General features: G+C 60.2%; 59 protein-coding genes (1 of these 59 running past the window's edge). 26 read left to right on the top strand and 33 right to left on the bottom strand.

The window, feature by feature from the left end; genetic code table 11:
* Positions 1 to 169: 169 nt before the first annotated feature.
* From OPU96_RS11505 to OPU96_RS11530, 6 genes are all read left to right on the top strand, one after another.
* Positions 170 to 1204 carry an ABC transporter ATP-binding protein gene (locus OPU96_RS11505; RefSeq protein WP_498559094.1) on the top strand — a complete coding sequence of 345 codons (1035 nt, stop codon included), beginning with the start codon at positions 170 to 172 and terminating at the stop codon, positions 1202 to 1204.
* Between the two features lies 1 nt (position 1205).
* Positions 1206 to 2135: an ABC transporter permease gene (locus OPU96_RS11510; protein ID WP_192297264.1), complete on the top strand. Its 930-nt coding sequence runs from the start codon at positions 1206 to 1208 to the stop codon at positions 2133 to 2135.
* A complete protein-coding gene (locus OPU96_RS11515; protein ID WP_016977919.1) occupies positions 2125 to 2934 on the top strand; it encodes an ABC transporter permease in 810 nt (269 codons plus the stop codon). The genes OPU96_RS11510 and OPU96_RS11515 overlap by 11 nt, the downstream gene beginning before the upstream one ends.
* Positions 2935 to 3084: 150 nt before the next feature.
* On the top strand, positions 3085 to 4509 hold the full coding sequence (locus OPU96_RS11520) for a gamma-aminobutyraldehyde dehydrogenase (RefSeq protein WP_305392171.1): 1425 nt from the start codon (positions 3085 to 3087) through the stop codon (positions 4507 to 4509).
* 173 nt (positions 4510 to 4682) lie between these two features.
* Complete coding sequence (locus OPU96_RS11525; protein WP_498559095.1) at positions 4683 to 6545, top strand: NAD(P)-binding protein; 1863 nt, start codon at positions 4683 to 4685, stop codon at positions 6543 to 6545.
* 355 nt (positions 6546 to 6900) lie between these two features.
* Complete coding sequence (locus OPU96_RS11530; RefSeq protein ID WP_192297267.1) at positions 6901 to 8526, top strand: glucan biosynthesis protein D; 1626 nt, start codon at positions 6901 to 6903, stop codon at positions 8524 to 8526.
* 48 nt (positions 8527 to 8574) lie between these two features.
* Here OPU96_RS11530 and OPU96_RS11535 read toward each other — a convergent pair whose 3' ends face one another.
* A complete protein-coding gene (locus tag OPU96_RS11535; RefSeq protein ID WP_105520645.1) occupies positions 8575 to 8760 on the bottom strand; it encodes a hypothetical protein in 186 nt (61 codons plus the stop codon).
* Positions 8761 to 9017: 257 nt separating this feature from the next.
* Here OPU96_RS11535 and OPU96_RS11540 point away from each other — a divergent pair, with 257 nt between their 5' ends.
* Both OPU96_RS11540 and OPU96_RS11545 read left to right on the top strand, forming a co-directional pair.
* Entirely contained in the window at positions 9018 to 9614 is a 597-nt protein-coding gene (locus tag OPU96_RS11540; protein ID WP_498559096.1) for a TetR/AcrR family transcriptional regulator, read from the top strand.
* A gap of 2 nt (positions 9615 to 9616) precedes the next feature.
* Positions 9617 to 10786 (top strand): DUF418 domain-containing protein, encoded by a 1170-nt coding sequence (locus tag OPU96_RS11545; RefSeq protein ID WP_498559097.1) that lies wholly within the window; start codon positions 9617 to 9619, stop codon positions 10784 to 10786.
* Between the two features lie 42 nt (positions 10787 to 10828).
* Here OPU96_RS11545 and OPU96_RS11550 read toward each other — a convergent pair whose 3' ends face one another.
* Positions 10829 to 11935 carry an NADH:flavin oxidoreductase/NADH oxidase gene (locus OPU96_RS11550; RefSeq protein ID WP_226455909.1) on the bottom strand — a complete coding sequence of 369 codons (1107 nt, stop codon included), beginning with the start codon at positions 11933 to 11935 and terminating at the stop codon, positions 10829 to 10831.
* Positions 11936 to 12061: 126 nt separating this feature from the next.
* Complete coding sequence (locus tag OPU96_RS11555; RefSeq protein WP_192297271.1) at positions 12062 to 13963, bottom strand: potassium transporter Kup; 1902 nt, start codon at positions 13961 to 13963, stop codon at positions 12062 to 12064.
* Between the two features lie 289 nt (positions 13964 to 14252).
* Here OPU96_RS11555 and rimO point away from each other — a divergent pair, with 289 nt between their 5' ends.
* From rimO to tsaA, 5 genes are all read left to right on the top strand, one after another.
* On the top strand, positions 14253 to 15593 hold the full coding sequence (gene rimO / locus OPU96_RS11560) for a 30S ribosomal protein S12 methylthiotransferase RimO (RefSeq protein ID WP_498559098.1): 1341 nt from the start codon (positions 14253 to 14255) through the stop codon (positions 15591 to 15593).
* A gap of 104 nt (positions 15594 to 15697) precedes the next feature.
* Positions 15698 to 16231: a GNAT family N-acetyltransferase gene (locus OPU96_RS11565; protein ID WP_498559099.1), complete on the top strand. Its 534-nt coding sequence runs from the start codon at positions 15698 to 15700 to the stop codon at positions 16229 to 16231.
* A gap of 27 nt (positions 16232 to 16258) precedes the next feature.
* Positions 16259 to 16969 (top strand): rRNA pseudouridine synthase, encoded by a 711-nt coding sequence (locus tag OPU96_RS11570; protein ID WP_192297272.1) that lies wholly within the window; start codon positions 16259 to 16261, stop codon positions 16967 to 16969.
* Positions 16970 to 17038: 69 nt separating this feature from the next.
* Positions 17039 to 17500, top strand: a complete 462-nt coding sequence (locus OPU96_RS11575) for a YehS family protein (protein WP_032893248.1) — start codon at positions 17039 to 17041, stop codon at positions 17498 to 17500.
* Positions 17501 to 17503: 3 nt separating this feature from the next.
* Positions 17504 to 18199, top strand: a complete 696-nt coding sequence (tsaA, locus tag OPU96_RS11580) for a tRNA (N6-threonylcarbamoyladenosine(37)-N6)-methyltransferase TrmO (RefSeq protein ID WP_305392162.1) — start codon at positions 17504 to 17506, stop codon at positions 18197 to 18199.
* 133 nt (positions 18200 to 18332) lie between these two features.
* Here tsaA and fpr read toward each other — a convergent pair whose 3' ends face one another.
* Positions 18333 to 19112 (bottom strand): ferredoxin-NADP reductase, encoded by a 780-nt coding sequence (gene fpr / locus OPU96_RS11585; protein WP_024073760.1) that lies wholly within the window; start codon positions 19110 to 19112, stop codon positions 18333 to 18335.
* A 123-nt stretch (positions 19113 to 19235) separates the two neighbouring features.
* Here fpr and OPU96_RS11590 point away from each other — a divergent pair, with 123 nt between their 5' ends.
* The gene (locus tag OPU96_RS11590; protein WP_010212678.1) at positions 19236 to 20162 is read left to right on the top strand and encodes a LysR family transcriptional regulator; all 927 of its coding nucleotides are present in this window, start codon (positions 19236 to 19238) and stop codon (positions 20160 to 20162) included.
* Between the two features lie 3 nt (positions 20163 to 20165).
* Here OPU96_RS11590 and OPU96_RS11595 read toward each other — a convergent pair whose 3' ends face one another.
* From OPU96_RS11595 to OPU96_RS11605, 3 genes are all read right to left on the bottom strand, one after another.
* Complete coding sequence (locus OPU96_RS11595; protein WP_017137081.1) at positions 20166 to 20528, bottom strand: diacylglycerol kinase; 363 nt, start codon at positions 20526 to 20528, stop codon at positions 20166 to 20168.
* 75 nt (positions 20529 to 20603) lie between these two features.
* A complete protein-coding gene (gene erdR / locus OPU96_RS11600; RefSeq protein WP_057723263.1) occupies positions 20604 to 21254 on the bottom strand; it encodes a response regulator transcription factor ErdR in 651 nt (216 codons plus the stop codon).
* Positions 21255 to 21506: 252 nt separating this feature from the next.
* Positions 21507 to 22226 carry a tRNA-uridine aminocarboxypropyltransferase gene (locus OPU96_RS11605; protein ID WP_226455912.1) on the bottom strand — a complete coding sequence of 240 codons (720 nt, stop codon included), beginning with the start codon at positions 22224 to 22226 and terminating at the stop codon, positions 21507 to 21509.
* 180 nt (positions 22227 to 22406) lie between these two features.
* On the opposite strand from OPU96_RS11605, the gene OPU96_RS11610 reads away from it, so the two are divergent.
* Both OPU96_RS11610 and OPU96_RS11615 read left to right on the top strand, forming a co-directional pair.
* Positions 22407 to 22847: a PA3611 family quorum-sensing-regulated virulence factor gene (locus OPU96_RS11610; protein WP_192297276.1), complete on the top strand. Its 441-nt coding sequence runs from the start codon at positions 22407 to 22409 to the stop codon at positions 22845 to 22847.
* Between the two features lie 296 nt (positions 22848 to 23143).
* Complete coding sequence (locus tag OPU96_RS11615; protein ID WP_305392161.1) at positions 23144 to 24256, top strand: LOG family protein; 1113 nt, start codon at positions 23144 to 23146, stop codon at positions 24254 to 24256.
* 139 nt (positions 24257 to 24395) lie between these two features.
* Here OPU96_RS11615 and recX read toward each other — a convergent pair whose 3' ends face one another.
* The 21 genes from recX to OPU96_RS11720 form a co-directional block, all read right to left on the bottom strand.
* Positions 24396 to 24863, bottom strand: coding sequence for a recombination regulator RecX (recX, locus tag OPU96_RS11620; protein ID WP_078731805.1), 468 nt, complete (start codon positions 24861 to 24863; stop codon positions 24396 to 24398).
* A gap of 8 nt (positions 24864 to 24871) precedes the next feature.
* Entirely contained in the window at positions 24872 to 25930 is a 1059-nt protein-coding gene (gene recA, locus OPU96_RS11625) for a recombinase RecA (protein ID WP_003189042.1), read from the bottom strand.
* A gap of 83 nt (positions 25931 to 26013) precedes the next feature.
* Entirely contained in the window at positions 26014 to 26514 is a 501-nt protein-coding gene (locus OPU96_RS11630) for a CinA family protein (protein ID WP_192297279.1), read from the bottom strand.
* A gap of 82 nt (positions 26515 to 26596) precedes the next feature.
* Positions 26597 to 27163: a glycoside hydrolase family 19 protein gene (locus OPU96_RS11635; protein WP_305392160.1), complete on the bottom strand. Its 567-nt coding sequence runs from the start codon at positions 27161 to 27163 to the stop codon at positions 26597 to 26599.
* Positions 27164 to 27184: 21 nt separating this feature from the next.
* Positions 27185 to 28195 carry a contractile injection system protein, VgrG/Pvc8 family gene (locus tag OPU96_RS11640; protein WP_192297281.1) on the bottom strand — a complete coding sequence of 337 codons (1011 nt, stop codon included), beginning with the start codon at positions 28193 to 28195 and terminating at the stop codon, positions 27185 to 27187.
* Between the two features lie 9 nt (positions 28196 to 28204).
* Positions 28205 to 28417 (bottom strand): tail protein X, encoded by a 213-nt coding sequence (locus OPU96_RS11645; RefSeq protein ID WP_226455916.1) that lies wholly within the window; start codon positions 28415 to 28417, stop codon positions 28205 to 28207.
* Complete coding sequence (locus tag OPU96_RS11650) at positions 28410 to 28793, bottom strand: phage tail protein (protein WP_192297283.1); 384 nt, start codon at positions 28791 to 28793, stop codon at positions 28410 to 28412. The genes OPU96_RS11645 and OPU96_RS11650 overlap by 8 nt, the downstream gene beginning before the upstream one ends.
* A complete protein-coding gene (locus OPU96_RS11655; protein WP_498559100.1) occupies positions 28793 to 29944 on the bottom strand; it encodes a glycine zipper domain-containing protein in 1152 nt (383 codons plus the stop codon). Before OPU96_RS11655 ends, OPU96_RS11650 begins: the two co-directional genes overlap by 1 nt.
* 128 nt (positions 29945 to 30072) lie before the next feature.
* The gene (locus OPU96_RS11660; protein WP_192297285.1) at positions 30073 to 30645 is read right to left on the bottom strand and encodes a phage tail assembly protein; all 573 of its coding nucleotides are present in this window, start codon (positions 30643 to 30645) and stop codon (positions 30073 to 30075) included.
* A gap of 170 nt (positions 30646 to 30815) precedes the next feature.
* Positions 30816 to 31322, bottom strand: a complete 507-nt coding sequence (locus OPU96_RS11665; protein ID WP_498559101.1) for a phage major tail tube protein — start codon at positions 31320 to 31322, stop codon at positions 30816 to 30818.
* Positions 31322 to 32488 carry a phage tail sheath protein gene (locus tag OPU96_RS11670; protein ID WP_192297287.1) on the bottom strand — a complete coding sequence of 389 codons (1167 nt, stop codon included), beginning with the start codon at positions 32486 to 32488 and terminating at the stop codon, positions 31322 to 31324. The genes OPU96_RS11665 and OPU96_RS11670 overlap by 1 nt, the downstream gene beginning before the upstream one ends.
* Before the next feature lie 2 nt (positions 32489 to 32490).
* The gene (locus OPU96_RS11675) at positions 32491 to 32682 is read right to left on the bottom strand and encodes a hypothetical protein (RefSeq protein ID WP_192297288.1); all 192 of its coding nucleotides are present in this window, start codon (positions 32680 to 32682) and stop codon (positions 32491 to 32493) included.
* Between the two features lie 64 nt (positions 32683 to 32746).
* Positions 32747 to 33139 carry a phage tail assembly chaperone gene (locus OPU96_RS11680; protein ID WP_226455919.1) on the bottom strand — a complete coding sequence of 131 codons (393 nt, stop codon included), beginning with the start codon at positions 33137 to 33139 and terminating at the stop codon, positions 32747 to 32749.
* Between the two features lie 9 nt (positions 33140 to 33148).
* Complete coding sequence (locus OPU96_RS11685) at positions 33149 to 34591, bottom strand: phage tail-collar fiber domain-containing protein (RefSeq protein ID WP_226455920.1); 1443 nt, start codon at positions 34589 to 34591, stop codon at positions 33149 to 33151.
* Positions 34592 to 35221, bottom strand: a complete 630-nt coding sequence (locus OPU96_RS11690) for a phage tail protein I (protein ID WP_305392155.1) — start codon at positions 35219 to 35221, stop codon at positions 34592 to 34594. It abuts the gene before it with no gap.
* Positions 35218 to 36213 carry a baseplate J/gp47 family protein gene (locus OPU96_RS11695; RefSeq protein WP_226455922.1) on the bottom strand — a complete coding sequence of 332 codons (996 nt, stop codon included), beginning with the start codon at positions 36211 to 36213 and terminating at the stop codon, positions 35218 to 35220. Before OPU96_RS11695 ends, OPU96_RS11690 begins: the two co-directional genes overlap by 4 nt.
* The gene (locus OPU96_RS11700; protein WP_498559102.1) at positions 36210 to 36542 is read right to left on the bottom strand and encodes a phage baseplate protein; all 333 of its coding nucleotides are present in this window, start codon (positions 36540 to 36542) and stop codon (positions 36210 to 36212) included. Before OPU96_RS11700 ends, OPU96_RS11695 begins: the two co-directional genes overlap by 4 nt.
* Before the next feature lie 9 nt (positions 36543 to 36551).
* Positions 36552 to 37163, bottom strand: coding sequence for a phage baseplate assembly protein V (locus tag OPU96_RS11705; protein ID WP_498559103.1), 612 nt, complete (start codon positions 37161 to 37163; stop codon positions 36552 to 36554).
* Positions 37164 to 37166: 3 nt separating this feature from the next.
* The gene (locus tag OPU96_RS11710; RefSeq protein WP_192297295.1) at positions 37167 to 37682 is read right to left on the bottom strand and encodes a hypothetical protein; all 516 of its coding nucleotides are present in this window, start codon (positions 37680 to 37682) and stop codon (positions 37167 to 37169) included.
* A gap of 20 nt (positions 37683 to 37702) precedes the next feature.
* The gene (locus tag OPU96_RS11715; RefSeq protein WP_226455925.1) at positions 37703 to 38047 is read right to left on the bottom strand and encodes a phage holin family protein; all 345 of its coding nucleotides are present in this window, start codon (positions 38045 to 38047) and stop codon (positions 37703 to 37705) included.
* 595 nt (positions 38048 to 38642) lie between these two features.
* The gene (locus OPU96_RS11720) at positions 38643 to 39377 is read right to left on the bottom strand and encodes a LexA family transcriptional regulator (protein ID WP_498559104.1); all 735 of its coding nucleotides are present in this window, start codon (positions 39375 to 39377) and stop codon (positions 38643 to 38645) included.
* A 150-nt stretch (positions 39378 to 39527) separates the two neighbouring features.
* On the opposite strand from OPU96_RS11720, the gene OPU96_RS11725 reads away from it, so the two are divergent.
* From OPU96_RS11725 to fdxA, 3 genes are all read left to right on the top strand, one after another.
* A complete protein-coding gene (locus tag OPU96_RS11725; protein ID WP_226455927.1) occupies positions 39528 to 39752 on the top strand; it encodes a hypothetical protein in 225 nt (74 codons plus the stop codon).
* Positions 39753 to 39938: 186 nt separating this feature from the next.
* Positions 39939 to 42530, top strand: a complete 2592-nt coding sequence (mutS, locus tag OPU96_RS11730; protein WP_192297298.1) for a DNA mismatch repair protein MutS — start codon at positions 39939 to 39941, stop codon at positions 42528 to 42530.
* A 142-nt stretch (positions 42531 to 42672) separates the two neighbouring features.
* On the top strand, positions 42673 to 42996 hold the full coding sequence (gene fdxA / locus OPU96_RS11735) for a ferredoxin FdxA (RefSeq protein WP_192297299.1): 324 nt from the start codon (positions 42673 to 42675) through the stop codon (positions 42994 to 42996).
* A gap of 495 nt (positions 42997 to 43491) precedes the next feature.
* Here fdxA and apbC read toward each other — a convergent pair whose 3' ends face one another.
* Positions 43492 to 44586: an iron-sulfur cluster carrier protein ApbC gene (gene apbC / locus OPU96_RS11740; RefSeq protein WP_226455943.1), complete on the bottom strand. Its 1095-nt coding sequence runs from the start codon at positions 44584 to 44586 to the stop codon at positions 43492 to 43494.
* A gap of 171 nt (positions 44587 to 44757) precedes the next feature.
* Between apbC and metG the strand changes: the two genes are divergently transcribed.
* The 4 genes from metG (at position 44758) to OPU96_RS11760 (ending at position 49004) form a co-directional block, all read left to right on the top strand.
* The gene (gene metG / locus OPU96_RS11745; RefSeq protein WP_498559105.1) at positions 44758 to 46809 is read left to right on the top strand and encodes a methionine--tRNA ligase; all 2052 of its coding nucleotides are present in this window, start codon (positions 44758 to 44760) and stop codon (positions 46807 to 46809) included.
* Positions 46810 to 46926: 117 nt separating this feature from the next.
* On the top strand, positions 46927 to 47889 hold the full coding sequence (gene rsxB / locus OPU96_RS11750; RefSeq protein WP_498559106.1) for an electron transport complex subunit RsxB: 963 nt from the start codon (positions 46927 to 46929) through the stop codon (positions 47887 to 47889).
* Between the two features lie 186 nt (positions 47890 to 48075).
* Positions 48076 to 48714, top strand: coding sequence for an endonuclease III (gene nth, locus OPU96_RS11755; RefSeq protein WP_192297303.1), 639 nt, complete (start codon positions 48076 to 48078; stop codon positions 48712 to 48714).
* Positions 48715 to 48821: 107 nt separating this feature from the next.
* Positions 48822 to 49004, top strand: coding sequence for a PA3496 family putative envelope integrity protein (locus OPU96_RS11760; protein ID WP_192297304.1), 183 nt, complete (start codon positions 48822 to 48824; stop codon positions 49002 to 49004).
* Between the two features lie 94 nt (positions 49005 to 49098).
* On the opposite strand, the gene OPU96_RS11765 is transcribed toward OPU96_RS11760, so the two are convergent.
* The 3 genes from OPU96_RS11765 to OPU96_RS11775 all read right to left on the bottom strand — a co-directional run bounded on the left by OPU96_RS11765 (position 49099) and on the right by OPU96_RS11775 (position 52618).
* Positions 49099 to 49731 (bottom strand): response regulator transcription factor, encoded by a 633-nt coding sequence (locus OPU96_RS11765; protein WP_122719714.1) that lies wholly within the window; start codon positions 49729 to 49731, stop codon positions 49099 to 49101.
* A gap of 631 nt (positions 49732 to 50362) precedes the next feature.
* A complete protein-coding gene (locus OPU96_RS11770; protein WP_029295244.1) occupies positions 50363 to 51580 on the bottom strand; it encodes an argininosuccinate synthase in 1218 nt (405 codons plus the stop codon).
* A gap of 129 nt (positions 51581 to 51709) precedes the next feature.
* Complete coding sequence (locus tag OPU96_RS11775) at positions 51710 to 52618, bottom strand: flagellar protein MotY (RefSeq protein ID WP_192297305.1); 909 nt, start codon at positions 52616 to 52618, stop codon at positions 51710 to 51712.
* Between the two features lie 156 nt (positions 52619 to 52774).
* Here OPU96_RS11775 and pyrC point away from each other — a divergent pair, with 156 nt between their 5' ends.
* Both pyrC and rnt read left to right on the top strand, forming a co-directional pair.
* Positions 52775 to 53821, top strand: coding sequence for a dihydroorotase (gene pyrC, locus OPU96_RS11780; RefSeq protein ID WP_192297306.1), 1047 nt, complete (start codon positions 52775 to 52777; stop codon positions 53819 to 53821).
* Complete coding sequence (gene rnt / locus OPU96_RS11785; RefSeq protein WP_083359903.1) at positions 53818 to 54489, top strand: ribonuclease T; 672 nt, start codon at positions 53818 to 53820, stop codon at positions 54487 to 54489. Before pyrC ends, rnt begins: the two co-directional genes overlap by 4 nt.
* A gap of 206 nt (positions 54490 to 54695) precedes the next feature.
* Here the strand turns inward: rnt and OPU96_RS11790 are convergent, their stop codons facing one another.
* On the bottom strand, positions 54696 to 55298 hold the full coding sequence (locus OPU96_RS11790; RefSeq protein WP_003172097.1) for a peroxiredoxin: 603 nt from the start codon (positions 55296 to 55298) through the stop codon (positions 54696 to 54698).
* Positions 55299 to 55540: 242 nt separating this feature from the next.
* Between OPU96_RS11790 and OPU96_RS11795 the strand changes: the two genes are divergently transcribed.
* Positions 55541 to 55712: the 5' portion of a bacterioferritin-associated ferredoxin gene (locus tag OPU96_RS11795; protein ID WP_010564137.1), read on the top strand. The gene runs 47 nt beyond the window's last position; the window shows 172 of its 219 coding nt (coding positions 1–172); its start codon is at positions 55541 to 55543; its stop codon lies beyond the right edge, outside the window.

Below are 55712 nucleotides of genomic sequence, written 5' to 3' on the forward strand. Positions count from 1 at the left end.
CCCCCCCCCCCCCCCCCCCCCCCCCCCCCCCCCCCCCCCCCCCCCCCCCCCCCCCCCCCCCCCCCCCCGCTCCCACATTTGGGCCGAGCCAGATTCAGTACCGCATTGATATTTCAGAAGTCCAGGCCGGGCCGCTGCGACGACCCGTGTCTTTTTGGAGCACCGCACCATGACACTTGCAGTCCAATTCACCCACGTTTCCCGTCAGTTCGGCGAAGTGAAGGCCGTTGACCGGGTTTCCATCGACATCCAGGACGGCGAGTTCTTTTCCATGCTCGGCCCTTCCGGCTCGGGCAAGACCACCTGCCTGCGCCTGATCGCCGGGTTCGAGCAACCGAGCGCAGGCTCGATCCGCATCCATGGCGAGGAGGCCGCCGGCTTGCCGCCGTATCAGCGCGACGTGAACACCGTGTTCCAGGATTACGCGCTGTTCCCCCATATGAATGTGCGCGACAACGTGGCCTATGGTCTCAAGGTCAAGGGCGTGGGCAAGACCGAGCGCCTGAACCGTGCCGAGGAAGCCTTGGGCATGGTCGCCCTCGGCGGTTATGGCGAGCGCAAGCCGGTGCAACTGTCCGGCGGCCAGCGCCAACGCGTGGCCCTGGCCCGTGCATTGGTCAATCGCCCACGGGTATTGCTGCTCGATGAACCACTGGGCGCCCTCGACCTCAAGCTGCGCGAGCAGATGCAAAGCGAGCTGAAGAAACTGCAACGCCAGCTCGGCATCACCTTTATCTTCGTGACCCACGACCAGACCGAAGCGCTGTCGATGTCCGACCGCGTGGCGGTGTTCAACAAAGGCCGCATCGAACAGGTCGACACCCCACGCAACCTCTACATGAAGCCGGCCACGGCGTTTGTCGCGGAGTTCGTCGGCACCTCCAATGTGATTCGCGGCGAACTGGCCCAACGCATCAGCGGCAACGCCCAACCCTTTTCGATCCGCCCGGAACACATACGTTTTGCCGAAGGCCCGCTGGGTGCCGGTGAGGTGGAGATCAGCGGCTTGCTGCATGACATCCAGTATCAGGGCAGCGCCACCCGCTACGAGCTGAAACTCGAAAACGGCCAAGCCTTGAATATCAGCCAGGCCAACAACCAGTGGCTGGACATCAGCAGCGGCCATCAGGTCGGCCAGTCGATCACCGCGCGCTGGGCCCGTGAAGCCATGACGCCGCTGACCGAAACCGCAGGCGAGGTGTGAGATGAACCTGGCCCTGTCCCAACCGCCGATGCGCAGGTTTTCCAACCTGCTGTACCGCAAGCCCAATTTGTACCTGGCGATGCTGCTGATACCGCCGCTGATCTGGTTCGGCGCGATCTACCTCGGCTCGCTGCTGACCCTGCTCTGGCAAGGTTTCTACACCTTCGACGACTTCACCATGGCGGTCACGCCCGACCTGACCCTGGCCAACTTCGCCGCACTGTTCCAGCCATCGAACTTCGACATCATCCTGCGCACCTTGAGCATGGCGATCGTGGTGTCGATCGCCAGTGCCATCGTCGCCTTCCCCATTGCCTACTACATGGCGCGCTACACCACCGGCAAGACCAAGGCGTTTTTCTACATCGCGGTGATGATGCCGATGTGGGCCAGCTACATCGTCAAGGCGTATGCCTGGACCTTGCTGCTGGCCAAGGGCGGCGTGGCGCAGTGGTTCGTGCAGCACCTGGGGCTGGAGCCGCTGTTGCAGTTCGTGCTGGGCATTCCCGGCGTGGGTGGCAGCACTTTGAGCACCTCGCACCTGGGGCGCTTCATGGTGTTTGTCTACATCTGGCTGCCGTTCATGATCCTGCCGATCCAGGCCTCGCTGGAGCGCCTGCCGCCATCATTGCTGCAAGCCTCCGCCGACCTGGGCGCCAAGCCGCGCCAGACCTTTATGCAGGTGATTCTGCCGCTGTCGGTACCGGGGATTGCCGCCGGTTCGATCTTCACGTTCTCGCTGACCCTCGGCGACTTCATCGTGCCGCAACTGGTGGGCCCGCCGGGCTACTTCGTCGGCGGCATGGTCTACGCCCAGCAAGGTGCCATTGGCAACATGCCCATGGCCGCGGCGTTCACCCTGGTGCCGATCGTGTTGATTGCGGTGTACCTGTCCATCGTCAAACGCCTGGGGGCCTTCGATGCACTCTGAAAAATCTTCCATCGGTCTGAAGATCGCCGCTTGGGGTGGCCTGGTTTTTCTCCATTTCCCGATCCTGATCATCTTCCTCTACGCCTTCAACACCGAAGAAGCGGCGTTCAGCTTTCCGCCCCAGGGTTTCACCCTGAAGTGGTTCAGCGTGGCCTTTGCCCGGCCGGACGTGCTGGAGGCGATCAAGCTGTCGCTGCAGATTGCCGCCATCGCCACCCTGATCGCCATGGTGCTCGGCACGCTGGCTTCGGCGGCGTTGTATCGCCGGGAGTTCTTCGGCAAGCAAGGCGTGTCGCTGATGCTGATCCTGCCGATTGCGCTGCCGGGGATCATCACCGGTATCGCCCTGCTGGCGACGTTCAAGACCCTGGGCATCGAGCCTGGGATGTTCACCATCATTGTCGGCCACGCGACCTTCTGCGTAGTGATCGTCTACAACAACGTCATCGCCCGCTTGCGCCGCACGTCCCACAGCCTGATCGAAGCGTCGATGGACCTCGGCGCCGACGGCTGGCAGACCTTCCGCTACATCATCATGCCCAACCTCGGCTCGGCGCTGCTGGCCGGCGGCATGCTCGCGTTTGCGCTGTCGTTTGACGAAATCATCGTCACCACCTTCACCGCCGGCCACGAACGCACCTTGCCGTTGTGGTTGCTCAACCAGTTGAGCCGGCCACGGGATGTGCCGGTGACCAACGTGGTGGCGATGCTGGTGATGCTGGTGACGATGTTCCCGATTCTGGGTGCCTATTACCTGACGCGCGGTGGTGAAAGCGTGGCAGGGAGTGGCGGTAAATAACTGACCACTGTTGAAACACGATCAATGTGGGAGCTGGCTTGCCTGCGATAGCGGTATCGACTGCACTACCGCTATCGCAGGCAAGCCAGCTCCCACCTTTGAATCGGGTTTCTTCAGGGAGATAACAATAGTTTTGTGGAGGACTGAACCATGCAAACCAAACTCTTGATCAACGGCCAACTGGTCGCAGGCGAAGGCCCGACCCAGGCCATCTTCAACCCGGCACTCGGCCGTGTGCTGGTGGAAATCAACGAAGCCAGTGAAGCCCAGGTCGACGCCGCCGTGCGCGCGGCCGATGCGGCTTTCGAAAGTTGGTCGCAAACTGCACCGAAGGATCGCTCGCTGCTGCTGCTGAAACTGGCGGACGCCATCGAAGCCCATGGCGAAGAACTGGCCAAGCTGGAATCGGACAACTGCGGCAAACCCTACAGCGCCGCGCTGAACGATGAGATCCCGGCGATTGCCGACGTGTTCCGCTTCTTTGCCGGCGCCAGCCGTTGCATGAGCGGTTCGGCCGGTGGCGAATACCTGCCCGGCCACACCTCGATGATCCGCCGCGACCCGGTGGGCGTGATCGCCTCCATCGCACCGTGGAACTACCCGTTGATGATGGTCGCCTGGAAAATCGCCCCGGCCCTCGCCGCGGGTAATACCGTGGTGCTCAAGCCATCGGAACAAACCCCGCTGACCGCGTTGCGCATGGTCGAACTGGCCGCTGAAATTTTCCCTGCGGGCGTACTCAACCTGGTGTTTGGTCGTGGGCCAACGGTGGGAAGCCCGCTGGTGAGCCACCCGAAAGTACGCATGGTGTCACTGACCGGCTCCATCGCCACCGGCGCAAATATCATCGCCAGCACCGCCGACAGCGTGAAGCGCATGCACATGGAACTGGGCGGCAAGGCGCCGGTGATCATCTTCAACGATGCGGACATCGACGCCGCCGTGGAAGGCATTCGCACCTTCGGTTTCTACAACGCCGGACAGGATTGCACCGCCGCCTGCCGGATCTATGCGCAAGCGGACATCTACGACGCGTTTGTCGAGAAACTCGGCGCGGCGGTCGCCAGCATCAAGTACGGCTTGCAGGATGATCCGGCCACCGAACTGGGCCCGCTGATCACCGCGCAACACCGTGACCGCGTGGCCGGGTTTGTCGAGCGCGCGGTGGCGCAGCCGCATATCCGCCTGGTCACGGGCGGTAAAGCCGTGGAAGGCAACGGCTACTTCTTCGAACCGACCGTCTTGGCCGATGCCCAGCAAGATGACGAGATCGTGCGCCGCGAGGTGTTCGGGCCGGTGGTCTCGGTGACCAAATTCACCGACGAAGCCCAGGTGCTGGGCTGGGCCAACGATTCGGACTACGGCTTGGCCTCGTCCGTATGGACCGCCGATGTAGGACGCGCCCACCGTTTGGCCGCACGTTTGCAGTACGGCTGCACCTGGGTGAATACCCACTTTATGCTGGTCAGCGAAATGCCCCATGGCGGTCAGAAACTGTCGGGCTATGGCAAGGACATGTCCATGTACGGGCTAGAGGACTACACCACTGTGCGGCATGTGATGTTCAAGCACTGACGCTTTTTCTCCTGTGGACGCCGGCTAGTGTGGGAGCGGGCTTGCTCGCGAAGACGGTGTGTCAGCCAATATATGCCTAGCTGACCCACCGCTTTCGCGAGCAAGCCCGCTCCCACAAAAAGCCGAGCTCACCCAAGATCCCTCTCATAACAATAAAAACTCAGGTTATCCCCATGGACATCACCCGCCGCGACTTCCTCAACGGCGTCGCCATCACCCTTGCCGCCGGCATGACCCCGCTGCAAATCCTGCAAGCCGCGCCCGATGGCCGCTACTACCCACCCGCCCTCACCGGCCTGCGTGGTAGCCATGTCGGCTCGTTCGAAGTGGCGCACCAGATGGGCTGGGAAAAGAAGGCCTTCGACACCGACAAGCTGCCGATCACCGAGCGCTATGACCTGGTGGTGGTCGGCGGCGGCTTGAGCGGTTTGGCGGCGGCGTGGTTCTACCGCGAGAAGCACCCCAAGGCGAAGATCCTGATCCTGGAAAACCACGACGACTTCGGCGGCCATGCCAAGCGCAATGAGTTCCAGGCAGGCGGACGCATGATAATCGGTTACGGCGGCAGCGAGGCGTTCCAGTCGCCCAACCACCTGTACAGCAAAGAAGTGAACGGGCTGTTGAAAAAACTCGGGGTGAATATCAAGCGCTTCGAAACGGCGTTTGACCGTCAGTTCTACCCCGGCCTGGGCCTGTCGCGCGGGGTGTTTTTCGACAAGGAAAACTTCGGCGAAGACAAACTGGTGACCGGCGACCCAACGCCGATGGTGGCCGACGATATTGCGCCGGACCGCTTGAATGCACGCTCCATCGGCGATTTCATCAACGACTTCCCCCTGCCCCAGGCAGATCGCCAGGTGCTGATCGAATTACACACCGCCCCCAAGGATTACCTGCCAGGCAAGAGTGCCAAAGAAAAGGCCGACTACCTGGCCGCCACCAGTTACCGCGATTTCCTGCTCAAGAACGTCGGTTTGTCGCAAGCGGCAGTGAAATATTTCCAGAGCCGCACCAATGACTTCATGGCCCTGAGCATTGATGCCGTGGCGGCTGCTGATGCCTACAACGTGGGGTTCCCGGGTTTTGCCGGGATGAACCTGGCGCCGATCAGCGAAGAAGCGGCGGCAGAAATGGAAGAGCCCTACATCTACCACTTCCCCGATGGCAACGCGTCGGTGGCGCGCCTGCTGGTGCGCAGCCTGATCCCGGGCGTGGCGCCAGGGCACACCATGGACGATATCGTGCTGGCGCCGTTTGACTACGCCAGGCTCGACCAGCCGACATCCGCCGTGCGGCTGCGCCTGAACAGCACGGCAGTCAGCGTGCGCAACGTCGGTGATGGCGTGCATATCGGCTACAGCCGTGGCGGACAACTCGCACAGGTGCGTGGCAAGCGCTGCATCCTGGCCTGCTACAACATGATGATTCCGTACCTGCTCAAAGACCTGCCGGCCGCACAAGCCCATGCCCTGAGCCAGAACGTGAAATACCCGCTGGTGTACACCAAGGTGGTGATCCGCAACTGGCAGTCGTTCCAGAAGCTGGGGGTGCACGAGATTTACGCGGCGACCCAGCCTTACAGCCGGATCAAGCTGGACTACCCGGTGAGCATGGGCGGCTACGACCACCCGCGCGACCCGATGCAGCCGATCGGCCTGCACATGGTCTACGTGCCCACCAGCCCCAACAGCGGCATGAACGCCCGCGACCAGGCCCGCGCCGGTCGCGGCCGGTTGTACGGGCAGACGTTCGAACAACTGGAGGCGCAGTTGCGTGACCAGTTGCAACGCATGCTCGGCCCGGGTGGGTTCAACCACGAGACCGACATTCTGGCGATCACTGTCAATCGTTGGTCACATGGTTATGCGAGCTTCTCCAACAGCTTGTTCGATGACGCCGATGAGAGCGAAGCGTGGATGAAGCTGGCACGCAAGCCGGTGGGGCATGTGAGCATCGCCAACTCGGATGCGGCGTGGAGCGCGTATGCCCATGCAGCGATTGATGAGGCTTACAGAGCGGTGGGTGAAGTGAGCTGAAATGTGACCTGACGGCCAACGCAGAACCCAATGTGGGAGCGGGCTTGCTCGCGAAAGTGGTGTGTCAGTCAACACATGTGTGTCTGATGTACCGTCTTCGCGAGCAAGCCCGCTCCCACATTGGATCTTCATCATTCTTGAGTTGAGTGATCATCCAAGCCCCCGGAAATGTCTTGTCGCACTTGCAATGCCATCACCCCGCTATCAATCAATTTTCCTACACCTGCGAACCGCTTAAGCTATCCGGCGTCTGTTTATTGTCCGTTGCGTTTGGCCGAAGGCATGTCCGAACCGTAATTTCTGATCCGCTACGTGCCAGGAACGGCGCGGGATTTGCTCACGACAGGTTGTCTCTATGCACCGCAGGAATTTGCTCAAAGCGTCCATGGCCATTGCGGCTTACACCGGTTTGTCGGCCAGCGGCCTGCTGGCCGCCCAGGCCTGGGCCGGGAACCGTGCCGCCGATGGCAAGGCCGTGGCGTTCGATTTCGATACGCTCAAGACCCAGGCCAAGCAGCTCGCTGGAACCGCCTATAAAGACACCAAGCAGGTGCTGCCGCCGACCCTGGCGAGCATGACCCCGCAGAATTTCAACGCCATCGGCTACGACGGCAAGCATTCGCTGTGGAAGGAATTGAACGGCCAGTTGGACGTGCAGTTTTTCCACGTCGGCATGGGTTTCAAGACGCCGGTGCGCATGCACAGCGTCGACCCCAAGACCCGTGAGGCGCGCGAGGTGCATTTCCGCCCTTCGCTGTTCAACTACGAAAAAACCACGGTCGACACCAAGCAATTGACCGGCGACCTGGGTTTCTCAGGCTTCAAGCTGTTCAAGGCCCCGGAGCTGGATCGCCATGACGTGCTGTCCTTCCTTGGCGCCAGCTACTTCCGCGCGGTGGATTCCACCGGCCAGTACGGCCTTTCCGCACGCGGCCTGGCGATCGATACCTACGCGAAAAAGCGCGAAGAGTTCCCCGACTTCACCCAGTTCTGGTTCGAAACCCCGGACAAGGACGCCACCCGCTTCGTGGTCTACGCCCTGCTCGACTCACCAAGCGCCACCGGCGCCTACCGCTTCGACATCGACTGCCAGGCCAACCAGGTGGTGATGGCCATCGATGCCCACATCAATGCACGTACCACCATCGAACAACTGGGCATCGCACCGATGACCAGCATGTTCAGCTGTGGCACCCATGAGCGCCGCATGTGCGACACCATCCACCCGCAGATCCACGATTCGGATCGCCTGGCGATGTGGCGCGGCAATGGCGAGTGGATCTGCCGCCCGCTGAACAACCCGGCCAAACTGCAATTCAACGCGTTCGCCGACAAAGACCCGAAAGGCTTCGGCCTGGTGCAGACCGACCATGAGTTCGCCAGCTACCAGGACACCGTGGACTGGTACAGCAAGCGGCCGAGCCTGTGGGTCGAACCAACCACCGCGTGGGGCGAAGGCTCTATCGACCTGTTGGAAATTCCTACCACCGGCGAAACCCTGGATAACATCGTGGCCTTCTGGACCCCGAAAAAACCCGTGGCCGCCGGCGACTCCCTCAACTACGGCTACAAGCTGTACTGGAGCGCCCTGCCCCCGGTGAGTACGCCGTTGGCCCAGGTCGACGCGACCCGTTCCGGCATGGGTGGCTTCACCGAGGGCTGGGCACCGGGCGAGCATTACCCGCCGGTGTGGGCGCGCCGTTTTGCCGTGGACTTCAAGGGCGGCGGCCTCGATCGCCTGCCACCGGGCACCGGGATCGAGCCGGTGGTGACCTGCTCCCACGGTGAGGTGAAGGATTTCAGCGTACTGGTGCTGGATAACATCAAGGGCTACCGCATCCTGTTCGACTGGTACCCGACCAGCGACAGTGTGGACCCGGTGGAACTGCGCCTGTTCATCCGCACCCAGGACCGCACCCTGAGTGAAACCTGGCTGTACCAGTACTTCCCACCGGCGCCGGAGCAGCGCAAGTACACCTGATCAACTGAGCTGTGGCGAGAGAGCCTGCTCCCTCGCCACACGTTGGATCTAAAAGCGCGACACACTTTTCATTGCCCCAATCAGATACCGCATCGCCACTTGATCGTTCTCGGTCAGGGCGCGGTACTGCGCCAGCAATTCGGCCTCATCCGAGCTCAACCTTCGACCCCGCAACGACACTCTGCGGGTCAGAAAAAACGCAACCGCACCCGCAACCCCATAGGACTTGGCCATGGACTACTACTCCTGATTTCAATCAACTGTTCCTGATGCCCATCACCTGCCTCCCGTGAAGCGCAATGCCTCAGTGAGCGAACCGACTGACTCCCTGGGCCAGAAATCAGACGTACCCTAAGCGTAGAAACGATCTCGCCAAGCGTGCGACTTTTTTAGAGTAATCACTTAAATAATTGGTTTTGAGCAAAAAGCTTGCAGATTTTTCCTACTCGCCATTTAATTAAGTGACCACTCAATTAATAAATGAGGCGAGCATGCGTACCGTCGATCCGCAACAACGTGAAAACAAACGCATGGCCCTGCTCGATGCCGCTTCGCGCTGTTTTGCCGAAGCCGGCTTTGTCGCCACGCGCACGGCCGACATCTGCACCGCCGCCGGGATGAGCGCCGGCAACCTGTTCCACTATTTCGCAAGTAAACACGAGCTGCTGTTGGCACTGGTGGCCCGCGAAGGCGAGCAGATCAAACAAGGCATGGCGCCCTTGGCTGCCGCCGCAGATCCGATGGCCGCACTGCTGGCGTTTGTGGACTACACCTGCGAATTGGCCTGCGACCGCCAATACGCGGGCCTGGCCTTGGAAATCTCGGCATTGGGCCACCGCGATGAGGCCGTCGCACACTTGATGAAGGCCAACGACCGCTACCTGCGCGAAGGCTTGGAGGCGCTGATCAAGGCCGCCGAGAACGCCGGGCAACTGCATACCTCGTTGACCGCGCCGGAGGCGGCCAGTTGGGTGGTTACCCTGATCGATGGCATGTTTGCCCGGGTGGCGGCCGATGCGGACTTCCACCCAGACCAACAGACTGACGTGCTGCGCGGCTTGGTGGTGCACCTGCTGCAAGGCCGTTGAACATGACGCCGACACGCCTGATACACGTCGACGCGTTGCGCGGTTTTGCGCTGCTGGGCATCCTGGTGGTGAACATTTGTGCATTTGCCGACCCTTACTACGCCTCGCCCCTCAGCAATCCCGACTACGCGAGTACGGCCGATCACTGGGTGCGCCTGGGGATTTCACTGCTGTTCGAAACCAAGTTCTACCTGCTGTTTTCCTTTCTGTTCGGCTACAGCTTTACCTTGCAGATGGCCGCCGCCGAACGCGCCGAGGCGGCGTTTGTACCGCGTATGGTGCGCCGGCAACTGGCGTTGCTGGCCCTGGGCGTCGCCCACGGCGCCCTGCTCTACTATGGCGAAATTCTGTCCACCTACGCATTGCTTGGCCTGGTGCTGCTGGCGGCGCGCAATCTGACGCCGGCCACGGCATGTCGCTGGGGCGTCGGCCTGGTAACGGTTGCCTGTTCGGCATGGATGGCGCTCGGCGTGCTGCAAGCGCTGGCCGGCGACTTCAGCGCGACCTCGAGCAGTGAGGCCTCGACCAAACTCGCGGCATTCAGCGGCAGTGCCCTGGAGACCTTGCGCTTTCACAGTGCTCACCTGTGGCAGACCGTGCAGGCGTTATGGCTGCTGCAAGGGCCGAGCGCCCTGGCGATGTTCTTCTTCGGTTATGCCGCTGGGCGCAACCAGTTACTGGTCACACCTTATCGCTGGGAACCGCACCTGCGGCGCCTGCTGCTCATCACGCTTGCCGTGGGCCTGCCGGGTGCGCTGATCTATGCCGTGAGCGCCGCCTATGCACCCGGCGGCGGCCTCGAAACCTTCGCCTTTGGCCTCGGCCAACTCACCGCACCGCTGTTGAGCGCGGCCTATGCGATGTCGATGCTGGCACTGTTCAGCACTGCCGCCGGCGCCCGCTTATGCCAGTGGTTGGCGCCCATGGGCAAGATGGCCCTGAGTAACTACCTGCTGCAATCGGCGCTGTTGGGGGTGCTGTTCAGCGGTTATGGCGCAGGCTTGATCAACCGGCTCGAACCGCTGCTGATGCTGCCCGTGGTGCTGGGGATCTTTGCCTTGCAACAGTGGTGCAGCGCACGCTGGCTGCGCAGTCATCCCTACGGGCCGTTGGAATGGTTGCTGCGGGCGGCCACCTTGTGGGCGTGGCCAAGCTGGCGGCGCAGCCTGTAAAAAACCCACCTGTTGCGGTGGGTTTCGACTCGACACAAGGGGTCAGTCGCGCAGGTCCGACTCATGGATCGGCTGGTCCCGATGCGTCGCCCGTTGGTACTGCGCCGGCCAGATCGCCTTGCGCCCACCCAAGTCATCGTCGGCATGCAGCGGCCAGTACGGGTCGCGCAGCAACTCACGGGCGAGGAAGATGATGTCGGCCTGACAGGTGCGCAGGATGTGCTCGGCCTGGGCCGGTTCGGTGATCATGCCAACGGTGCCGGTGGCGATCCCCGATTCCTTGCGCACCCGCTCGGCGAAGCGCGTCTGGTAGCCGGGGCCGGTAGGAATCTCGGCATTGGCGGCGGTACCACCGGACGAGACGTCGATCAAATCCACGCCGAGGTCCTTGAGGCGGCGCGCCAATTCCACGGTTTCGTCAGGGTTCCAGCCGTCTTCGACCCAGTCGGTGGCCGATACTCGCACAAACAGCGGCAGTTCTTGCGGCCAGACGTCGCGCACCGCTTGGGTTACCTGCAAGACCAGGCGGATGCGGTTTTCAAACGATCCGCCGTACAGATCCTGGCGCTGATTGCTGATCGGCGAGAGAAATTGATGCAGCAGGTAACCATGGGCGGCATGGATTTCCACCACTTCAAAACCTGCGGTCAAGGCACGCTTGGCGGCGGCGACAAAGTCGGCGATCACCTGCTGGATCTGCGCTTCATCGAGTTGCCTGGGTTGGGTGTGCTGAGGGTCGAAGGCAATCGGCGATGGCCCCACCGGCACCCAGCCGCCGTCCTCCGGCTTGACGCTGCCATGCTTGCCGATCCACGGCCGATGGGTGCTGGCCTTGCGCCCGGCGTGGGCCAGTTGAATCCCGGCCACCGCGCCCTGGGCCGCGATAAAACGGGTGATGCGTTGCAATGGTTCGATCTGTGCGTCATTCCACAGGCCCAGGTCCTGGGCGGTGATACGGCCGTCGGCGGTCACGGCGGTGGCTTCGGTGAAGATCAGGCCGGCGCCACCCACGGCACGACTGCCGAGGTGCACCAGGTGCCAGTCATTGGCCAAGCCGTCATCGGACGAATACTGGCACATCGGCGACACCGCGATGCGGTTGAGCAGGGTCAATTGGCGCAGGGTATAGGGTTCGAGCAGCTGACTCATGGCGCACCTCTTCTGGGTTCTATGGGCACTGTTCAACAGTGTTTAGAGCCTAGTCGACAACGGTGGTTTGCACAGGGTTCAGAACATCAAGCGGGGGCCGATTGCCGGCCCCCGTGCTGCAAAAACCTACATTTCGACCTGGGTGCCCAGCTCGATCACGCGGTTTACCGGGAGTTTGAAGAAGCGCAGGTTGCCGTTGGCATTCTTCAACATGAAGGCGAACAGACTTTCGCGCCAGCGCGCCATGCCTTCGATCTTCGACGCGATCACGGTCTCGCGGCTGAGGAAGTAGGTGGTGCGCATCGGGCTGAAATCCAGGTTATCCAGGTGGCACAGTTTCAGCGCCTCAGGCACATCCGGCTCATCGGTAAAACCGAAATGCAGGATCACGCGGAAGAAGCCGTCGCCAAACGAATCCACCTCGAAGCGCCGCTCCACCGGCACCCGGGGAATATCTTCATACACCACTGTCAGCAGCACCACTTGCTCATGCAGCACCTGGTTATGCAGCAGGTTGTGCAACAGCGCGTGGGGCACGGCGTCCGGGCGGGCGGTGAGGAACACCGCGGTGCCCTGCACGCGATGGGGCGGCTGCACGCGGATGCTGCTGATAAAGATCGGCAACGGCAGGCCGCCTTCGTCGAGGCGGTCCACCAGCAATTGCTTGCCGCGCTTCCAGGTGGTCATCAGGATAAACAGCACGATCCCCGCCAGCACCGGGAAGGCGCCGCCCTGGATGATCTTCGGTACGTTGGCAGCAAAGTACAGGCCGTCGACCAACAGGCAGCAGACCAATACCGGCACCGCCAGGATCGGCGGCCATTTCCACAGCAGCAGCATCACCGCCGATACCAGGATCGTGGTCATCAACATGGTGCCGGTCACCGCCACGCCGTAGGCCGAAGCCAGTGCGTTGGAGGACTCGAAGCCCAGCACCAGCAAAATCACGCCGACCATCAGCGACCAGTTCACCGCACCGATGTAGATCTGGCCCTGCTCGGCACTGGAGGTGTGCTGGATATGCATGCGCGGGATGTAGCCCAACTGGATCGCCTGGCGCGTCAGCGAGAACGCACCGGAGATGACCGCCTGGGACGCAATCACCGTGGCCAGGGTGGACAGCACCACCAGCGGGATCAACGCCCAGCTCGGCGCCAGCAGATAGAACGGGTTGCGCGCGGCTTCCGGGTCGCCCAGCAACATCGCGCCCTGGCCGAAATAGTTGAGCACCAGCGCCGGCAGCACCAGCATGAACCAGGCACGGGCGATGGGTTTACGGCCAAAGTGGCCCATGTCGGCATACAGCGCTTCGGCGCCGGTCAATGCCAGCACCACCGCGCCGAGGATCGCCACGCCGATGCCGGGATGGGCCTGGAAGAAGCGCACGGCCCAGATCGGGTTCATGGCATTGAGCACCTCCGGGTGCAAGGTGATGCCATACACACCGAGACCGCCCAGCACCAGGAACCAGGTCACCATCACCGGCCCGAACAGCTTGCCGATGTGGTCGGTGCCGTGTTTCTGGATCAGGAACAACGCCACCAGCACGACCAGGGCGATGGGCACGACCCATTTCTCCAGGCCGTCGAATGCCAGTTCCAGGCCTTCCACCGCCGACAACACGGAAATCGCCGGGGTGATCATGCTGTCGCCATAGAACAACGCCGCCCCGCAGAGGCCGCACACCACCAGGAAGCTGCGCAGCTTCTTGCGCTCCCCCGCCGCCCGACGCGCCAAGGCAGTCAGCGCCATGATGCCGCCCTCGCCCTGGTTGTCGGCGCGCAGCACGAACAACATGTACTTGATCGATACCACCCAGATCAGCGACCAGAAGATCAGCGCCAGGATACCCAGCACACCGTCATGGTTGACCTGAACCCCATAACCACCGTTGAACACCTCTTTAAGGGTGTAGAGCGGGCTGGTCCCGATATCGCCATAAACCACCCCGACCGCTGCCACCAGCATGCCAATCGGCTTTGCAGTGGAATGCGCGGCGCCTGCCGCCGGACTACTTGCCTGACCCATCAACCACTCCTGCCCTTTGACCTGAGGTCTCTTATAAACAACGCTTCTAAGCTGACCCTAGCATGCGCTGTTTTACTTCTCGTAACAGACGTTTTATTGACCTTGGCGTTTTACCTATGGGCAACGGCGCGAAGCATAGCGCAGCACTCGTCGCATTTCCCTGCATAAAGCTGGTCAAGTGCGCTGCCCGTCGCTAGAATTGCGCACTTTTTGATCAGAGGCGCACCAAGCGCCCGTCTACCGCCTTGTCGTGCCCGACTGGCGGCGTCATTCAATACCGAGGTTAGACATGTCCACCACCATCGCAAAAGCCAACCCCAAGGTTGGCTTTGTTTCCCTGGGGTGCCCGAAGGCACTCGTCGACTCCGAGCGCATCCTCACGCAACTGCGTATGGAAGGCTATGACGTCGTGTCCACTTACCAGGACGCCGATGTGGTGGTGGTCAACACCTGCGGTTTCATCGATTCGGCCAAGGCTGAGTCCCTGGAAGTGATCGGCGAAGCCATCAAGGAAAACGGCAAGGTTATCGTGACCGGCTGCATGGGCGTGGAAGAAGGCAATATCCGCAACGTGCACCCGAGCGTGCTGGCCGTGACCGGTCCGCAGCAGTATGAGCAGGTGGTCAACGCCGTGCACGAGGTGGTGCCGCCGCGCCAGGATCACAATCCGTTGATCGACCTGGTACCGCCACAGGGCATCAAGCTGACCCCGCGTCACTATGCGTACCTGAAGATTTCCGAAGGCTGCAACCACAGTTGCAGCTTCTGCATCATCCCGTCGATGCGCGGCAAGTTGGTCAGCCGTCCGGTCGGTGATGTGCTGGACGAGGCCCAGCGCCTGGTCAAATCTGGCGTGAAAGAGCTGTTGGTGATCTCCCAGGACACCAGCGCCTACGGCGTCGACGTGAAGTACCGCACCGGCTTCTGGAACGGCGCGCCGGTGAAAACCCGCATGACCGAACTGTGCGAAGCCTTGAGCAGCCTGGGTGTGTGGGTGCGCCTGCACTACGTTTACCCGTACCCGCACGTGGACGAGCTGATCCCGCTGATGGCCGCCGGCAAGATCCTGCCGTACCTGGACATCCCGTTCCAGCACGCCAGCCCGAAAGTCCTGAAAGCCATGAAACGCCCGGCCTTCGAAGACAAGACCCTGGCGCGTATCAAGAACTGGCGAGAGATCTGCCCGGAGCTGATCATCCGCTCCACCTTCATCGTCGGCTTCCCCGGCGAAACCGAAGAAGACTTCCAGTACCTGCTGGACTGGCTGACCGAAGCGCAACTGGACCGCGTAGGCTGCTTCCAGTACTCGCCGGTCGAAGGCGCCCCGGCCAACCTGCTGGACCTGGCCGTGGTGCCGGACGACGTCAAGCAAGACCGTTGGGAGCGCTTCATGGCGCACCAGCAGGCGATCAGCTCGGCGCGCCTGCAACTGCGCATCGGCAAGGAAATCGAAGTGTTGATCGACGAAGTCGACGAGCAAGGCGCCGTTGGCCGTTGCTTCTTCGAGGCGCCGGAGATCGACGGTAACGTATTTATCGACGATGCCAGCGGTTTGAAGCCGGGCGACAAGGTCTGGTGCACCGTGACCGATGCCGACGAATACGACCTGTGGGCTGAAAAGCGCGACTGATGCGGTAAAGATTTGAAAAAGCCCTGCTTCTGGACAAGATGCAGGGCTTTTTTACGTCTATCGTTTTGCCCATCGGCATCAATCATCGGCAAGGGGCAGCGGGCATGCGTCAGCATTCGGTTATCCACACACCTAACGTCAGCGACTACCCGCAGTTGGCGCAGATCTGGGAGACCTCGGTGCGGGCGACCCATGATTTCCTGCCGGACAGTTACATCGTGTTGCTAAAAGACTTGGTGCTGACGCGCTATCTGGACACCGTCATGCTGATCTGCACCAAAGACCCGCGCCAACGCATCACCGGGTTTGCCGGGGTGGCGGCGGGCAAGGTGGAGATGTTGTTTATCGACCCGCAGCACCGGGGCCAGGGCCTTGGTCGGCAACTTCTGCGCTATGCCATTGAACACATGAATGCCGATGAACTGGACGTGAATGAGCAGAACCCACAGGCCCTGGGCTTCTACTTCAAGCAGGGCTTCGAGGTGATCGGACGGACAGAGCATGATGGTCTCGGGCAACCGTACCCTTTGCTGCACATGCGTTTGCGCTCTTCTGTGGGAACTGGCTTGTCGGACCCCACAAAAAACCACAGCACCGAAATGGGGCCGGGATTAACCGGCCCCACACAGGTACAATAGCCGCCCCCTTTTGTTACGGCCCTTGTCATGACTGACCCCATACGCCTCTCCAAACGCCTTATCGAACTGGTCGGTTGCTCCCGTCGGGAGGCTGAGCTGTTCATCGAAGGCGGCTGGGTCTCGGTGGACGGTGAAGTGATCGACGAGCCGCAGTTCAAGGTCACCACCCAGAAGGTCGAACTCGACCCCGAGGCCAAGGCCACCGCGCCGGAGCCTGTGACCATCCTGCTGCACGCCCCGGCCGGCGTAGACGCCGAGACCGCACTGGCCTCGATCAGCGCCGAAACCCTGTCCGAAGAACACCGCTTCGGCAAACGCCCGCTAAAAGGCCACTTCCTGCGCCTGACCGCCAGCGCCGACCTGCAAGCCAAGGCCAGTGGTCTGCTGGTGTTTACCCAGGACTGGAAGATTCTGCGCAAGTTGACCGCCGATGCCGCCAAGATCGAGCAGGAATACGTGGTGGAGGTCGAAGGCGACATGGTTGCCCACGGCCTCAACCGCCTGAACCACGGCCTGACGTACAAAGGCAAGGAACTGCCGGCGGTCAAAGCCAGCTGGCAGAACGAAAACCGCCTGCGCTTCGCGATGAAGAACCCGCAGCCGGGCGTGATCGCACTGTTCTGCGAAGCGGTTGGCCTGAAGGTCATCGCCATTCGTCGTATCCGCATCGGTGGCGTGTCCATCGGCAAAGTGCCGGTCGGCCAGTGGCGCTACCTGTCCACCAAAGAAAAGTTCTAAACCGCCGCCCTTTTCTCGACACCGCCTGTTTTCGGCGGTGTCCCCAGTTGAATACCAGGATTACCCACCATGATTCACAACGACGTACTGCGTAGCGTGCGCTACATGCTCGACATCAGCGACAACAAGATGGTCGAGATCATCAAGCTCGGCGGCATGGACGTGACCAAGGACGACCTGCTGACCTACCTCAAGAAGGACGAGGAAGAAGGCTTCGTGTTCTGCCCGGATGAAGTCATGGCGCACTTTCTCGATGGCCTGGTGATCTTCAAGCGTGGCAAGGACGAAAGCCGTCCGCCGCAGCCGATCGAAACTCCGGTGACCAACAACATCATCCTCAAGAAACTGCGCGTGGCCTTCGAACTGAAAGAAGACGACATGCACGCCATCCTCAAGGCCGCTGAGTTCCCGGTGTCCAAGCCTGAGCTGAGCGCGTTGTTCCGCAAGTTCGGCCACACCAACTACCGCACCTGCGGCGACCAGTTGCTGCGTAACTTCCTCAAGGGCCTGACCCTGCGAGTGCGTGCGTAAGCCATGAGCTACAACGTCTCGCCCGTCGGCTTTGTGCGCTCCTGCTTCAAGGAGAAGTTCGCCATCCCGCGCCAACCGCAACTGGCGCCAGCCGCTCGGGGCGTGCTGGAACTGGTGGCGCCGTTCGACGGCGGCGAGGCGGTACAGGGCCTGGAGCAGGTCAGCCATGTGTGGCTGCTGTTCCTGTTCCACCAGGCCCTGGAAGACAAACCGCGCCTGAAAGTGCGCCCGCCGCGCTTGGGTGGCAACACCTCCATGGGCGTGTTTGCCACCCGCGCGACCCACCGGCCCAATGGTATTGGCCAATCGGTGGTAAAGCTGGACAAGGTCGAGCCGGGGCGGCTGTGGATTTCCGGGATTGATCTGCTCGATGGCACGCCGGTGCTGGACATCAAGCCTTATGTGCCCTATGCCGACATTATCGACACCGCCACCAACAGCATGGCCAGCGGCGCGCCGGCACTGATTCCCGTGCAGTGGCTGAAGACCGCCTTGCACCAGGCACAGGGCCACGCCCAGCGGCTGGATGAGCCGTTGGTGGCGTTGATTGAGCAGTGTCTGGCGCAGGACCCGCGGCCGGCATATCAGACGCCAGGGCCGGAGCGGGAGTACGGTGTGCAGTTCTGGGATGTGGATGTGCGCTGGCACTATCCTGAAGCTGGAACCATATGCGTGCTGGAAGTGCTTGCAGCTGAATAAAGCGCAAACCAAATGTGGGAGCGGGCTTGCTCGCGAATGCGGTGGTTCAGTCAATACAGCTGTGACTGACACACCGCATTCGCGAGCAAGCCCGCTCCCACATTTTTGGATCTGCGTTGTTACTGACCCAGTATTACTTCTCGACGAATGCACGCTCGATCAAGTAGTCACCCGGCTCACGCATCCGCGGCGAAACCTTCAGGCCGAAGCTGTTCAGCACTTCGCTGGTCTCGTCCAACATGCTTGGGCTGCCGCACAGCATGGCGCGGTCGTCCTCGGGGTTGATCGGTGGCAGGCCGATGTCGCGGAACAGCTTGCCGCTGCGCATCAGGTCGGTCAGGCGGCCTTCGTTTTCGAACGGCTCGCGGGTCACGGTTGGGTAGTAGATCAACTTCTCACGCAGGGCCTCGCCGAAGAACTCGTTCTGCGGCAGGTGCTCGGTGATGAATTCGCGGTAGGCGACTTCGTTGACGTAACGCACGCCGTGGCACAGGATCACTTTCTCGAAACGCTCGTAGGTTTCCGGGTCCTGGATCACGCTCATAAATGGCGCGAGGCCAGTACCGGTGCTGAGCAGGTACAGGTGCTTGCCCGGCTTCAAATCGTCAAGCACCAGGGTGCCTGTCGGTTTTTTGCTGATGATGATCTCGTCGCCTTCCTTCAAGTGTTGCAATTGGGAAGTCAGCGGGCCATCCGGCACCTTGATGCTGAAGAACTCCAGATGCTCTTCCCAGTTCGGGCTGGCGATGGAGTAAGCGCGCATGAGCGGGCGGCCGTTGGGCTGTTGCAGGCCGATCATCACGAACTGACCGTTCTCGAAGCGCAGGCCCGGATCGCGGGTGCACTTGAAGCTGAACAGAGTGTCGTTCCAGTGATGAACACTGAGGACACGCTCGTGGTTCATGTTGCTCATGTACGGGGGACTCCTGGAAATGGGTCTGCGCAGTATTGAGGCGCGCAATTGCACCGCATTCTAATCGCGGCGACAATATCTGTTAACTGGATTATTAAGATAAGGGTTATCGGTTATATCGATATGCGATTTACTCTCCGTCAACTGCAAGTCTTCGTCGCCGTCGCCCAGCAGGAAAGCGTCTCACGCGCTGCTGGCCTTCTGGCCTTATCTCAATCCGCCGCCAGCACCTCGATCACCGAGCTGGAGCGCCAATCCAGCTGCCAATTGTTCGACCGCGCAGGCAAACGCCTGAGCCTCAACGCCCTCGGCCATCAGCTGTTACCCCAGGCGGTGGCGCTGCTGGACCAGGCCAAGGAGATCGAGGACCTGCTCAACGGCAAGTCCGGCTTCGGTTCCCTGGCGGTCGGTGCCACGCTGACCATCGGCAATTACCTGGCGACCCTGCTGATCGGCAGCTTCATGCAGCAGCATCCCGAGAGCCAGGTGAAGCTGCATGTGCAGAACACTGCGCATATCGTGCACCAGGTAGCGCATTACGAAATTGATCTGGGTCTAATCGAAGGCGACTGTAGCCACCCGGATATCGAGGTGCAGACCTGGGTCGAGGACGAACTGGTGGTGTTCTGCGCCCCGCAACATCACCTGGCCAAGCGTGGCGTGGCGTCCATGGACGAGCTGACCCATGAAGCGTGGATCCTGCGCGAACAGGGCTCGGGCACGCGCCTGACGTTTGACCAGGCCATGCGCCATCACCGCAGCGCGCTGAACATCCGCCTGGAGTTGGAGCACACCGAGGCGATCAAACGCGCGGTAGAGTCAGGCCTGGGGATCGGCTGCATTTCCCGGCTGGCGCTGCGCGATGCGTTCCGCCGCGGCAGCCTGGTACCCGTGGAAACCCCGGACCTGGACCTGGCCCGGCAGTTCTATTTCATCTGGCATAAACAGAAATACCAGACCTCAGCCATGCGCGAGTTTCTGGAACTGTGCCGCGCCTTTACCGCAGGGGTTCAGCGCAGCGACGAGATCGTGTTGCCGAGCATTGCCTGATCGTTAGATCAGGATCACGGCCCACACCAGGGTGATCATGGTCAGCGCAACGAATTGCGCAGCGCTGCCCATATCCTTGGCGTTTTTCGACAAGGGGTGACGGTCCAGGGAAATCCGGTCGATGGCCGCTTCCACCGCGGAGTTGAGCAACTCGACAATCAAGGCCAGCAGGCATACCGCGATCAACAAGGCGCGTTCCACCCGGCTGACGTGCAGGAAGAAGCTCAATGGGATCAGGATCACGTTGAGCAACACCAACTGGCGGAAGGCCGCCTCGCCGGTGAAGGCCGCACGCAGGCCGTCCAGGGAATAGCCCCCTGCATTGAAGATACGTTTGATACCGGTTTGACCCTTGAAAGGCGACATAGACGTAGGCAACTGAACCAAAGAAGTGGGGAAACTAGATCACGCCAAGTCAAAAAAGCGTGAAGCGGCTACAACTTAATGCTGTGAAATTGACTCAAGTTGTTGCAAGAGCAGCGCCGCCTGCGTCCGGGTACGCACCCCCAACTTACGGAAGATCGCGGTAACGTGGGCCTTGATGGTCGCTTCCGACACGCTCAGCTCGTAGGCAATCTGTTTGTTCAACAAGCCTTCGCACACCATCGTCAGCACGCGGAACTGCTGGGGCGTCAGACTGGCCAGGCCATCGCGGGCGGCCTTGGCTTCGTCGGACACATTGATTTCTTCAAACGCCTGCGGCGGCCAGGACACGTCGCCGTCCAGCACCCTGCGCACGGCCTTCTGAATATCTTCCATGGCGCTGGATTTTGGAATGAAACCGCTGGCGCCAAATTCCTTGGAACGCACCACCACGTCGGCTTCTTCCTGGGCCGATACCATCACCACCGGAATCTGCGGGTATTGCCCACGCAACAGCACCAGCCCCGAAAAACCGTAGGCACCCGGCATGTTCAGGTCGAGCAGCACCAGGTCCCAATCGGATTTTTCGGTGAGACGGGCTTCCAGCTCGGCAATGCTGGCCACTTCGACCAGGCGCACATCCGGGCCAAGGCCCAGGGTCACTGCCTGGTGCAGGGCGCTGCGAAACAGCGGATGGTCATCGGCTATCAGGATTTCGTATGTGGCCATTGATTAAATGATCCTGTTTTTTATGGGAGCCCTGATGGGTTCAGGGTTCACCAGTACACAAGATGACAGCCAGGCAGCCATCACCAGAGGGCACGTTCAGCGTCGAAAACACCTTGAACGACGTTGAAAAATTCACGCTTACGCCCAATCGGCGCCCAGCATGCCCAGCGTAGCCTGGGGGGTCAAGTACTACGCCCGTGGGCATTTTAGCGGGTTGCGGGCTTAAGGTGCCATCATGCAAACGTCGTCTGGCTATACCGCTGGGATATAGGGTGCAAGACGAGTATGGACGATGTCTGCCGGGTCCAGCGGCAGTTGGAACTTGGCCGCCAGGTAGTGGGTGCTGAACACATCGAGGTAAGCGTCCAGCACCTCGCTGGCGACGCCGTCGTCGGCCAGCTCCAGACATAGCGCCGCCACTTCAGCGGTGCAGAAATGATCATCACGCTTGGAGCGCCGCAGCTTGTAGCGTGACAGTTGCTCGGGCGCCAGGCTCAGTACCGGCAAATGCTCCAGGTACGGGCTTTTGCGGAACATCTTGCGCGCCTCACTCCAGGTGCCATCGAGCAGGATGAACAGCGGGCGCTTGCCCTCCTCCACCCGCACCTCGCTGACGACACGCTCAGGGGCGACGAATTCGCCGGGGAACACGATATACGGCTGCCACTGCGGATCGGCCAGCAAGGTCAGCAAATCGGGGTCGACTTCGGTGCGCGACCAGGCGAACGCGGTGGTGTCTTCAATCACATCGGCGATCAGCCAGCCGGTGTTGCTGGGTTTCATCGGCTCGACGTCATGCATCAACAGGCACATGGCGGAACGGGCCTCGACCTTGGGGCGCCAGGCGCACAGACAGTACTCGGGGATGACCCGGCAGCCGCTGCAGCGTTCGGCACGGGAGCCACGGTTGAGGAACGGCCTGACGGCACGTGCCAGGCGCTGTGTACGCAGGCGGGAGACGGCGTGACTCATAGGGTGCGCCGTTGGGACGGGTAAATCGACACGGTGAAAACTCGTGGAGGGCTTCAAGTGGCGGCAGTCTACCAGCGATACGCCTGGCTGTAGTGGCAAGGGCTCACCTATAATTGCGCGCCACTGAACGCACAGCGCAGTGGTTGGTCTATGCACCAGTACCCGAATCAGGAGATTTTCATGTTGCGTTCCATGCTGCGCCTTGCCGCCCCGTCCATCGCCCTTGCGCTGGTATTGCCCGTGGGCGCCCAGGCGGCCTCGCTGCTGGAGGCCCAAATGAACCGCAAGCTGCAAAGCGTCGCGGCGGAGAGCAACAAAGACCTGCCCCGGGAAATCGACGAAAAAACCCTCGAGGTCGCCTACACCGTCGAAGGCATGCAACTGATCGATCACCTCAGTGTACTGCCCGACCGTGCTGAACAGATGCGTGCCAACCCCAAGGCGGTGTACTTCCAACTGGGCCAAGCCGTGTGCCTGAACAAGGGTTACCGCGAGCTGATGGCCAAGGGTGCGGTGATGCGCTATGAAATCACCGAGAACAAGACCAACCGTCCGGTGGCGTCGGTGAAATTCGTCGAAGCGGATTGCCCTGCACCGGCTGCCGCGAAGAAGAAAAAGTAAGCCTGGCGTGACCCTCGCGCGCTGCTGCCCAGCGGCGCGCACTCCCCCGTTTCAATTCTCCTGCACCGGCTAGACTGCGTGGTGAGCGACCAATAAGCGGTTGCCAGCCAAGGGTTTTTCGGCTCATGATCGAGCCATCCCTCCCGTCCATTCCCAGCGTTTCTCTTAGCTGTTTTGTCACATTTTCAGGGCAAAAGAGGGTTGCCCACCTGCGGTATGCAGCGACACATGCAGTGTCGTGGCCTTCGACGAACCTCTCGTCGAGCACCCGGGCCCTGTGTAGAAGGAGAAGTTGAATGCCTTACGAATCGAATGAGCAACTGCTCCGTCATTTTGAACAACACGGAGCCGACCTTGCGCAGCAAGTCGACGCTCAACTCCAGCTGATTGCTCCGAACAGCCCGAATATCCCCCTTTATCGCGACATGATGCTCACCGTTCTGCGCATGGCCCAGGACGACCGCGACCGTTGGAACGCGAAGATCACCTTGCAGGCCATCCGCGAACTGGATAACGCCTTTCGCGTGCTGGAACAGTTCAAGGGACGACGCAAAGTCACGGTGTTTGGTTCGGCACGTACCCCGGCTGAAAGCCCCCTGTATGCCTTGGCCCGCGAAGTCGGCACGTTGCTCGCCCAATCGGAGCTGATGGTGATCACTGGCGGCGGCGGTGGCATCATGGCCGCCGCCCACGAAGGCGCTGGCCTGGAACATAGCCTCGGTTTCAACATCAACCTACCCTTCGAGCAGCATGCCAACCCGACCATTGATGGCACCGACAACCTGCTGTCTTTTCACTTTTTCTTTACGCGCAAGCTGTTCTTCGTCAAGGAGGCCGATGCGCTGGTGTTGTGCCCGGGCGGGTTCGGCACCCTGGATGAAGCGTTGGAAGTGCTGACACTGATCCAGACCGGCAAAAGCCCATTGGTGCCCGTTGTGTTGCTGGACGCGCCAGGTGGCAGCTTCTGGCAAGGCGCCCTGGACTTTATCCGCAGCCAGCTGGAAGCCAATCGCTATATCCTGCCTACCGACCTCAAGCTGGTACGCCTGGTTTACAGCGCCGAAGAAGCAGTGGCCGAGATCAATCAGTTTTACGCCAACTTCCACTCAACACGTTGGTTGAAGCGCGAGTTTGTGATGCGCATGAACCACCCACTCAGTGACCGTGCCCTGGCCCATTTGCAGAGTGAGTTTGCCAGCCTGCGATTGAGCGGGGAGTTCCAGCAACTCGCCTACACCGCTGAAGAGCATGATGAGCCACGGTTCAGCCATTTGACGCGTTTGGTGTTTAACTTCAATGGCCGCGATCAGGGCCGTTTGCGAGAGTTGGTGGATTACATCAACTTGCCGGAAAACTGGGCACAGGCTCAGGGGAAGACGCAGCAGCGGGTAGCGCCGGAGCCGGCTTGAGTTTTTGAGTGCAAAAAAAAAGGCCCACTATTTTCATAGTGGGCCTTTTTTGTGGCGCTGGGATGAAACATTCGGGGCCGCTACGCAGCCCAGCGGGAGCAAGCGCCCTCGCCATGACAAGCCCTTGCAAAATCCCAACTCAGTCGTCCATGTCCCGGCCACTCAACAGGCGGCTGATCATCTCCATCGAAAACCCGCGATAGCTCAGGAAACGCCCCTGTTTCGCACGCTCCTTGGCATCGATCGGCAGATGACCAGAGAACTTGCGACGCCAGGTGTCTTCCAACTGCGCCTGCCAACTGATACCGCATTCACGCAGGGCAAGGTCGATGTCGGCACGTTGCAGGCCGCGCTGGCTGAGTTCTTCACGAATCCGCGCCGGACCGTAGCCAGAGCGCGCTCGGTAGGAAACAAAACTTTCAAGGTAACGGGATTCCGACAACAGCCCCTCTTCCGTTAATCGGTCGAGGGCCGTGTCGATCATCTCGGGCTCCGCACCGCGCTGACGCAGCTTACGCGTCAGCTCGACTCGACCATGCTCGCGGCGAGCGAGCAGGTCCATTGCAGTGCGCCGAACGGCAACGAGTGTATCCAGTACAACTGTCATCGTTTGCTTCAGATATCAGTGTCGGCTTCTTCCACTTCTTCAACCGGCTCGCGGTTGGCAGCAGCCTTCACATCTGGCGCTGCGGTCAGCAGCTTGTCGCGGATCTGCTTCTCGAGCGTGGCCGCGATGTCCGGGTTGTCCGCCAGGAACTTGGCCGAGTTGGCCTTGCCCTGACCGATCTTGCTGCCGTTATAGGCATACCAGGCACCGGATTTCTCGACGAAGCCGTGCAGCACGCCCAGGTCGATCATCTCGCCGTTCAGGTAGATACCCTTGCCGTAGAGAATCTGGAACTCGGCCTGACGGAAAGGCGGGGCTACTTTGTTCTTCACGACCTTGACGCGGGTTTCGCTACCGACAACCTCGTCACCTTCCTTCACCGCGCCAGTACGGCGGATGTCCAGACGGACCGAAGCGTAGAACTTCAACGCGTTACCACCAGTGGTGGTTTCCGGGCTGCCGAACATCACGCCGATCTTCATACGGATCTGGTTGATGAAGATTACCAGGCAGTTCGCGTTCTTGATGTTACCGGTGATTTTACGCAGCGCCTGGGACATCAGGCGGGCTTGCAGGCCCACGTGCATGTCGCCCATTTCGCCTTCGATTTCAGCCTTTGGCACCAGTGCAGCCACGGAGTCGACCACGATCACGTCGATGGCGTTGGAGCGCACCAGCATGTCGGTGATTTCCAGGGCTTGCTCACCGGTATCCGGCTGGGACACCAGCAGGTCGTCAACGTTGACGCCCAGCTTGCCGGCGTATTCAGGGTCCAGGGCGTGTTCGGCATCGACGAACGCGCAGGTGGCGCCCATTTTTTGCGCCTGGGCAATCACCGACAGGGTCAGGGTGGTTTTACCGGAAGATTCAGGACCGTAGATTTCAACGATACGGCCTTTTGGCAGGCCGCCAATGCCGAGCGCGATGTCCAGACCCAGAGAGCCCGTGGAAATAGCCGGGATCGCCTGACGGTCGTGATCGCCCATACGCATTACGGCACCCTTGCCGAATTGACGTTCGATCTGACCCAGGGCCGCAGCCAAGGCTTTCTTCTTGTTGTCGTCCATTAAAGTCCTCACGTAATCAATAAGGCCTGACGGCCAACACCTGTATAAGTAGACAGTATTGTTCCACAAAGATCGGGGATCGCCTACCCCTGATTTTCTATTTCTGCTGCAGCTCGTCGCAACAAGCCCTCTAGCGCGGCCTTTACCGTTTGTCGGCGGACCTCGTCGCGGTTGCCGCTGAAGTGCGCCAGTTCCGCCGTGACCTCGTCGCCAACGCCAAAAGCCAGCCACACGGTGCCCACCGGTTTGTCCGGCGAACCGCCGTCCGGCCCGGCCACACCGCTGACCGCCACGGCAAATCGCGCCAGGCTTTTTTCCTGGGCGCCACGGACCATCGCTTCCACCACTTCCTGGCTGACGGCGCCCACTTTGGGAAACAACGTCTCCGGCACATTCAACTGCCGGGTCTTCTGACGATTGGAATAGGTGACATAACCCGCTTCGAACCAGGACGAACTCCCCGGAATCCGCGTGATCGCTTCGGCAATACCGCCGCCGGTGCAGGACTCGGCAGTGGTGACATGAGCATTGAGCACCTGTAAACGGCGTCCCAGTTCAGCGGCCAGTTGAGTGATTTCCTTCACGGTCGTCTCCGGAGATAGGCAGGGGATTCGTCTACCCTACAGCAGCCCATCGGCCATGCAAGTTACAGATTGCATCAGGAGACTAAAGCGCGGGTGAAACGCCTAACACCGCCTGCGCCCGCGCCCACAACCGCAAGCGGTCCTCCAAGCCATTGAGCCCACCGTTGATCCGTCGCGTAATGGTGTTGAACTGGTCTTTGTCAGCCAGTTCATTCAACCCATTGCTCTGCCAGAACCACGCAGCGGATTCGCATGCCCATTGCGCCTGCTCCAACAAGTGCGGGTGCAGCAACAACCGCTCATCGCCGAATACTGCGCGGCTGCACGCCAGGTAATTGCGGCGGCCCGTCACCTGAATCAACCCCCTCCCCCGGTACTTCTGGCCATCGCCGTCCGCCTCGGGGCTATTGCCCAGGCGGACGGCCAAAATGCCGGTGTCGTATTGACTCAAATATTGATCACTGCCGAGTTCACGCACGTAACGCAGCTCGCCGGACTCATGGGCGATTTGTGCGAGAAAGGCCGCGATGCGCCGAGGACTGTTGATCTCGTATCGCGCACAAGCGGCATTTAGCGCGGGCAAAAAAATGCCCGCTCTCAGACGGGCTCCAGGCATGATTTGAATCAATTCCTGCAGTGTCATTAACATCAGCGCCCTCCCGAAAACACGCTATATCGACAATCCACCCGCCGTGATCGCACTGCGGTAGCCCGTTGCCGGGTCCCCCTCGTTCACCACCTTGGTGATCGACCATAGCCCCTGCATATACAAAGGCCAGGTTTCATCCAGCCGCAACAGACCTTCGGCGGCCAATAACGGGTTGCCAGGGCAATCGACCTGCAACTCCAACCCTTCACGGCCGACGCGGCGCAACTCAGCTTCGGCCACGGCGCGGGCCTCGGCTTCGTTCTGGCAACGCTGGCGCAAGGTCTTGAACGGTGCAATACCGATCTGGACCACCTGCTGCTTGCCGCCGCCGCTGTCCCACCACGTCACGCGACAGCCCTGGTAGCTAGAGCGGGTATTCTCGTTCAGTACGGCAGTGATGAAGGCCTGGTCACCGGGACGGTTATCCTGGGTCACAGACAACTTCACCTCGGGCAATTGTTGCAGGGAAATCGACTTGACCTGCCCGGCTTCGGCCAACACATACAACTCGTTGAACGGCTTGGTGACCGCGCAGTAGCGCCTGGCAAGGCGGGTGATGAACGCCATGTCACTCTCATTGGACTGGTCGACATGGGCAATCGCAATCCCCTCCAGTGACGCGGCTACGCGCGGTGAAAAACCATGCCGGCTGACCAGTTGCCGAAACAGTGCGCCCAAGGTCGTCGGACCATGACTGGCGGAACGGCGCTGGCGGTACTCACTCGGGTCCACGCTGCTGAAAGGTGCTGCCGTGGCAACGATCATCAAGCGCATGGGAAACAGCACGGGGGTTCGCTGGGTAATCAGGAACTGCCCTTTCTCCACCAACCCTGACTCTTTATAACCAACGCGCAATCCGATCTTGCCGCTCATGCTCGGCAGGCCTTCGAGCCCCTCGATATTCAGCGTCAGCTCCAGCCGATCCGACTCGATGCCCGCGGCGTCTGTGTGCTTCCAGCGCAAGATGCGTTGATTGAGCAGTGCCGCGTTGGCACCGTAAAACTCCACGATTGGCGTAAATCCCTGTGCCATGCAGCCTCCTTAATCCCACGCCAGAACGGGGCGTACCGCGACCGGCCGCGCTTGCATTTCCGGCACGATCACCCAGACTCCCGCCGGCAGCGCCGGGCCATACTCGGCAAGCGTGGGGTTCAGGCGCCACAGGGTTTCTTCAGCCACATCATCGCAACGCCCCAGCTCGCGGTAGAGCAGCAGGTTGACCGAGTCACCGGCGATACTTCGTACTCTACGCATTGACAAATTCCTCCAGTTCAAGCGTCCAGGCCATCACCATCGCAGTGCCGTCATCGATCACGTTGCTCTGGTTTTCCACCACCGAATTGATCCGCCACAGGCCCCAGTTACGGCCGATTCCATCGACCAGCGGCAACGGCGCCCGCAGACCTTGCAGGGCACGCAATTGATCCAGGCGTTGCATACCGATGCCGTACATGGCCGTACCACTGAACGTGAGTTTTTCCAGCCTCTGGCCGCTCTGTCGCGACTGCGGCTTGCTGGCGATAATCGCGAGATCGCTCCAGCCGCCGTCGCTGTTTCGGACCAGCGAGGAATAGGCAAACCCTCGGGACAAACCAAAGATGAAATCACCCAACACCATCTGTTGTCGCATCAGTCACCTCCTGGATCGGCGAGTGCCGCGTTGCGTCGAATTCCCAGCGAGTCCGTGAGCATCGGCACGCATTGCAATTGCAGGGCCTGGATAACCTGGCTGACAACCTGTCGGGCATCGGCAGGGTTCACACCAGTGATCTGGATACTGGGCGCGATGGAAACCTGAACGTTATCCGCGCGGGCACTGTTGAGTGCCTTGCTCACGCCACTCGGCGCCGGCAGGCGATCGCTGGGCCCGAACACCTTGTCACCCAGCCAGGCGCCAGCTTCACTGCCCAACAAGCCACCGATGGCACCACCGAGCACAGTGCCGGCACCGGGGAAAATCATCGTACCGATGGCCGCACCGGCGGATGCGCCGGCCCAGGCGCCACCGGCAGTACCCAGGCCGGTGGCGATGGCGTTGGCGTCACCGTTGCGTACACCCTGGACCACGTCGAGGGTGGCTGCGGCCGTCCTCAATGGCCCCAGCCGCCGGATGCCGACGGATTGAAATGTGGCGAGAGCATCGGCCAAGGCACCTGCGGGTACGTTTGCCAGGTTGGGCGTGGGCACTGCAACGCTAGCCCTGGCATAGGGTTGGGGGCTTTGCGAGGTCACTCCCACATGAAAGCCGTTTGACGAGCCACCCAAGGCCTGGCGACTTTGCTCGTACAGATTGCGCCCCCCTGTGCTGCGCCCTCCGATTTTTTTGCGACCTTTGTACTGCTTGGCTGCCGAGTCGATGACCAGATCAATGGCCTTTTCTACGACCTTACTTTTCAGCGTATCCCACAACTGCGCGCCAGCCGCCTTGAGCGTGCCCACCACCTCACCATCCGCGGGCTCCTTGGGCTGATCCTTGCCCGAACTCGCGGCGACATCCGCGGCCTTGGGCATCAGCGCATCGCTGTTGATGAACAGCGTACTGTTGAGCGTCTCCAACGTCTCGCGCAGCCGCACTTGTTCCTGGGTCAACGCGTTGATGTCCACACTCAATGTGAGCAACGCAGAGCGCAGCTCCAACGGCGGCTGCGGGCCAGCGTCCAGGCTCAGGGGCGGCGCAGCGCTTGTGGAAAACGGTGCCAGCACGTTGCCAAGGTCCGCGTCGCCGACCATCCAGCGCAAGTCCTCCTGGGCGAGCCTTGTCCCATATTTTGTTTCTTGCATCCCGCTCTACTCCTGTTTAACGCCAAGGCGAGTGATCGCGATGTCGTAGCGGCGCATGGCTTTGACGGCATCCCATTCCAGGATCTCCGCTTCATTGACCGAGTAAACCAGCGGCACCACATCGAGGATTACGTCGATGTCGCGTTGCGAAAGAAGGCCGCCGGTTGATTTAAAAAATCGTCGATGCGCTCCTGCAATTCGGTCCAGTCGGGCACACTCAGGCCGGCGAGGTCGGGGATCATCAGCCCGGTACAATGGGCGGTAATGAATTCGGCTCGCTCTTTGGCAGTGGCGAGTTTTTTCATCACTTTGGTCGCGCGCAGAGCGGGCATTTCCAATTCGAGTGCGGTATGGGTGCGGCCGGCGGCATCGACCGGCAGCAGCAGTTGCACGGGATGTCCGTGGCTCGATTGCGCCTGCTCGTCGAGGAAGAACGACGCAGGACGTGTCGACATTTCATGCACGTATTGGGCGATGGTCACGTAGTCCGGGCGTTTGAGTTGGTCGAGCTCTTTTTCCGACAGGCCGGTGGCGAGTTTCGCCAGTTCAAAGAACTGGTCGTCCTCGTCCTCACCGGCCCGGGCCAGCGCGTCTTTTTGCGCGGCGTAGTACAACGGCTTGAGTTGAACCTGTTCAATCGCCGCGCCAGTGTCGGCAGTGATCGGCGAGAGCAGGCGGTGTAACGGTGGCATCCAGGCCATGGGGCAATTCCTTGGTTAACACGTTGTAGAAAAGGGCAAGCGCAGCCCCCTGTGGGAGCCGGGCTTGCCCGCAATGCAGACGACTCGGTACCTCAGGCTGACCGAGGTGTCGCTATCGCAGGCAAGCCAGTTCCCACACTGACCGCGCCCACTTCAAGCCATGGTCGTTATCAAGACATCAGCACAGCGCGGCGCGCATCGCCAAGGATGTCGACGCCATTGAGCACGAACTTCTGGGTACGTACGTCGATGTCGATCACCGGAATGCCGTTTTCCAGGCGGGTATAGGTGCGGCAGGACAGGTCCAGGGTGGTGATGGCTTTTTCCCCCATTTTCAGCTTGCCCTCCTCCAGGGATTTGAGCTTGCCGCCGACCGTGTGGTAGGTGAAATAGGTCTTGCCGTCCTGGTCCTGACCGGCTTCACGCACGTTCAACAGGATGTCATCGCCCAGGCGCACACCCAGGGCCAGCATGATTTCCGGGCCGGCGCCTTGCAGGATCAACTTGGCGTTGAGCACCTTGCCGCTCTTGGCCATTTCCTCGGCGATAAAACGCCCGCCGGACATGGGCTCCATATCGAACTCGATCTTCGGCGGGTTGAACTCTTCCACCGTCGCGGACAACGGCAGACCTTGAAGGGTGGCCGCAATGGCCTGTCTGACTCGGTTGGTAAACATTAGAGAACGTCCTCCAGGAACTGCTCGATGATTTCATCGCGAGCGTTGAGTTGATAAACCATGTGTTCGTTCGGCGCGTAGCGGCCGTAGTCGATGACGATGAACCACGTGCCGTTCTTGTACTTCTCGACACTGTTCAGTTCCGGGTGCAGGTACACGCTACCGCCGGGAATGGTTTCGTCGGCAACCAGGGTTTGCAGCCAGTCGTTGATGCGCTTGACCTCCTGGTCCATGAACGACTTGGTGAGGTTCTTGGCCATGGCTTTCTGGCCGGCCTTGACCAGCTTGCGGCTGATGGCGTCTTCCAGGCCGACATAGCTGATGAACTTGCCGGTGATGGAGCGGTTGCCCAGCAGCGAGAAGCCGCCAAGGATGGTGCGGGCGTAGTAGCTCACGCCGTAGCGGTTGAGCAGGTCGCCTTCGGTGGAGGTGTCGAGGATGTTGTACTCGACGACGCGGGAAACATCCTCGGCGAACGTCACCTGATTGCCTGGGCTTTCCCACTGTTTGACCTTGGCCAATGCGGCGATGGCCAGGGACGACGGCGCGAGGAACACGTTCTTCTTCGCGGCCTTGGAGTACACCGACGGCATGTTGTGCACCAGCAGGCAACGGTCGAAACCGAGATCGGCGCCACCCAGCTCACCGCTGTAGGTCACTTGGTCGGCGACCGCCACGTCCTTGCCATCCAGCACCACACGGGCCTTGATGCGCTTGCCGAAAGCCGCGAACTCACCAGCCACCGCCTTGACGCCGGTGAAACCCGGGGCGCCGATGATGGTCAGGTCTTCCGGCACGCTGGCCAATGCAGCGAGGCCCAGCTTGCGGCCGGTGACCGGCTCGTCGCCGCCAATCACGTTGTTCTGCGTATCGGCCGCAGTTGCGCCCTCCTCCACGATCACCACGTAGACCGGCACCTTCACCACTTTGAGGATCTGGTACACCGCATGAAACAACGTGCCCGACTCAGCGCCAGTAGGATCCAGCAACGCCTGGGTGGTGAAACTGTTGATACGGAACGGCGAATTTTTCGGGATCGACGCGTGAGCCTTCGGCGCGGTGCCGACCAGGCCGATGACGTTATCGCCCAGGCCGCCCATGGCCTCGGGGGATTCGCTCGCGTTGACGGTGATGCCGTTGTGCTCGAAGTTCAAAACCTCAGCCATGATTAGTCAGCCTTCTGGGTAGCGGCCTTTTGGGCCGGGGTGGCGTTGAGGACGCTGGTCAGCTCCAGGCGTCCGGCGGTGCGCAGGGCGGTTGCTTCGACGTCCAGCAGGTCCAGTTCCTCGCCAACGACAGACCAATGGCCGGCGTGGGTGGGGAAAGGGACTAGGACGGTGTAGGTTTGGCGGGTAGGCATTGGGGAAAATCTCCAGGCGAAAAAAAACCGCGAAAGCGGTTTGAGGGGACGTTAAACAGGGTATTTATTCGGTTTGAGCAGCGATCCACGAAGGCGCAACAGGCCGATGTTCGCTGTTCGGAAAGTCGGGCGACTGAGGCCAATCGCGCAACGCCTGCATATAAACCAGCAGTTCCTTGAACTGCTCCTCGGAGAGCGTTGGATCAACTTCGATTTCAAGCTGATCACGATGACGCTCACGCAGCCATTTCACTGACGACAACTCGTAGCCACGCCAGGCTCGTTCCCGAGCGCCCACGTCTTCAACGGTTGGAGAAGCGCCTTGATCCGGAATGGCAAATCCCCGCGCGCTGAGATCTGCATAGTCTTTTTCCGACATTTCAATCACATCGGGCGGCATGTTCTTGCCATGTAGCGACAACGAGTAAAGCCCGTGGGTGGACGGTGAATAAAACATGAAACCTCCTCAATATCCGATTGCGATCACCAGCGGAAAGTTAAGCCCTTGATTCCCAGTACCGAACCACTGAGGAAAGAGTTTGATGGTCTCTTTGCTCCAGCTACTCACCTGGTAGACCTGATCGGAAAAGACCGTGTCATTGCCCATGGTCGATACAGAAGGAATCAAACACGCATTGGGAAACGCGAGCGGAAAACTAACCGCTGGATAAGCCACCGATTCGAGACCGCTGACGGGCCCTTTGAACCACTGGATAATCAACCCGCCCAACCAAGTGGGAAACGCGATATACCCCGGCATCCCAAGCGAAATGGAAAACCCCGCGCGCAGTTTTTTCGGCGTCACAACAGCCGCGTCATCCACCCCGGCATTCAGTTGTGCCTGAGTTGCAACCTTGACAGTGCCTTGATTGGTTTCCGTGGCCTGAGCCGCCAAAGGCACCAGGGCCGCAACATCAATGCTTCCCTGGTTAACCGGCGCATTCCAGGCCTTGATGCACCACATTACCGCCAGGTTACGCGGACGGGTTTCACTGCCACCGGTGAAACCCACGTCCTTGAGGACATCAAACGTGGTACCGCCGAGAGCTTTAGCCCCACCGGGGGTGATCTCAGAATTGATACCGGTTTGATTGAGCGGTGTATGAGTGTGGCTCTTGAACGCATCGGCCTGGAAACTGGGAATCGCGCGCCCCGCATCCACTCCCCGCCCATGATCCCAGCCCCGGAAAAACTCCCCTCGCGACTCCGGCAACCGGGTGAACCCGACCGCATCACCCGCGACATTGAATTTCTTCGCCAGATACCCCGCCAGGTCTGGATAAACAGAATCCTTGAACAGGCTGTTATCCACCTCCAGATACCCCGATGGAACGATGCCCAGTGGAAACGGCACCATCGCCCCGACGGGCAACGCCGATGCCTTGGCGATCAACGCCTCAATCTCAAGCTTGGTGTACGTCCCCTTCGCCAACTGCTGCGCCAGATAATCCACCACCCACGCCCGAGTGGCCTTCACCACCGTGTCATCAATCAACAACGTCACATTGGCGGCATTGGTCGTCTCGAAAATCGAGCGAATGTAAAACTCTTTGCCCGCCCCCGACGTCGTCAACACCGGCTTGTATGACTCCGGGTATTTCACGATGGCGTACAAGATCCCGCTATCCGTCCACAACCCGGCTTCCCGCACGTACCAGCCGCCGACATTCGACGGAATGGTGACCTCAGCCAACAGCCAGTTGGCATTTTTCTCATCTTGGAACAGCGCGCTCAACGGCCCACGCCAGACCTCGCGTTTCAGCGCTTTTGCGCTGGCATCGGGGTTGTAGACCGCGCCGTTGCCGTCGCCAACAGAGATTTGCGCAAGTTTGATCGCGACGCCGGCAGCCTTGCAGGCGGTTTCGTAGGCGATCCCCGCGTTAGTGAGCAGCGTGTAATAGTCAGCCATTTAGTGCTCCTGTGGATAAAGGGTAGTGGTTTCGACGGTGTAGAGCCCGGCCGCCAAACAGGTGCGGCCCGTGGCCTCAACGCCGGCCAGCAAGTTCGGGTAGATCGTGGTGAGTTCGCCGCACAGCGTGGCGCCGCCGATGCTGTGGCGGCCCGACGCGCTCAGGCCGACAGAGACCGCGAAGATGTCGCGCTCACTTTTGGCATCGGCCAGGCGTCGATCAAGTCGGAGGTCGGTGGCTTCGCTGTAGGGCAAATCGGTCCAGATCCGGACGACAAAGCTGTAGGGCACACCTCGCGGCGCCTGTTCGTACCAGGCACGTACTTCGGGGCGTAGTTGCAGGCCTTTGACGGCATTTTCCAGGGCTTGGCGAGTGCCAGCCTGGCGGGCGGTGGGCCAGGCGAGTTTGACGGTCAGGCGTTTCTCGGCGTCGGGGGCGGTGGTGCTCCATTCGTTCACCGCGCGGTCCGCTGCCAAGTAGGGCAAAAACGCCGCCGGTGTACGATCCGGGTCCATCAGTTGGGGAAACGGCGGGGCTACCCGCTCCAGCAGGTGACCAAAACCGAGGTCCAGAGCCTTTTCCAGCGGAGAACTGTTGGCGGGCAACAGGCTCGTCTTGGGTTCATTCATAGCGTGCGCACCTCCACCTCGACACCCGTGCAGTACGGGGCCTGGAATGCCGAACTGATGATCGGCGCCAGCGGTTCGAGGATCTGCAGTTGCGCGGCGCCGGCACTGTGGATGGCGTAGTCGATCCAGCTCGGGTCGACCCGACCTTCCAGGCGATGGCAGGAGTCGGCGTAGGTTTGCAGCAGCTGTTGCGCGGCAACCTGGGTCAACCCCGAATCGGGGCCCGCGTTGATTTTGGCGATCACGCGGATCTTGTAACGTTGAATCTGCGCACCTTGAACAGTGACCAGATCGGTCTCCGGCCGCACATCAGGCCTTGCGAAATGTCTGCGCACGCCGTCAAGCAAGTCGGCCGACGCACTGCCATCGCCATCCCTGGAAAGCACCGTAACCATCACCTCGCCAGGTGCGGTGCGGCGACCGTTGCCATCCTTGACTCGCGCCGCATAACCGTCCGGATCGAAGGTGTAGCTGACCGTCACCACGCCCGGCGTGGCGCTTTGCACTTTGACCACCGGCCGCTCGCCAAGGGTGAACACTTCGCGACGATATTGCATACGCGAACCCGCCGCCGGGGCGTGGGGTGCCAGGTAATAGCGCAGGCGCGCGTCGTCATCGCTTTCCAGAGTCGGCGGCACAGGCGGGAAAGCGGCTGTGTCGCCGGGGTCGAGCACCTGGCGCTCCAGGCCCATATCCGCCAGGCGCGCATCCAGATTGCTGCCGGTGGCCCACCACGCCAGCATCTGCTTGATACGCGCGTTGTACTTGCGCTCGTGGGTTTGCAGGCGCACGCAAAACGCTTCCAGGGCCAAGGTCAACAGCTCGCTTTCATTGTCGAGGCTGACTTTGAGCTTGGCCGCACTTTGCGGCGCACGGGCGGCCACGTAATCAACAACGAACGCCTTGAATTGCGCCAGCAACGGCTCGAAGGCGTCGACCGCGATAATCGCCGGTTCCGCCAGTTGGTTCTGGCCAGGGATCAGCATGCTCATGTGATGACCTCGAAAGATTGTTGGCGGTTTTTCCAGGTGCCGGCAAAACGCAGCAACAAACCCGCTCCCTGACGGGTGGCGACGATGACCTGGGGTTGAAAGTCGGCGATGCCGTTCTGGGCGTTGTAGAACGCGTCGGCGGCGTGGCTCTGGGCGAGGATCAACAGGTCATCGCCCAGGTTCTGGCCGAGCAGTTGCGAGATCTTCGAGCCGTACAGCGGGCGCTTCTGGCGAGTGCCCACGGGGGTGGTCAGCGCTCGGGTGGCACGCTGTACGAATTGCAGCCAGTCATCGACCGCTGCCCCGGTGTTCCTATCGATTCCGATCATGGCAAGTCCTTATGCGCTGCTGATCACGCGGCCTTGGTGATCCACCAACGGGCCGCTCAAGTGCACGCCGGCGGCATCCAGCAACAAGCCGGTGGCGCCGAGTTGCAGGGTGATGCTGTCCTTTGTCAGCGCCAGCATGGCGGCGCCGAGGCTGACGTTCAGCTGCTCGCGGGAACCGCTGACGCTGGTCGGCCCGTTGCTCCAGGTGAACGTGTGGCTGGCATCGTCATAGTCACTTTGAGTGCCGTCCTGATAACGACGCCGGGTCAGCGAGGCCACGCTGGAGACTGGCGGAAACAGACTACTGTTGAGTCCGAACAAGGCCACAGACTGCGCCCCTCCTTCCCCACCGCCGTAGTTAAGCAACAGGCATTGCTCACCGACCGAGGGAATGCGGGTCTCGCTCTGTGTACCGGCGCTGGGGTTGAAAAAGCGGATGGCCGGGCTGAGCAGGTCCCCATGACTGACCTTGCAGGTGTTGCTCGCCGCGTCGACCTCCTGGCACACGCCAATCCGGCAGTAACTTTCCGCACGCCGATACAGGTCTTCGAGCTGGGCTTCCATTTCCACCAGGCGCTCGACAATCGGCCCGAGTTGCATGCGCAGTAATGCGTCAAACATGGATTACTCCTGGAGTGGGCGATATTGGTCCGGATCGTTGATGTCGAATACTTCCCAAGTGCGGGCAAACAACGGTTTGCCTGTGGGATCTTCGACGAGGGATGGGCCAAGGTAGAGGGTTTGGCTGAAGGACACGGTCCAGGTGTCGTAGTCCGTATCCCCACCACTCGGCGCGGCAGGCGCCGCGACGATAGCAGTAGGCAAGTCGCACTGGTCCGGTGGCAAACCCCAGCGGTTATCCAGGGCCAGGTCCATCAGTTGGCTGGCCAGGTCACACGCTTCAAAAGGAGCGGACTCGCTGGCGACCATGGCTTTGAGTGAAACCGACAACGCATGAGCCTTGCGCCCTTCAAGAGAGCGAACGCCAGGCCCGTTGCGTTCCATGCTGATCAGTACACCAGTCGTGTCGCCGGGCCCCGTGAAGTCGTGGTGATTACCTACATGCAATTGTGGGAAAGCGCTCTTCAGCGCCGCCTCAATCGCCATAGGCAGTTGGGAGACTTTTTCGATGAGAGTCATTTTTTGCGTCCTTGCGGCGGTTATTGCTGATCCGGGCGGGAGGGCGGGGTTTCGTCGACCCCGATACGCTTGGCCGCCCAACGTTCATAAAGACCGATGGCGACGTCCGCACCGGCCATGGCGGTCAGGCAACCAATGGCGCCGGCGGTCCAGACCGACAGGCCGGCGGCGTACGACAGCATCAATGCCGAAACCCCGCAGACCATGCACGCCCCGGATCGCAGGGCCAGGCGCCGTACCAGCGACCAGCCGCGGGCGCCGTCCTTGTCAGCGCGCCACATTTCGCCGCTGACTCCGCCGATCAAGGCCAGTACGATCACCAGCCAGATTGGCATTTCCGCTAACGCTTGCTGCTCGTTTGTCATGTCACGCCTCCTGGCTGAGCAATGCCGGCAACGTGCCGGTGTGTGGGTACTTCCGTGTGTGGGCAGGCATTCCAAAAAGCCCGGTCGCCCAGGCTTTTCAGTAATGATTTCCACGAACCTTCGGCGCTACTGGCGCAATACGGTTCTTTCCTGAATGTTTTTCCGACCACGATCCCTGTCCGCCGGATAACTGCTTCTGGTGCTTTACGCTGCACACCCGGGTCAGTTGCCAACCCTCTGAACCGTCAAGGCCGGTTCATCGCTGCCTGTTCTTGTATTGCCTTGAAACTAAAGAGCGTCGGCATCCTTGCCGGTGTTACCTGGCGTCCTTGCCATCGCTCGGATGGCGTCCTTGCCGATGTTGCGTGCCTTCCTTGTCTTGACTGGCAGCATCCTTGCCGCCTCCACCAGGCCTTGTTGGCTGGCTTGAGATGAAGAATATGCATGTATGCATATACAGTCAATGCACTAATGCATTTATTTTCAACGCAGACATGCACTGGCGCATTAGAGGCCTTACAGGCAAAGGGTTAGGTGACTTTTGCCAAGCGAAAAAAAACCCGCACGACGGCGGGTTTTGTCTTACGCAAGGAGGTCAGCGGGCGTACATGCCCCACCAGAACACATGACCAAGGATGCTGATCTGTTCATCCTGGATGTCCTGGAAGCTGTAGTCCTCATCCGGATGCTCATCACGGTTGAAACTGCGCAGGCGAATCCCGGAAGGCAGGCGATAGAGCTGTTTGACGCGAAGTTGGCCATTGTGATTGATGGCATACAAGTCGCCATCAACGATGTCACCAATCCCACTCTTGCCCGCATTTACCCCGACCGTCGCCCCATCCCGCAGCACCGGCAACATGCTGTTGCCGCGCACGGTCACACACTTGGCCTGGTCAAACTGCACCCCGTTGTGCCGCAGGCTACGCTTGCCGAACCGCAGGCTGGCGTTTTCGCTTTCTTCGATGACGAATCTTCCTGATCCAGCAGCCAACTCAACCTCGCGTAGAAAGGGGATCGACACCTCGTCGTCATTCACGGGGGTGTCGTCGTCCCAAAGGCTTATGTCCTTGAGTTCCGAATGCGTCGGGCCGCGCGCGTCTTCGCGCAAGACACCCACCGCCACGCGCCCGCGCAGTTGGTCGGTGCTGATGCGGAAGTACTCGGCGATGCGCGAGATGTGTTTGTCCGACGGATCAACGATCTTGCCGTTGAGGATCCGCGACAGCGTGGATTGAGGTACGCCAGTACGCCGGTGAAGCTCCGTGGGGGAGATCCGGTCGCGGTCCAGCAGTTCTCGTAAGACGATAGAAACGTTGCGTTTTTGCATAACGCGAATAATGAAGGGGGTTTTGGGGGTTGGCAAATGCAAATTTGCATATTGTGTGCGTCGATAGATGTGTATTAGGTGAAGTTGCGACCAGTAGGGCGGTATGAATCGTGTAATAGCCTTGCGCATATCGCTGAAGATGAGGGCCGGTTGCTGGAACAGGCAGCGCATCCCGTGGACGGCAGCATGACTCCTGCTGAGACTGAGGTTCTTTCGATCAAGCTAGGCCTGTCCCAAGGGGTGAAACGCTCTTTTGCCGACTTTATTCGTGATGCAAAATCCGATCAGAAAAAGCGTGTTTACCGTGAAGTACTCACCGAGGCGACCAAGCAACAAAACCTCGTGATGATGAAGGCTGAGACGAAACGAGCCTGACTACCTACATGCCAACGACTTCCCGAAGCCCGGCCCTGCGCCGGGCTTTTTATTGAGTCAACGGTTACCCCGGACGTACCGCTACGAAGCCCCGACCTCGCGTGTTAACCTTGCCGCCATTGCAAAATCAGCAGGGCCGAGCGCCCCCTTTGCCCCACTCATTTCAACGAATTTGCCTACTATCCAATGAGTAAAAACACTTCCGACCTGTCCTCCCACACCCCGATGATGCAGCAGTACTGGCGACTCAAAAACCAGCACCCTGATCAGCTCATGTTCTACCGCATGGGCGACTTCTACGAGATCTTCTATGAAGATGCGAAGAAGGCCGCCAAGCTGTTGGACATCACCCTGACTGCCCGTGGGCAATCGGCTGGGCAGTCGATTCCGATGTGTGGGATTCCTTACCATTCGTTGGAAGGTTATCTGGTCAAGCTGGTGAAGTTGGGCGAATCGGTGGTGATCTGTGAGCAGATCGGCGACCCAGCCACCAGCAAAGGGCCGGTGGAGCGTCAGGTGGTGCGCATTATTACGCCGGGGACGGTGAGTGATGAGGCGCTGCTGGATGAGCGTCGCGACAACCTGATTGCGGCGGTGTTGGGCGATGAGCGTTTGTTCGGCCTGTCGGTGCTGGACATCACCAGCGGTAACTTCAGCGTGCTGGAAATCAAGGGCTGGGAGAACCTGCTGGCAGAACTGGAGCGTATCAATCCGGTGGAGTTGTTGATCCCGGATGACTGGCCGAAGGATTTGCCGGCGGAAAAGCGTCGTGGGGCCAAGCGTCGTGCACCGTGGGATTTCGAGCGTGATTCGGCGCTGAAAAGTCTGTGCCAGCAGTTTTCCGTGCAAGACTTGAAGGGGTTCGGCTGCGAAACCCTGACCCTGGCCATTGGCGCTGCCGGTTGCCTGCTCAGCTACGCCAAGGAAACCCAGCGCACCGCCCTGCCGCACTTGCGCAGCCTGCGCCATGAGCGCCTGGACGATACCGTGGTGCTCGATGGCGCCAGCCGTCGCAACCTGGAGTTGGACACCAACCTGGCCGGCGGGCGCGATAACACCCTGCAATCGGTGGTCGACCGTTGCCAGACCGCCATGGGCAGCCGCTTGCTGACCCGCTGGTTGAACCGCCCGCTGCGGGATTTGAGCGTGCTGCAGGCGCGTCAGTCGTCCATTACTTGCCTGCTGGACGGCTATCGCTTTGAAAAGCTGCAGCCGCAGCTCAAGGAAATCGGCGACATCGAACGCATCCTGGCGCGGATCGGCCTGCGCAATGCGCGCCCCCGTGATTTGGCGCGCCTGCGCGATGCCCTGGGTGCACTGCCGCAATTGCAGGCCGCGATGACCGATCTGGACACGCCGCACCTGCAACAGCTGGCCGTGACCACCAGCACCTACCCGGAACTGGCGGCGCTGCTGGAAAAAGCCATCATCGACAACCCGCCAGCGATCATTCGTGACGGCGGTGTGCTGAAGACCGGTTACGACAGCGAGCTGGACGAGCTGCAAGCCCTGAGTGAAAACGCCGGGCAGTTCCTGATTGACCTGGAAGCCCGCGAAAAAGCGCGTACCGGCCTGGCCAACTTGAAGGTCGGCTACAACCGTGTGCACGGCTACTTTATTGAGTTGCCGAGCAAGCAGGCAGAGTCGGCGCCTATCGACTATCAACGTCGCCAGACCCTCAAGGGCGCCGAGCGCTTTATCACTCCGGAGCTCAAAGAGTTCGAAGACAAGGCGCTGTCGGCCAAGAGCCGTGCACTGGCTCGGGAAAAGATGCTGTATGAAGCCTTGCTTGAGGACTTGATCAGCCAATTGGCACCGCTGCAAGACACCGCCGCCGCCCTGGCGGAGCTGGATGTGTTGAGCAACCTCGCCGAACGTGCGCTGAACCTTGACCTGAACTGCCCGCGTTTTGTCAGCGAGCCGTGCATGCGCATCGTGCAGGGCCGCCACCCGGTGGTAGAGCAAGTGCTGACAACACCGTTCGTCGCCAACGACCTGTCGCTCGACGACGACACCCGCATGCTGGTAATCACCGGTCCGAACATGGGCGGTAAATCCACCTACATGCGTCAGACCGCGTTGATCGTGCTGTTGGCGCATATCGGCAGCTTTGTGCCGGCGGCCAGTTGCGAGCTGTCCCTGGTGGACCGCATCTTCACCCGGATCGGCTCCAGCGATGACCTGGCCGGTGGCCGTTCGACCTTCATGGTGGAAATGAGCGAAACCGCCAACATCCTGCACAACGCCACCGAACGCAGCCTGGTGCTGATGGACGAAGTCGGTCGTGGCACCAGCACCTTCGACGGCCTGTCCCTGGCCTGGGCGGCAGCCGAGCGCCTCGCGCATCTGCGCGCCTATACATTGTTCGCCACCCACTACTTCGAACTGACCGTATTGCCGGAAAGCGAGCCGCTGGTGGCCAACGTGCACCTCAACGCGACCGAGCACAACGAGCGCATCGTGTTCCTGCACCACGTGCTGCCAGGGCCGGCGAGCCAGAGCTACGGCCTGGCCGTGGCGCAACTGGCCGGCGTACCGAACATCGTGATCAGCCGCGCCCGCGAGCACCTCAGTCGCTTGGAAACCACGGCGCTGCCCCATGAAAACGTGGTCGCCAGCCCCGCCAAAGCCACGAGCAAAAACGCCGCGCCGCACCAGAGCGATATGTTCGCCAGCCTGCCTCACCCGGTGCTGGATGAATTGGCAAAGCTTGACCTGGATGACTTGACGCCGCGAAAAGCGCTCGAAATGTTATATGCACTGAAGACTCGGATATAACGCTGAGGCTTGCAAGCTGGTAGACTCTCGCGCGGTTTGGGATGCTGCGGGCTCTTAGCCTGGTCCGCAGACTACCACTCCCGAACCTCGCGAGCCCTGCCACAAAGGGTTTCGCCGCCGCCGCCTGAGGAGAGAATTAGAAATGACCTTCGTCGTCACCGACAACTGCATCAAGTGCAAGTACACCGACTGCGTGGAAGTATGTCCGGTGGACTGCTTCTACGAAGGCCCGAACTTCCTGGTCATCCACCCGGACGAGTGCATTGACTGCGCCCTGTGTGAACCGGAATGCCCGGCCGTCGCAATTTTCTCCGAGGACGAAGTCCCGGCAGGTATGGAACAGTTCATTCAGCTCAACGTCGAGCTGGCGGAAATCTGGCCAAATATCACCGAGAAGAAAGATTCGCTGCCAGATGCAGCTGAATGGGATGGCAAGCCCGGCAAGATCGCCGATCTGATTCGCTGATCGGTTTGCTACGACTTAAAAGGCCCTCAAGGGCCTTTTTTGCGTTTTGCAGGCTAGGGTTCACTTTTCTACAGGCAAAAAAAAGGGGCGGTATGACCCGCCCACATTTTTTCCCTAGTCCCTGTATTCCTTTTCATCATCCTGATGAATCGCATCCTGCGACGTTCCTTCAAACCATCGTTCCTTGATGGCTGTGTCAATCCGTGGACACGGGGCCGATCTTAAAGAGTTCCAAAGGAAGTTCAACGGCAACCCAGCCGCCGGCCGAGAGATTTGCGCGTCAGAACAAAAGTAAATAATTGTTATTATTCAATAGGATAGAAAACAACCCGAGTGTATCGAGACGCCCATGGCGGCTAAAAAAACCAAACACTTACGAGAAAGTAAGTAATTGCTTACACGAGCAATTGCGTAAAAGCGTAACTGGCAGGCCTTGAGCGCTCTTCAGACATGAAAAAGCCCCGACACCGTCGAGGCTTTTCTCCTTCACGTCGCTTAGTCGTCGCTGACGGTAATCGTCGGCATTGCCGGTGAAGCCGCTTCCTGCAGGACGATCCGCGCGCCTACGTGGCGGGCCAGTTCCTGATAAATCATGGCAATCTGGCTGTCAGGCTCGGCGACAACGGTAGGCTTGCCTCCGTCGGCCTGCTCACGAATCAGCATGGACAACGGCAACGAGGCCAGCAGCTCGACCCCGTACTGGGTGGCCAGCTTCTCGCCGCCGCCCTCGCCGAACAGATGCTCGGCGTGACCGCAGTTGGAGCAGATGTGCACCGCCATGTTTTCCACGACGCCCAGCACCGGGATGTTGACCTTGCGGAACATCTCCACACCTTTTTTCGCGTCCAGCAGCGCCAGGTCCTGGGGCGTGGTGACGATCACAGAGCCGGCCACCGGGACTTTCTGCGCCAGGGTCAGCTGGATGTCGCCGGTGCCTGGCGGCATGTCGATCACCAGGTAATCCAGGTCGCCCCAGGCAGTCTGGGTTACCAGTTGCAACAGCGCGCCGGAAACCATCGGGCCGCGCCAGACCATCGGCGTGTTGTCGTCAGTGAGGAAGGCCATGGACATGACTTCCACGCCCAGGGACTCAATCGGCACAAACCATTTCTGGTCCTTGACCTTCGGTCGGGTGCCTTCGGCGATGCCGAACATCACGCCTTGGCTCGGGCCGTAGATGTCGGCGTCGAGAATACCCACGCGGGCGCCTTCACGCGCCAGGGCCAACGCCAGGTTGGCGGCGGTGGTGGATTTGCCGACGCCGCCCTTGCCGGAAGCGACAGCAACGACGTTCTTGACATTGGCCAGGCCCGGAATCTGCGCCTGGGCCTTGTGCGGTGCAATCACGCACTGGATGTCGACCCTGGCCGAGCTCACGCCGTCCAGGCCTTCGATCGCCATCTGCAGCATCTGCGCCCAGCCGTTCTTGAACAGACCGGCGGCATAACCCAGTTCCAACTGGACCGACACCCGCTCGCCCTCGATCTCGATGGCGCGCACACAGCCGGCACTGATCGGGTCCTGGTTCAAATAGGGGTCGGTGTACTGGCGAAGAACGGCTTCCACCGCTGCGCGATTCACGGCGCTCATGGGCTACTCCCGAAAAAGACTGACTGAAACAGGCGGCTATCCTAACCGTTCCTATGGCTCAACGGCATGCTTTCGCAGGTTTGGAAGATGTTGAAACAGCGCCACGGGGTGAAATATATTTCCCGGCGCTTTATAGTGGCCGACCTCCGTTTCATCAAGTAGCCGAGCCCCATGTCCGAGCCACGCAAGATCCTCGTCACCAGCGCCCTGCCCTATGCCAATGGTTCCATCCATCTTGGCCATATGCTTGAGTACATCCAGACCGATATGTGGGTGCGCTTCCAGAAGCATCGCGGCAACCAATGCATCTATGTCTGCGCGGACGACGCCCACGGTTCGGCCATCATGTTGCGCGCCGAAAAGGAAGGCATCACCCCGGAACAACTGATCGCCAACGTGCAGGCCGAACACAGCGCCGACTTTGCCGAGTTCCTGGTGGATTTCGACAACTTCCACTCGACCCACTCCGAAGAAAACCGCGAGCTGTCGAGCCAGATCTACCTGCGCTTGAAGGATGCCGGGCACATCGACCAGCGTTCGGTCACCCAGTATTTCGACCCGGAAAAGAAGATGTTCCTGGCCGACCGCTTCATCAAGGGCACCTGCCCGAAATGCGGCACCGAAGACCAGTACGGCGACAACTGCGAAAAATGCGGTGCGACCTACGCACCGACCGAGCTGAAGGATCCGAAGTCGGCGATCTCCGGCGCCACCCCGGTGCTCAAGGATTCCCAACACTTCTTCTTCAAGCTCCCGGACTTCCAGCAGATGCTGCAAACCTGGACCCGCAGCGGCACCCTGCAGGACGCCGTGGCGAACAAGCTCTCCGAGTGGCTCGACAGCGGCCTGCAACAGTGGGACATCTCCCGCGACGCGCCGTACTTCGGCTTCGAGATCCCGGGCGAGCCGGGCAAGTACTTCTATGTGTGGCTGGACGCGCCAATCGGCTACATGGCCAGCTTCAAGAACCTGTGTGATCGCACCCCGGAGCTGGACTTCGACGCGTTCTGGAACAAGGATTCCACCGCCGAGCTGTACCACTTCATCGGCAAGGACATCGTCAACTTCCACGCCCTGTTCTGGCCGGCCATGCTTGAGGGTTCGGGCTACCGCAAGCCGACCGGCATCGCCGTGCACGGCTACCTGACGGTCAACGGCCAGAAGATGTCCAAGTCCCGTGGCACCTTTATCAAGGCGCGCACCTACCTGGACCACCTGTCGCCGGAATACCTGCGCTACTACTACGCCTCCAAGCTGGGCCGTGGCGTAGACGACCTCGACCTGAACCTGGAGGACTTCGTACAGAAGGTCAACTCGGACCTGGTAGGCAAGGTCGTCAACATCGCCAGCCGTTGCGCCGGTTTCATCCACAAGGGCAACGCTGGCCTGCTGGTGGCCGAAAATGCCGCACCGGAACTGACCGACGCGTTCCTGGCCGCCGCACCGAGCATCGCCGAAGCCTATGAAGCCCGCGACTTTGCCCGCGCCATGCGCGAAATCATGGGCCTGGCCGACCGCGCCAACGCCTGGATCGCCGACAAGGCACCGTGGTCGCTGAACAAGCAGGAAGGCAAGCAGGCGCATGTCCAGGCGATCTGCGCCACCGGCGTCAACCTGTTCCGCCAGTTGGTGATCTTCCTCAAGCCGGTGCTGCCGCTGCTGGCCGCCGACGCCGAGGCGTTCCTCAACGTTGCGCCGCTGACCTGGAAGGACCACGCGACCCTGCTCAGCAACCATCAGTTGAACGAGTTCAAGCCGCTGATGACCCGCATCGACCCGGTCAAGGTCCAGGCCATGACCGACGCATCGAAAGAAGACCTGGTCGCCAGCCAGACCGACACCGGCTCGGCTGCGCCAGTAGGCAATGGTGAATTGGCCAAAGACCCGATCTCTGCGGAAATCGACTTTGACGCTTTCGCCGCAGTCGACCTGCGTGTCGCGCTGATCGTAAAAGCCGAAGCCGTGGAAGGTGCCGACAAGCTGCTGCGCCTGACGCTGGACCTTGGCGGCGAGCAACGCAACGTGTTCTCCGGGATCAAGAGCGCTTATCCGGACCCGTCCAAACTCGATGGTCGCCTGACCATGATGATCGCCAACCTCAAGCCACGGAAAATGAAGTTCGGCATCTCCGAAGGCATGGTGATGGCGGCCGGTCCTGGCGGTGAAGAGATCTACCTGCTGAGCCCTGACAGCGGCGCCAAGCCCGGTCAACGGATCAAGTAAGCCTGCAAGACGGCCCTGTCGCTTCGGCGACAGGGCTTTTCAGCTAGTTCCCCCTTCTCGCTTGCCGGATAATCAGACCCTGTTTGTCTAACCTACCGGCACGCCAATGATCACAGCATGAACCTCATTCAACGTATCGACGCGCTGCTACCGCAGACCCAATGCGGCAAATGCGGGCACCCCGGATGCAAGCCTTACGCAGAGGGCATCGCCAGCGGCGAAGCCATCAACAAGTGTCCGCCTGGTGGACAGGAAACCATCGCCGGCCTGGCGCACTTGCTGAACGTGCCGGTGCTGGCGCTGGATACCTCCCGTGGCGAAGCTGCGGCGCAGATTGCGTACATCCGCGAAGCCGAGTGCATCGGCTGCACCAAGTGCATCCAGGCGTGCCCGGTGGATGCGATTGTGGGCGCCGCCAAGTTGATGCACACAGTGATCGTCGACGAATGCACGGGTTGTGATTTGTGTGTGTCGCCGTGCCCGGTCGATTGCATTGAAATGCGCCCATTGGTCAGCGTGCTGCCGATCGTGGGAGGTCTGGCAGCCAATGATCACGAGCGCCACGAACGCAGCCTCAAGCGTGACCGGGCACGGCGTCGCTACGAACAACGCAACGCGCGCTTGCAGCGGGAAGAGGAGCATCGGCTCGCCGAGCGCCAGGCACGGACCAAACGACCGGCACCGATGGAAACCGCGCCGGTAGATGCCCTGCAAGCGATTACGGACGCAGCGGTGAAGAAGGCCAAGATTGAGGTGGCGATGAGCCGCGCACAGCTGCACAAGTCCTTGAAAGCCTTTGGTCATCCACCGACCTTTGAACAGCAATCTCAGTTGATCGTCCTGCAACAGCAGTTTGAGGCCGCTGAACGCGCATTGGCTGCACTGGAACCAGACAGCACGCCAGCAATGCCACGGTCGCCCGTGAATACTGCCGAACTCAAACGCGCCAAAATCCAGCTGGCGATGCGCCGCGCCGAGCTGAAGAAAGCGCAGGATCGGCTGGCCGCCCCGCAAGAACTGGCCGACGCACAAAACCGGCTCGATGAAGCGCAACGTCAAGTCGATGCCCTGGGCACGTGACCTGCAACGTTGAGACGGGTCAGCAACTGTTTGCTGCATTGCGCTCACGCTAGGGTTGTTACGCGGCGAGGCAGACACCACTTTGATGCCTACCGGGTTTATGCTGCTGGGGTTACTACTGGCAGGGGGCCCGGCCTGGACCCTTTTCACCTTCACGCTGAACACCGGCAAGGAACCACTCGTCCCATGAACGCCGTAAAACGCCTGGAAATTTTCCGCAGGTTTCACGAAGACAATCCGGAACCCAAAACCGAACTGGCCTACTCCTCGCCGTTCGAGCTGCTGATTGCGGTGATCCTGTCGGCACAATCCACCGACGTAGGCGTCAACAAGGCCACGGCCAAACTGTACCCGGTAGCCAACACGCCAGCGGCAATCCATGCCTTGGGTGTCGATGGGTTATCGGAGTACATCAAGACGATCGGCCTCTACAACAGCAAGGCCAAGAACGTGATTGAGACCTGCCGGATGCTGGTTGAGCTGCACGGCGGTGAAGTGCCACAAACTCGCGAAGCGCTGGAAGCCCTCCCCGGTGTAGGGCGCAAAACCGCCAATGTTGTGCTCAACACCGCGTTCCGACAGTTGACCATGGCGGTAGACACGCACATTTTCCGGGTCAGTAACCGAACTGGTATCGCCCGCGGCAAGAACGTGGTCGAGGTGGAAAATCAATTGATGAAGTTCGTGCCCAAGCCGTATCTGCTCGACTCCCATCACTGGCTGATCCTGCATGGGCGCTATGTTTGTCAGGCGCGCAAGCCGCGCTGCGGCAGCTGTCGCATCGAGGACCTGTGCGAATACAAGGACAAGACATCAGACGATTGAGCAATCATTGGTTTTTTTGATCTGTCGATTGAAAAAATCTTTTTTACCCATTCATGGATTATCGTTATAAGGAGCGCCAACGGCAGTCTTAGCCCGGAGTGAACCTTATGAGCACTGGCAAAGAACAATTGGATGTAGAAGACGACCTCGTTGCAGAGCCGGATGACGATGGCGAAGCCCCCGTTGCGGAGGTGGCCAAGACCAATCTGAGCAAACGTCGCACTATCGACAATCTTCTGGAAGAGCGACGCTTGCAAAAACAACTGGCCGATTACGACTTCGACCTCTGACCTGGCCGTTGACGACCAGAAGCCTCCCTGACGGAGGCTTTTTTCCAACGAGTACTCTGGTTACCTATCAGCGTTTTGATGGACCCCTTCCCACCTATACCAACCCATTGCGCTGGGCCAGTTCAATCAGGTCCACCAGGGAGCGGGCATTGAGCTTGAGCAACAAGCGCGTCTTGTAGGTGCTGACGGTCTTGTTACTGAGGAACATGCCATCGGCGATCTCCTTGTTGGTTTTACCACGGGCCAACTGCTGCAACACCATCATCTCCCGGCCCGAAAGGCGTTCAACCATGTCGGCCTCGCTGGCATTGCCCATGGTAGAGCGCACCGAATTCAGCGCCTGGTTCGGGAAATAGCTGTAGCCGGAAAGCACCGCCTTGATAGCGCTCAGCAACTCGGTCAGGTCCTGTTGCTTGCATACATAGCCTGCCGCCCCCGCCTGCATGCATCGCATGGAGAAATGCCCCGGAGCCTGCGACGTCAGCACCAACACCTTGAACGGCGCAGGCTGTTTGACCGAGGAGAGCCGGCAAATAACTTCCAACCCATCGAGCTTGGGAATTCCAATATCCAGTATGACAATGTCCGGCATATGTTCCCGTGCAAGTTGCAACGCATCGACACCGTTATCGGTCTCGGCAACGACCTCATAACCATGACGCTCCATTAGCATACGCACAGCAAGACGAATGACGGGATGATCATCCACGATCAGCACTTTATTCATAAGAAAGTCCAATTTCGCTGTTCGAATTATTCAGAGCAAGCACAATAGCCTAGTCGTTTCCTAGTTGGCATAGTATTCCCCCCCGCGCAACAGCAAGCAGAGACCCAACCCACAACGTAATAGGAATTGACCTACAAAAAAACGCAAAGTCGACCGTAGCGAGTTGTATGAGGCCTTTCAGATCTTTCCGGTCCCACACATATTTTGAATAAATTACCCCACGGATATGGGATGGACGGCGAAAGTAACGCACACGTCTTTCAGGAAATATCCCTTGCTTGTGGTCATCGCTCCCTTGAGAAGCCAAGAAAACCACCACCTTTTTAGTTCCATTAAACATATTTATTTACACCCATATTTCCTACAGAACATTCAGCGCACAACAATTAAATTGTGCTTACTTGTGTGATTTATCTGTAAGACATAGTTCCTTGTCAGGTGTAATTAATTCATTTCACCTCGCAAACAAGCCATCACGTGCAGTTGGCCCGGCAGACAAATTTCCTGTCACCTTAACTTCAACAAAGTTTAAACATCGATAAACAAAAGATCGAATCAAGGCTGCCTGGTTTTTCATCGGGCAAAAAAAAGCCCCTTCAACAAGGGGCTTTCCTTAGAGTGTCTTGAGCACTCAGAACAACTTGCGACCTTTGTTGGCCGCAATGCGCATGCGCAGTGCGTTCAACTTGATAAAGCCCGCTGCGTCCGCCTGGTTGTAGGCGCCGCCGTCTTCTTCGAAGGTGGCGATGTTGGCGTCGAACAGCGACTCATCGGATTTACGCCCGGTGACGATCACGTTACCTTTGTACAGCTTCAGGCGCACAACGCCGTTCACGTGGACCTGGGAAGCGTCGATCATCTGTTGCAGCATCAGACGCTCAGGGCTCCACCAGTAGCCGGTGTAGATCAGGCTGGCGTACTTAGGCATCAGCTCGTCTTTGAGGTGAGCCACTTCACGGTCCAGGGTGATGGACTCGATGGCGCGGTGAGCGCGCAGCATGATGGTGCCGCCCGGAGTTTCGTAGCAGCCACGGGACTTCATGCCCACGTAACGGTTCTCGACGATGTCGAGGCGGCCGATACCGTGTTCGCCACCGATACGGTTCAGGGTCGCCAGCACGGTAGCCGGAGTCATTTCGACGCCGTCCAGCGCGACGATGTCGCCGTTGCGGTAGGTCAGTTCCAGGTACTGTGGCTTGTCTGGCGCGTTCTCCGGAGAGACGGTCCATTTCCACATGTCTTCTTCGTGCTCGGTCCAGGTGTCTTCCAGCACGCCGCCTTCATAGGAGATGTGCAGCAAGTTGGCGTCCATCGAGTACGGGGACTTCTTCTTGCCGTGGCGCTCGATCGGGATTGCGTGCTTTTCAGCGTAATCCATCAGCTTTTCACGGGACAGCAGGTCCCATTCACGCCAAGGGGCAATCACTTTGACGCCCGGCTTGAGCGCGTAGGCGCCCAGTTCGAAACGCACTTGGTCGTTGCCCTTGCCGGTCGCGCCATGGGAAATGGCGTCGGCGCCGGTTTCGTTGGCGATTTCGATCAGGCGTTTGGCGATCAGCGGACGTGCGATGGAAGTACCCAGCAGGTACTCGCCTTCATAGACGGTGTTGGCGCGAAACATCGGGAAAACGAAATCGCGGACGAATTCTTCGCGCAGGTCGTCAATGTAGATCTCTTTCACGCCCATGGCTTGCGCCTTGGCACGTGCAGGTTCGACCTCTTCGCCCTGACCCAGGTCAGCGGTGAAGGTCACCACTTCACAGTTATAAGTATCCTGCAGCCACTTGAGGATCACCGAAGTGTCCAGGCCGCCGGAATACGCGAGAACGACCTTGTTTACGTCGGCCATGCCATCACTCCACGGGGTTGTACGGAAAGGCGACGATTCTACCGATCAAAACCGTGAAATTACAGGGGCGCGACAGCAAATGAAGATAAAGCGACAGATTATGTCGAGAGGGCGACCGGTGGTCGCACCTTATGAGGTTGCCGCGGGATTGCTCCGGACCGCAGCCTGGGGTGCCGGTTTCTCGGGGGTTGCGACCCGCTCCAGCTGAATATTGACGCGGCGGTTGCGTGCGCGGTTGGCAGCATTGGTGTTGGGCGCCAGCGGGTAGCTTTCGCCGTGGAAGCGCAGGGTAATCTGCGACTCCTCGATGCCGTTGGCCTTGAAGTAGTCCATCACCGCCAATGCACGACGCCGTGAAACATCACGATTGGTCAGGCGGTTGCCGCTGTTGTCCGAGTGGCCGTTCAACTCGATGTGGTTGACGGTCGGGTCGGCCTTCATGAATTCAAGAATCACTGCCAGCTTCTGCTTCGCCGCCGCATCCAGTTCGATGCCACCGCCCGGAAAGCCGACTTCGGTCTGCTTGACCTGATCGTAATTCATCGGCAGCAGCTTGGCGGTGCACAGTTGATAGTCGCTGTAGGCCTTGTTGAACTTCACCGGCAACAGGCGGATTTCCGAGTAGCCGCCCTCACGCCCGTAATGCCGTACGGTCGGCGAACGCCCCTCGAGCAAACCATTGAACAGGCGCCCGGCCTGGGCCTGTGAGCTGTTGAACAGCACTTCGCCACTGCCGGCACGCACGGCTCCCAGATTGATGTCGCCGCGTCCGGGCTGCCAAGGTGCGGCAGCGGCCAGCAAGGTGGCCGAACCTGCGCCCAGCGAACCATTAAAGGCTTTCAGACGAAACGTCGCCTGCTCGCCGGCCCGGCGCACGAACTCACCCGAACCAAAATCGGTGATCGGTTGGCTCAGACGGCACTCAAACTTGTCGCCCTCTACCTTCCACTCAATATTCTCCAGACGTGTCTGGAACGTGAGGGCCATCGCAGGCAGGCTGGCGAACACACTGAGCAGGGCTAGATAATGCTGGCGCACGGGAGGCTCCACTGGTTTCTACAACACTTCAAAGCGTCATACATCGATAAGGCATACGAAAGGCTATCGGATGCATCCTGTAAAACTTGATAGCGAGTGCCTGCAAGAGTCTTTTCCGGTAGCATTCCCACCAGATTGACCCGCCTGGAATCCCCAATGTCCGACCGCCTGACCCTGCTGCGTCCCGACGACTGGCATATTCATCTTCGCGATGGTGCTGCGTTGCCCCAAACCGTGGCCGATGTTGCGCGCACGTTTGGCCGTGCCATCATCATGCCTAACCTGGTACCTCCGGTGCGTAACGCCGCTGAAGCCGACGCCTATCGCCAGCGTATCCTCGCTGCGCGCCCGGCCGGCAGCCGCTTCGAACCGCTGATGGTGCTCTACCTCACCGACCGCACCCAGCCCGACGAGATTCGCGAGGCCAAGGCCAGCGGCTACGTGCACGCCGCCAAGCTGTACCCGGCTGGCGCGACCACCAACTCCGATTCCGGTGTGACAAGTATCGACAAGATCCTGCCGGCCATCGAAGCCATGGCCGAAGTCGGCATGCCGCTATTGATCCACGGTGAAGTCACCCGTGGCGACGTGGACGTGTTCGATCGCGAGAAGATCTTCATCGACGAGCACATGCGTCGCGTGGTCGAACTGTTCCCGACCCTCAAGGTAGTGTTCGAACACATCACCACCGCCGATGCCGTGCAGTTCGTCACCGAGGCCTCGGCCAACGTCGGCGCGACCATCACTGCGCACCATCTGCTGTACAACCGCAACCACATGCTGGTGGGCGGGATTCGGCCGCATTTCTATTGCCTGCCGATCCTCAAGCGCAACACCCATCAGGTGGCACTGCTGGATGCCGCCACCAGTGGCAATCCGAAGTTCTTCCTCGGCACCGACTCCGCGCCACACGCCCAGCATGCCAAGGAAGCCGCGTGCGGCTGTGCCGGTTGCTACACGGCCTACGCGGCGATCGAGCTGTACGCCGAAGCGTTCGAACAACGCAATGCCCTGGACAAGCTCGAAGGTTTCGCCAGCCTCAACGGCCCGCGTTTCTACGGCCTGCCGGCGAATACCGACCGCATCACCCTGGTCCGTGAAGACTGGACCGCCCCTGCCAGCCTGCCGTTTGGCGAGTTGACTGTTATCCCGCTGCGCGCCGGTGAAACACTGCGCTGGCGCCTGCTGGAGGAAAGCAAGTGAGTGAAGACCATTACGACGACGAACACGAGCACAGCGGTGGCGGTTCACGCCACCCGATGGCCGAGCGGTTCCGCGGCTATCTGCCGGTTGTCATCGACGTAGAAACCGGCGGTTTCAATTGCGCCACCGACGCCTTGCTGGAGATCGCAGCCACCACCATCGGCATGGATGAACAGGGTTTCGTGTTCCCGGAACACACCCACTTCTTCCGCGTCGAGCCGTTCGAAGGCGCCAACATCGAGGCGGCGGCCCTGGAATTTACCGGGATCAAGCTCGATCACCCGCTGCGCATGGCCGTGAGTGAAGAAGCGGCACTGACCGACATCTTCCGTGGCGTGCGCAAGGCGTTGAAGGCCAATGGCTGCAAACGCGCGATCCTGGTCGGCCACAACAGCAGCTTCGACCTGGGCTTCCTGAACGCCGCCGTGGCGCGGTTGGACATGAAGCGCAATCCGTTCCACCCGTTCTCCAGCTTCGACACCGCTACCCTCGCGGGCCTGGCTTACGGCCAGACCGTACTGGCCAAAGCCTGTCAGGCAGCCGGAATCGACTTTGACGGTCGCGAAGCTCACTCGGCGCGCTATGACACCGAGAAGACCGCCGACCTGTTCTGCGGCATCGTCAATCGCTGGAAGCAGATGGGCGGCTGGGAAGACTTCAACGACTAACAGCGCTGTTGTAGTGAGCGGGCTTGCCCCGCGCTGGGGGGCGAAGCCGCCCTAAACCCAGGCACCTCGGTGTATCAGTAAAACGGAGGCGGTTGGATTTGGGGCGGCTTCGCCCCCCAGCGCGGGGCAAGCCCGCTCACTACAGCCATTTCCCGCCCATAAAAAAACGGCCTTCTCAGGCCGTTTTTTTGTACCTCAAATCTGGCTTACAGCTTGCCAGCGTTCTCGGTCAGGTAAGCCGCAACGCCTTCTGGCGAAGCGTTCATGCCTTTGTCGCCTTTTTTCCAGTTGGCAGGGCAGACTTCGCCGTGCTCTTCGTGGAATTGCAGGGCGTCGACCAGGCGGATCAGTTCTTCCATGTTACGGCCCAGCGGCAGGTCGTTGATGATCTGGGAGCGCACAACGCCCTTGTCATCGATCAGGAACGCGCCACGGAAAGCCACGCCGCCTTCGGACTCAACGTCGTAGGCCTTGGCGATGTCGTGCTTCATGTCGGCAGCCATGGTGTATTTGACTTTGCCGATGCCGCCATCATTGATGGCAGTGTTGCGCCAGGCGTTGTGGGTGAAATGGGAGTCGATGGAAACGGCAACCACTTCAACGTTACGCGCCTTGAAATCGTCCATGCGGTGGTCCAGAGCGATCAGCTCCGACGGGCAGACGAAGGTGAAGTCCAGCGGGTAGAAGAACACCAGGCCGTATTTGCCTTTGATGGCTTCAGACAGTTTGAAACTGTCTACGATTTCGCCATTGCCGAGGACGGCAGGTACATCGAAATCCGGGGCTTGTTTGCCGACGAGTACGCTCATTGGGTATCTCCTGATGTGAGGGTGACGATTGAAGTAAAAGGACCGGCCCAGTCTGGCGCCTGTAGGCGACAACCCTGTGACGCAGTCACGCTTCGTGAAGACCGACCATCATACACTGAAAAAACCGTTCGTCAGCGCAGGGGCAATACGCGCAAATACCCTACGAATCTACTTTGACAATCATTCTCGTTAACATTAAGATCCATCGCACTCAAGCCTTAAACCCGCGACGGTTCTCCCTTATGTATGTGTGCCTCTGTACTGGCGTCACCGACGGACAAATCCGCGAAGCAATCTACGAAGGTTGCTGCAGCTACAAGGAAGTGCGTGAAACCACCGGCGTTGCCAGCCAGTGCGGTAAATGTGCTTGCCTGGCCAAGCAAGTGGTACGGGAAACCCTGACGCAGCTGCAGA

It is taken from the genome of Pseudomonas sp. RP-B7 (assembly GCF_059803535.1).

Coding starts and splice junctions, on each gene's coding strand:
- OPU96_RS11610 (WP_192297276.1), top strand. CDS start 22,407: ATGTTGCGTTCCATGCTGCGCCTTGCCGCCCCGTCCATCGCCCTTGCG.
- OPU96_RS11520 (WP_305392171.1), top strand. CDS start 3,085: ATGCAAACCAAACTCTTGATCAACGGCCAACTGGTCGCAGGCGAAGGC.
- OPU96_RS11720 (WP_498559104.1), bottom strand. CDS start 39,377: ATGCAAAAACGCAACGTTTCTATCGTCTTACGAGAACTGCTGGACCGC.
- OPU96_RS11715 (WP_226455925.1), bottom strand. CDS start 38,047: ATGACAAACGAGCAGCAAGCGTTAGCGGAAATGCCAATCTGGCTGGTG.
- OPU96_RS11760 (WP_192297304.1), top strand. CDS start 48,822: ATGAGCACTGGCAAAGAACAATTGGATGTAGAAGACGACCTCGTTGCA.
- OPU96_RS11645 (WP_226455916.1), bottom strand. CDS start 28,417: ATGCGTAGAGTACGAAGTATCGCCGGTGACTCGGTCAACCTGCTGCTC.
- OPU96_RS11525 (WP_498559095.1), top strand. CDS start 4,683: ATGGACATCACCCGCCGCGACTTCCTCAACGGCGTCGCCATCACCCTT.
- OPU96_RS11530 (WP_192297267.1), top strand. CDS start 6,901: ATGCACCGCAGGAATTTGCTCAAAGCGTCCATGGCCATTGCGGCTTAC.
- OPU96_RS11565 (WP_498559099.1), top strand. CDS start 15,698: ATGCGTCAGCATTCGGTTATCCACACACCTAACGTCAGCGACTACCCG.
- OPU96_RS11705 (WP_498559103.1), bottom strand. CDS start 37,163: ATGTTTGACGCATTACTGCGCATGCAACTCGGGCCGATTGTCGAGCGC.
- OPU96_RS11540 (WP_498559096.1), top strand. CDS start 9,018: ATGCGTACCGTCGATCCGCAACAACGTGAAAACAAACGCATGGCCCTG.
- OPU96_RS11515 (WP_016977919.1), top strand. CDS start 2,125: ATGCACTCTGAAAAATCTTCCATCGGTCTGAAGATCGCCGCTTGGGGT.
- OPU96_RS11695 (WP_226455922.1), bottom strand. CDS start 36,213: ATGAGCATGCTGATCCCTGGCCAGAACCAACTGGCGGAACCGGCGATT.
- OPU96_RS11590 (WP_010212678.1), top strand. CDS start 19,236: ATGCGATTTACTCTCCGTCAACTGCAAGTCTTCGTCGCCGTCGCCCAG.
- OPU96_RS11710 (WP_192297295.1), bottom strand. CDS start 37,682: ATGACTCTCATCGAAAAAGTCTCCCAACTGCCTATGGCGATTGAGGCG.
- mutS (WP_192297298.1), top strand. CDS start 39,939: ATGAGTAAAAACACTTCCGACCTGTCCTCCCACACCCCGATGATGCAG.
- OPU96_RS11690 (WP_305392155.1), bottom strand. CDS start 35,221: ATGAATGAACCCAAGACGAGCCTGTTGCCCGCCAACAGTTCTCCGCTG.
- OPU96_RS11685 (WP_226455920.1), bottom strand. CDS start 34,591: ATGGCTGACTATTACACGCTGCTCACTAACGCGGGGATCGCCTACGAA.
- OPU96_RS11660 (WP_192297285.1), bottom strand. CDS start 30,645: ATGGCCTGGATGCCACCGTTACACCGCCTGCTCTCGCCGATCACTGCC.
- OPU96_RS11575 (WP_032893248.1), top strand. CDS start 17,039: ATGATTCACAACGACGTACTGCGTAGCGTGCGCTACATGCTCGACATC.
- OPU96_RS11680 (WP_226455919.1), bottom strand. CDS start 33,139: ATGTTTTATTCACCGTCCACCCACGGGCTTTACTCGTTGTCGCTACAT.
- nth (WP_192297303.1), top strand. CDS start 48,076: ATGAACGCCGTAAAACGCCTGGAAATTTTCCGCAGGTTTCACGAAGAC.
- OPU96_RS11675 (WP_192297288.1), bottom strand. CDS start 32,682: ATGCCTACCCGCCAAACCTACACCGTCCTAGTCCCTTTCCCCACCCAC.
- OPU96_RS11545 (WP_498559097.1), top strand. CDS start 9,617: ATGACGCCGACACGCCTGATACACGTCGACGCGTTGCGCGGTTTTGCG.
- tsaA (WP_305392162.1), top strand. CDS start 17,504: ATGAGCTACAACGTCTCGCCCGTCGGCTTTGTGCGCTCCTGCTTCAAG.
- fpr (WP_024073760.1), bottom strand. CDS start 19,112: ATGAGCAACATGAACCACGAGCGTGTCCTCAGTGTTCATCACTGGAAC.
- recA (WP_003189042.1), bottom strand. CDS start 25,930: ATGGACGACAACAAGAAGAAAGCCTTGGCTGCGGCCCTGGGTCAGATC.
- OPU96_RS11665 (WP_498559101.1), bottom strand. CDS start 31,322: ATGTTTACCAACCGAGTCAGACAGGCCATTGCGGCCACCCTTCAAGGT.
- erdR (WP_057723263.1), bottom strand. CDS start 21,254: ATGGCCACATACGAAATCCTGATAGCCGATGACCATCCGCTGTTTCGC.
- OPU96_RS11595 (WP_017137081.1), bottom strand. CDS start 20,528: ATGTCGCCTTTCAAGGGTCAAACCGGTATCAAACGTATCTTCAATGCA.
- OPU96_RS11640 (WP_192297281.1), bottom strand. CDS start 28,195: ATGGCACAGGGATTTACGCCAATCGTGGAGTTTTACGGTGCCAACGCG.
- OPU96_RS11765 (WP_122719714.1), bottom strand. CDS start 49,731: ATGAATAAAGTGCTGATCGTGGATGATCATCCCGTCATTCGTCTTGCT.
- pyrC (WP_192297306.1), top strand. CDS start 52,775: ATGTCCGACCGCCTGACCCTGCTGCGTCCCGACGACTGGCATATTCAT.
- rsxB (WP_498559106.1), top strand. CDS start 46,927: ATGAACCTCATTCAACGTATCGACGCGCTGCTACCGCAGACCCAATGC.
- OPU96_RS11670 (WP_192297287.1), bottom strand. CDS start 32,488: ATGGCTGAGGTTTTGAACTTCGAGCACAACGGCATCACCGTCAACGCG.
- fdxA (WP_192297299.1), top strand. CDS start 42,673: ATGACCTTCGTCGTCACCGACAACTGCATCAAGTGCAAGTACACCGAC.
- rimO (WP_498559098.1), top strand. CDS start 14,253: ATGTCCACCACCATCGCAAAAGCCAACCCCAAGGTTGGCTTTGTTTCC.
- OPU96_RS11770 (WP_029295244.1), bottom strand. CDS start 51,580: ATGGCCGACGTAAACAAGGTCGTTCTCGCGTATTCCGGCGGCCTGGAC.
- OPU96_RS11550 (WP_226455909.1), bottom strand. CDS start 11,935: ATGAGTCAGCTGCTCGAACCCTATACCCTGCGCCAATTGACCCTGCTC.
- OPU96_RS11605 (WP_226455912.1), bottom strand. CDS start 22,226: ATGAGTCACGCCGTCTCCCGCCTGCGTACACAGCGCCTGGCACGTGCC.
- OPU96_RS11505 (WP_498559094.1), top strand. CDS start 170: ATGACACTTGCAGTCCAATTCACCCACGTTTCCCGTCAGTTCGGCGAA.
- OPU96_RS11650 (WP_192297283.1), bottom strand. CDS start 28,793: ATGCGACAACAGATGGTGTTGGGTGATTTCATCTTTGGTTTGTCCCGA.
- OPU96_RS11635 (WP_305392160.1), bottom strand. CDS start 27,163: ATGTTAATGACACTGCAGGAATTGATTCAAATCATGCCTGGAGCCCGT.
- OPU96_RS11535 (WP_105520645.1), bottom strand. CDS start 8,760: ATGGCCAAGTCCTATGGGGTTGCGGGTGCGGTTGCGTTTTTTCTGACC.
- OPU96_RS11555 (WP_192297271.1), bottom strand. CDS start 13,963: ATGGGTCAGGCAAGTAGTCCGGCGGCAGGCGCCGCGCATTCCACTGCA.
- OPU96_RS11510 (WP_192297264.1), top strand. CDS start 1,206: ATGAACCTGGCCCTGTCCCAACCGCCGATGCGCAGGTTTTCCAACCTG.
- recX (WP_078731805.1), bottom strand. CDS start 24,863: ATGACAGTTGTACTGGATACACTCGTTGCCGTTCGGCGCACTGCAATG.
- OPU96_RS11790 (WP_003172097.1), bottom strand. CDS start 55,298: ATGAGCGTACTCGTCGGCAAACAAGCCCCGGATTTCGATGTACCTGCC.
- apbC (WP_226455943.1), bottom strand. CDS start 44,586: ATGAGCGCCGTGAATCGCGCAGCGGTGGAAGCCGTTCTTCGCCAGTAC.
- OPU96_RS11570 (WP_192297272.1), top strand. CDS start 16,259: ATGACTGACCCCATACGCCTCTCCAAACGCCTTATCGAACTGGTCGGT.
- OPU96_RS11655 (WP_498559100.1), bottom strand. CDS start 29,944: ATGCAAGAAACAAAATATGGGACAAGGCTCGCCCAGGAGGACTTGCGC.
- OPU96_RS11615 (WP_305392161.1), top strand. CDS start 23,144: ATGCCTTACGAATCGAATGAGCAACTGCTCCGTCATTTTGAACAACAC.
- metG (WP_498559105.1), top strand. CDS start 44,758: ATGTCCGAGCCACGCAAGATCCTCGTCACCAGCGCCCTGCCCTATGCC.
- OPU96_RS11700 (WP_498559102.1), bottom strand. CDS start 36,542: ATGATCGGAATCGATAGGAACACCGGGGCAGCGGTCGATGACTGGCTG.